Raw genomic sequence first — 57,671 nt, forward strand, 5'->3', positions numbered from 1 at the left:
ATGGCCGGACCCTGCGCGCCGCCGCCACGCGCGCCTGCGCCGCCGCGACCGCCGCGGCATCGAGCCCCGGCCCGGTCAGCGCGACGAAGTCCGCGCCCGCGGCGGCGAGCGCGCCGGCTTCGTCGGCGGAGGTCGCGATACCGACGCAGGGCACCTCGAACAGTTCGGCCCACCATTCGATCGCGTCGAGCGTGTGCGCGAACGCGCCCGGCAGGTCGCCGAACAGGACATAATCCGCCCCGGCTTCGCCGGCCTCCATCGCGTCGTGGCGGGTGGCGAGGCCCCCGGCGCCGGCGATCCGCGCCGGCTTCAGCGCCGGCAGCGCGGCGCGCAGGTCCGCGAGACCGGAAAAATGCGCGCCGTCGAGATCGTGGCGCGCGGCAAGGTCGGCCCGGCCGTCGCAGAGCAGGGCCGCCCCCGCGGCCTGGACGCGCGCGGCGAGGGCTCCGAGCCGCAAGGCGTCGTCCGCCCCGTCCGCGCCTTGCGCGATCACGGCTGCGACGTCGCCGGCGCGCAGCAGCGCGTCGGCCGCCTCCGCGGCGAAGCCGGGCGGCAGGATCAGCATCAGGCGGGGGACAGGCGGTGCGGCGGGCATGGCACGATCGGTCGGTCAGGAAACGGGCGAAAACGGGGCGGCCGGGACAAATCCGGCCCGCCGGGCGCCTGCTTCGCCCGTTCGGACGCGACGCACGCGCCCGGCGCCCGACATCCACCGGCTCTAGCTTCAGGGCACCGCCGAACGCAAGAAGGATCTTTCGGGTCGCGCGGCCGGGCGGCGCGACCGGGGGGCGCCATTCAAGCGCGCGAGACCGCCAGCTTGAGGCCGAACGCGATGAACAGCCCGCCGGTCACCCGGTCCAGCGCCTGGACCAGAGCCGGCCGGCTCAGCGCCCGGCGGAGCGGGACGGCGGCGCCGATGAGGACAGCGAACCAGAGCACGGTGAGCGCGACGTGCACCGCCGCCAGAAAGAACGAAAAGGCCGCCACGCTCGCGCCGGGCGGGATGAATTGCGGGAGGAAGGTGACGTAGAACACCCCGATCTTCGGGTTCAGCATGTTGGTGAGGAAGCCGCGCCGCCAGGCCGCCAGACCCTCGCGCCGGGCCGCGGGCGCATCGCTCGCCAGCGTCCGTCGCGGCCAGGCGAGCAGGGTCGCGCCGAGCCAGATCAGATAGCCGGCGCCGGCCCATTTCACCGCGGCATACGCGACTTCGGACGCCTGCAGCAGCGCGCCGAGGCCGAGCGACACGGCCGCGCCCCAGATCAGGCAGCCGGCGAGGATCCCGCCGGCCGCGAACCGGGCCGCGCGCGGCCCCTCGCACGCCGCGGTGCGCAGGACCATGGCGGTGTCGGCGCCGGGCGTCACCGTCAGGAGGGTGGCGGCCGCCAAAAAGGCGAGAAACAGCGCAGGATCAAACATTCCGGCTCCCGAGGCGGCGCGCCCGGCGCACCGGGGCTATCATGGCGCCGCGCCCCTTGGAAAAGCAAAACCCGCTGCGTCGGGGACGAAGCGGGTTTCGGAGTGCGGAGACGCCGGCGCGGAGAGGCCGGCGCGGCGCGGGCCGGTCAGGCGGCCTGCTTGCGCTCCTGCTCGGCCGACCATTGGCCGAGCGCGGCGAGCGAATTCATGCGGGCGCGGTGGGTGAAGGCGCTCTGCGCGGCGCCGACATTCTCGGCCTTGCCCGACCACGCCTTCTGCGGCGCGGCCTGGAGGGCGCGGCCGTAGGAATAAGTGAGCTTCCAGGGCAGGCCGCCCTGCTTCACCATGGCGTCGAGATGGGCGGTCGCCTCCTCGTCCGACTGGCCGCCGGACAGGAAGGCGATGCCGGGCACCGCCGAGGGGACGCACGCCTTGAGCACGCGAACCGTCTTCTCGGCGACCTCTTCGACCGCGACCTTGGACGCGGACTTCTTGCCGGGGACGATCATGTTGGGCTTCAGGACCATGCCTTCCAGGCGGACGCGCTGGTAATACAGCTCCTCGAACACCGTCTTGAGGGTCCATTCGGTGACGTCGTAGCAGCGCGCGATGTCGTGATCGCCGTCCATCAGCACTTCCGGCTCGACGATCGGGACGATCTGGTTTTCCTGGCACAGCGCCGCATAGCGGGCGAGCGCATGGGCGTTGGCGCGGATCGCGGTATAGCTCGGAATGCCCGCGCCGATATCGATGACCGCGCGCCACTTCGCGAAGCGGGCGCCGAGCTTGTAATAGTCCTTCAGCCGGCCGCCGAGGCCGTCCAGGCCCTCGGTGATCGTCTCGCCGGGGCAGAAGGGGAGGGGCTTGGCGCCGGCATCCACCTTGATTCCGGGGATCGCGCCGGCGGCCTCGATCAGCTGGACCAGCGGCGTGCCGTCCTTGGCCTTCTGGCGGATCGTCTCGTCGAACAGGATGACGCCGGAAATATAGTCCCGCATCGCGGGGGTGGTCCGGAACATCAGCTCGCGATAGTCGCGGCGATTGTCCTCGGTATTCTCGACGCCGATCGCGTCGAAGCGCTTCTGGATGGTCCCGGTGCTTTCGTCCGCGGCGAGGATTCCCTTGCCGTCAGCCACCATTTTCTGGGCGATCGCGTCGAGCTCAGCTGTGTTCATGGTCTCCACCATCCCTGGATGCCGCCTCGCGGCACGGTGTTCTGTGATCAGTCTAGCATTGCCGCGTCAGCGCCGCAGCGCCTCGACGCCCGGCAGCGCCTTGCCTTCGAGCCATTCGAGGAATGCGCCGCCCGCGGTCGAGACATAGGAGAAGCGCTCGGCCACCCCGGCCTGGTTGAGCGCCGCCACCGTATCGCCGCCGCCGGCCACCGCGAGCAGGAGCCCGGCTTCCGCGCGGTCGGCCACCGCGCGCGCCACCGCCACCGTCGCGGCGTCGAACGGCGGCAGTTCGAACGCGCCGAACGGCCCGTTCCACACCACGGTCTTCACCCGCTCCAGCTTGCCGGCGATCAGCCGCACCGTCTGCGGCCCGGCATCGAGGATCATCTCGTCCTCGGCCACCGCGTCGACGCCGACGACGCGGTGCGGGGCGTGCGCCTCGAACGCCTTGGCGACGACCACGTCGACCGGCAGGACGATCTCGCACCCCGCCGCCTTCGCGCTCTCGAGGACTTTGAGGGCGGTCGGGGCGAGGTCGTGCTCGCACAGCGACTTGCCCACGGCATAGCCCTGCGCGGCGAGGAAGGTGTTCGCCATGCCACCGCCGATGGCCAGGATATCGACCTTGGCGGTGAGGTTGCCGAGCAGTTCCAGCTTGGTCGACACCTTGGCGCCGCCGACCACCGCCAGAACCGGCCGCTCCGGGGCCTCCAGCGCCTTGGTCAGCGCGTCGAGCTCGCTTTGCATGGACCGGCCGGCAAAGGACGGCAGGCTGTGTGCGAGGCCCTCGGTGGAGGCGTGGGAGCGGTGGGCGGTGGAGAAGCTGTCATTGACATAGAGGTCGCCGAGCTTCGCCATCGCGGCGACGAAGTCCGGGGCGTTCTTTTCTTCGCCGGCATGGAAGCGGGTGTTCTCCAGCACCAGCACTTCCCCGGCGCCGAGCGCGGCAACCGCCTGCTCGGCGGAGGCGCCGATGCAATCGTCGACGAAACCGACCTTGGCGCCGAGCCGCTGCGCGACCGCCGGAACCAGGGGGGCGAGCGACTGGCTCGCATCGCGCCCTTTCGGGCGGCCGAAATGCGAGAGCAGGATCGCCCGGCCGCCGCGCGTGGTGATGTCGCGGATGGTGGGGAGGATCGCCTGGATCCGGGTGTCGTCCGTGACCCGCCCGTCCTCCATGGGAACGTTCAGGTCGACCCGGACCAGGACCCGCTTGCCGGCGAGGTCGGCGTCGTCGAGGGTGCGGAAAGCAGCCATGATGTCGGCTCCCGCGCGCCCGTCAACCGAGCTTTCCGAGGGCGACGGCGGTGTCCGCCATCCGGTTCGAGAAGCCCCATTCGTTGTCGTACCACGACATCACGCGCACCAGCGTCCCGTCCATCACCTTGGTCTGGTCCATGTGGAAGGTCGAGGAATGCGGGTCGTGGTTGAAGTCGATCGAGACGTTGGGCTCGAGCGTATAGTTCAGCACGCCCTTCAGCTCCTGCTCGGCGGCGCGCTTGATGGCGGCGTTGATCTCGGCGATCGAGGTCGCGCGCTTGGCGACGAATTTCAGGTCGATCACCGACACGTTCGGGGTCGGCACGCGGATCGAGACGCCGTCCAGCTTGCCGTTCAGTTCCGGCAGAACGAGGCCGACGGCCTTGGCGGCGCCGGTCGAGGTCGGGATCATCGAGAGCGCGGCGGCGCGGGCGCGGTAGAGGTCCTTGTGCACCTGGTCCAGCGAGGGCTGGTCGTTGGTGTAGGAATGCACCGTGGTCATGAAGCCGTGTTCGATGCCGACCGCGTCGTTCAGCACCTTGGCCACCGGGGCGAGGCAATTGGTGGTGCAGGACGCGTTGGAGACCACGACGTGCTCCTTGGTGAGCTTGTCGTGGTTGACGCCGTAGACCACCGTGATGTCCGCGCCGTCCGCGGGGGCCGAGACGAGGACGCGCCTCGCGCCCGCCGCGAGATGGGCGGAGGCCTTCTCCTTCGACGTGAAGATGCCGGTGCATTCCAGCGCGATGTCGACGCCGAGTTCCTTGTGCGGAAGCTGGGCGGGGTCGCGCACCGCCGTCACCTTGATCTTGCCCTGGCCGACGTCGATCGTGTCGCCGTCCACGGTTACCGTCGCGGGGAAGCGGCCGTGCACGCTGTCGTAGCGCAGCAGATGGGCATTGGTCTCCACCGGGGCGAGATCGTTGATCGCCACCACCCGGATGTCGGTGCGCCCCGATTCGATGATGGCGCGCAAGACGTTGCGCCCGATACGACCGAACCCGTTGATGGCCACCTTCACCGTCATGTCATCCTCCATGCGACGGCCCTCAAGGCCGATCGTCCATTTTCCACCGCGCCCCGCCGAGCGGCCGAGCGCGTTTCCCCGAAACCCGGAGCGTCAGGCCTGACGAAGCTGGGACAGAGCCGCTTCAACAACCGCCTGAGGCGTAATGCCGAAATGCGCGAAAAGTTCCTTGGCCGGCGCGCTGGCGCCGAAGCCGGTCATGCCGATGAAGGCGGCGTCCGAGCCGATCACCGCGTCCCAGCCCATGCGGATCGCGGCTTCGATGCCGACCCGCGCCCGCGCCGTGCCGATCACCCGCGCCCGCTCCTCGGGCGGCCGGGCGAGGAACAGTTCGAACGAGGGCACCGAGACGACGCGCGTGGCAACGCCCTGGGTTTCCAGAAGCGCCTGCGCCTCGACGGCGAGCGCGACCTCCGAGCCGGTTGCGAACAGCGAGACCTGCGCCGCGCCGTCGGCGGAACGCAGCTCGTACGCGCCCTCCGCGCAGCGGTTTGCGGCGTCGGCGTCGCGCAGCAGCGGCAGGTTCTGGCGCGACAGGATGAGCGCGCTGGGCCGGTCCTTGGCCCTCAGCGCGATCTCCCAGCATTCCGCCGTCTCGATCGTGTCGCAGGGGCGCAGCACGAGCAGGTTGGGAATGGCGCGCAGCGCCGCCAGATGCTCGACCGGCTGGTGGGTCGGCCCGTCCTCGCCGAGGCCGATGGAATCGTGGGTGAGCACGTGGATCACCCGCTCGCCCATCAGCGAGGCCAGCCGGATGGCCGGGCGCGAATAGTCGGAGAAGACCAGGAAGGTTCCGGAATAGGGGATGAGGCCGCCATGCAGCGCGAGGCCGTTCATCGCCGCCGCCATGCCGTGCTCGCGCACGCCCCAATGGACGAAGGTGCCGGAGAAGTCGTCCGGCGTCACCGCTTTCTGGCCCTTGGCGCGGGTGTTGTTGGAGCCGGTCAGGTCGGCGGAGCCGCCGATCATTTCCGGCACCGCCTTGGTGATCGCGTCGAGCGTGATCTCGGAGGATTTGCGGGTCGCGACGACGAGGCGCTCCGCCACCGCCTTCGCCTTCACCCCGGCGACGGCTTCGGCAAGAGCGGCGGCCGGCAGGTCGCCGCGCAGGCGGCGCTCGAATTCGTCGCGCTCGGCCGCCGGCATCTCCGCCATGCGCGCGATCCAGGCGGCGCGGGCGGCGGCGCCCTTTTGCGCCGCGGCATTCCAGCCCGCTGCAGCGTCCTCGGGAATCTCGAACGCCCCGGCCTCCCAGCCGAGTGCCGCGCGGGTGGCGGCGATCTCGGCGGCGCCGAGCGGCGCGCCGTGGACCTTCTCGCTCCCGGCTTTGGCCGGCGAACCGAAGCCGATCGTGGTGCGGCAGGCGATCAGGCTCGGCGTGCCGGTCGCCCGGGCGGCTTCGAGCGCGGCGCGGATCGCGTCGGGATCATGGCCGTCGATGCGCACGACATCCCAGCCGGAGGCCTGGAAGCGGGCGAGCTGGTCGGTCGAGCCGGACAGCGAGGTCGCGCCGTCGATCGAGATGCGGTTGTCGTCCCACATCACGATCAGCTTGGCGAGCTTCAGGTGCCCGGCCAGCTCGACCGCTTCCTGGCTGATGCCCTCCATGAGGTCGCCGTCGGAGGCGAGGACATAGGTGAAATGGTCGACCGCGCCGCTGCCGAAGCGCGCGGCCATCAGGCGTTCGCCCATCGCCATGCCGACCGCGGTGGCGAGACCCTGGCCGAGCGGTCCGGTCGTGGTCTCGATGCCGGTGGTGACGAAATTCTCCGGATGCCCCGGCGTCAGCGAGCCGAACTGGCGGAAGCGCTTCAGCTCCTCGATCGTGACCGCCTCGTAGCCCAAGAGATGCAGCAGCGCATAAAGCAGCATCGAGCCGTGCCCGGCGGAGAGCACGAACCGGTCGCGGTCCGGCCATTTCGGATCGGCGGGATCGAACTTCATCACCTGGGAGAACAGAACGGTGGCGATGTCCGCCGCGCCCATGGGCAGGCCGGGATGACCGGAATTCGCGGCCTCGACCGCATCGATGGCGAGGAACCGGATGGCGTTCGCCATGCGCGCGTGAAGGCTGCGGGTCATCATAAGGGACATGTCTCCGGCGCCGCGGGCGCCTCGCTCCGGTCCGCGACGCGGCAGACGATCGCGCCCGCCGCGGCGGCGGCAGTGATACCAGCGCCGTCCGGGGTGTCAAACGCAGCGCTCCTCCAAGGTCAAGGGCGCAGGCCCCGCGCGCGCCGCGCCGCATCGTCGCGCTGGCGTTTGGGCTGGTAATCAGGTGCCGGGGCCGGAGCCGCGGATCGGCTCAGCGCTTGGCGCGGCTCGGCGGCGACAGGAGCTTGACCAGCGTGTCCCGGTCGGGGCCCCAGGAGATGTCGGCGATGCGCCAGCCCGCCGGGGTCAGCACCATCTTGTAGACGACCTCTTTCTTCTCGTCGAAATTCTGGAACCGCGCGATCACGGTCGCCTGGGTGGCCGAGACCGGACGGGTCTCGTACTCCACCGCCTTGATCTCGTAATCCTGCCCGTCGATGAAGGGGTCGAAATCGAGCCGCAATTCCTGGCGCTTGCCTTCGGCCACCATGAGCTTGGCGAGCGCCGGGTCGAACATGGCGCGCGCCCCCTTCGGACTGGTGTAATCGACGTCCGGGCTCGCATCCGGCGCGGTCTCGACATAGCGCTGATAGATCGTGCGCAGCATCGCGTCCGCAGCCGGCGCGGATGCGACGGCGGGGCCGGCTGCGGCGGGCGCGGAGGTCTGTGCCGTCGCGGTCGTCGCCGCGCCGCTGCCCGCAAGGCCGGCGAGCAGCCCGGCCAGCAGTCCGGCGCGCATCAGCGCGCGTTTCGCGGTGCCTGCCGTCGGCGAAACCCTGGGTCCAATCATGATGCCGGAGTCCCCGTCATGAGATCGCCCGCAGACGGCGGGCCCGGCGCCGGATGGCGCCCGCACCGTCTCAGCCATGCCTGATTTGCGTTGACAAGTGGGAATTGTTGGTGGCTTCGCCGTCGACTCAGGTAAACTTCCAAGAATGTACGCGCTGAAGCAACGCCCCCCCGAGCTTGGCCCCATCGAGCGGGCCTCCCAGCGGTTCAACGCCGCGCTCGACGCTCTCAACCTCGCGGTGGAGCGTCGGCGGGAGATGGACCGCCACCACGAGGCGCTCCTCGCCCAGCTTCATGCCATGGGCAATGATCGCGCGCGCCTGGCGGACGAGTTGGACGCAGCCTGCGCCCGCGCCGGGGAACTGGGCGAAGTGGGACGCGAGGTGACTCGCCGCCTCGACGTCGCCATGGGCACGATCCGCGACATGCTCGCCACGCGTGGGGGCTGAGATGACGGCGGAGACGGCGGCGAGCGCGCCGGCATCTTCTCGACCGGCTGTCCTTCAATTCTTGGCGCGGGAGCGATCATGGCCCAGGTGAGCGTGACCATTGCCGGACGCCAATACCGCATGGCGTGCGACGAAGGCCAGGAGGAGCATCTGATGCGCCTCGGCCGCGACGTCGATGCCCGAATCAGCCAGTTGCGGGGGGCGTTCGGCGAGATCGGCGACCAGCGCCTCACAGTCATGGCCGCCGTCACCATCGCCGACGAGCTGCACGAGGCGCGCATGCGCATCCGCGCGCTGGAGAGCGACATCGAGAGCCAGCGCGACGCGCGCGCCTCGGCCCTCGCCCGGCTGGAGGCGAGCGAGGAGATCGTCGCCCGGACCATCGACGAGGCCGCCGAACGCCTGGAGCGGCTCGCGCGCGACATCGCCCCGCCCGCCGCGCGGGTGGTCGGCATGGGCTGAGCCCCGCGGAACCGGTTCAAGCCCGCTTTATCGCTGAGATCCCACTGGCGTAGGCCGCGGCGACCTCCTACATTGGCATCAAGCGGGGCTGCGGGGTTCGTTAGGAGACTTTTCCCCGGGGCCTTACGATCCTTAAGGGAGCTGTACCTGACCTTGCCCGTGGGCTTGGACATACGGCGCCCACCTACGCTGTAGGTTTCCCGGGATCGCCCTCCGACGGCTTTTGCGGCTCCGCCCCTTCTTTTCACCGGCCCGTGGCCGACCACTCTCACGGCCCGATGCCGATCGACCCTCCTCCGCCCGGCGATCGGGCGTCCCTCGCACAGGAAAAGGCGCGGCTGCGCGGCGAAGCGCTCGCCCGGCGTGCGGGCATGGGGGACGCTGCCCGCGCCGCCGCCTCCGCCGCCGCCGCCCAGCGGGTGCCCGCCATCCTCGGACCGGTTTCCGGCGCGGCCGTGGCGCTGTTCGCGCCGTTCCGCGACGAGATCGACACCGCCCCGCTCGCCGCCCTTCTGTGGGAGGCCGGCGCCACGGTCGCGCTTCCGGTTATTGTCGGCCGCGACACCCCGCTCCTGTTCCGCCGCTGGCGGCCGGGCGACCTTCTGGAACCGGTGGGCGCCTATCGCATCCCGACTCCGAGCCCCGAGGCGCCGGAGTGCCGGCCGGACACCCTCATCGTCCCGCTCGCCGCCTTCGACCGGCGCGGCCATCGCATCGGCTACGGCGCCGGGCATTACGACCGCACCCTCGCGCACTTGCGGGCGCGCGGCCCGGTGCGGGCCTTCGGCTACGCCTTTGCCTGCCAGGAAGTTTCCTCGGTCCCCGCCGAACCGCATGACGAACCCGTCGACGGGATGGTAACGGAGGCCGATCACCTGCTGTTCGGCGGCTAATATGCGGATTTTGTTTCTTGGCGACGTGGTGGGCCGGCCCGGCCGGGACGCCGTGAGCGCCCATCTTCCCGGTCTGATTAAGAATTGGCGGCTCGATCTGGTCGTGGTGAACGGCGAGAATTCCGCCGGCGGCTTCGGCATCACCGAGCCGATCTACGAGGAATTCGTCGCCGCCGGGGCGGACGCCGTGACCCTCGGCAACCACGCCTTCGACCAGCGCGAGGCCCTCGTCTTCATCGAGCGCGCGGAGCGTCTGGTGCGGCCGGCCAATTATCCCCCCGGCACGCCGGGGCGGGGCGCCGCGCTGGTGGAGGCGAAGTCGGGCGCGCGGGTGCTGGTGGCCAACATCATGGGCCGCACCTTCATGGACCCGCTCGACGATCCCTTCGCCGCGCTCGACCGCCTGCTCGACGGGGTCGAGATGGGCCGGCACGTGGATGGCGTCGTGGTCGACTTCCACGCCGAGACCACCAGCGAGAAGCAGGCCTTCGGGCATTATTGCGACGGCCGCGCGACCTTGGTCGTCGGCACCCACACCCATGTGCCCACCGCCGACCACCGGATCCTGGCGGGCGGCACCGCCTTTGTGACCGATGTCGGCATGTGCGGCTGCTATGACGGGGTGATCGGCATGGACAAGGACGAGCCGCTGCGCCGCTTCACCCGCAAGATCGGTGCCGGCCGATTCGAGCCCGCGGCCGGCCCGGCGACCCTGTCCGGGCTGGCGGTGGAGAGCTGCGACCGCACCGGCCGTGCGCTCCAGGTGGCGCCGGTGCGGCTCGGCGGTTCCCTGTCCGAGACCCGGCCGACCTTCTGGGAGGGGTGAGGGCGACCGCCTTCCCGCGACGCGCAGGGGGTGTTTCGGCGGCTTTCTTGCCCTCATGCAGTCCGACGACCTATAAGGCCGCCATCAGAACACGATCCCGTCCCGCCCGGGCGGCGCCGGCAGCGGCGCGCGGGGCGGGGGGAGCCGAGCGGAGGCGAGGATGGCCGGACATTCACAGTTCAAGAACATCATGCACCGCAAGGGGCGGCAGGACGCGATGCGCTCCAAGCTGTTCTCCAAGCTGGCGCGCGAAATCACCGTCTCGGCCAAAATGGGCCTGCCCGACCCCTCGATGAACGCCCGTCTGCGCGCCGCGATTCTCGCCGCCCGGGCCGAGAACATGCCGAAGGACAATATCGAGCGCGCCATCAAGAAGGCCGGCGGCGTCGACGGCGAGAATTACGAAGAGATCCGCTATGAGGGCTACGGCCCCGGCGGGGTGGCGGTTATCGTCGAGGCGCTGACCGACAACCGCAACCGCACCGCCGGCGAAGTGCGCTCCTACTTCACCAAGGCCGGCGGCAATCTCGCCGAGACCGGCGCGGTCTCCTTCATGTTCGACCGCGTCGGGGTGGTCGAGTACGACGCCGCGAAGGCCGATTCCGACACCATGATGGAAGCCGCGATCGAGGCCGGGGCCGAGGACGTCTCGTCCTCGGAGGACGGCCATGAAGTGGTCTGCGCCGCCGATAGCCTCGCCGAGGTCCAGCGTCTGCTCGAGGCGCGGTTCGGCGAGCCGCGCAAGGCCGCTCTGGTCTGGCGGCCGCAGAACACGATCGCGGTGGACGACGAGACCGGCGAGAAACTGATCCGGCTGATCGAGACGCTCGAGGACAATGACGACGTCCAGAACGTCACCGCGAATTTCGAATTGTCCGAGGCCATGGTCGCGAAGATGAGCGCCTGACGCCAGCCGGGCGGGGGAAGTTGACATGGCGAAGATCGACAGGCTGCTGGTCGGCGAGGCGCTGGTCGGCGACGGCAACGAGGTCGCCCATATCGACCTGATCATGGGGCCGCGCGGCTCGTCGGCCGAGACCGCCTTCGTCCATGCCTTGACCAACAACAAGGACGGCTTCACCACGCTGCTCGCGGTGGTCGAGCCGAACCTCCTCGCCAAGCCCAACACCGTCCTCTTCAACAAAGTGACGATCAAGGACGCGCGCCAGGCGGTGCAGATGTTCGGCCCGGCGCAATATGCCGTCTCGAAGGCGGTGGTGGACAGCGTCGAGGACGGCACCATCCCGGTCGAGGAAGCCGACGACATCTTCATCTGCGTCGGCGTCTTCATCCATTGGGACGCCGCCGACGACGCGCGGATCCAGGAATTCAACTATGTCGCCACCCGCCAGGCGATCGCCCGCGCGGTGGCCGGCGAACCGAAGGCGGCGGACGTGCTGGAGCGCGCCAAGACCGCGCACCATCCTCTCGCCGCGTCCTGACCCGCTGCGATTCCACGGCCGAGGCCGGCCGCGGGTTGTCGCGGCGCGAGCGCTCGGGCATCGTGCGCCGCGCGATCCCGACGCGCCGTTTCCCCGTGCGGATTGCGATCCGGCTTGAATGGAAGTCCCGATGTCCGCAGCCCCCCGTCCCCTGAAGCCCGGCGACCACGTCTTCCTGGTGGATGGCTCTTCCTTCGTCTTCCGCGCCTATTTCCAGTCCATCAATCAGGACCGGAAATACAATTTCCGCTCGGACCGGCTGCCGACCGGGGCGGTGCGCCTGTTCTGCACCAAGCTGTTCCAGTTCATCCGCGACGGGGCGGTCGGCATCAAGCCGACGCATCTCGCGATCATCTTCGACAAATCCGAGGAGTCGTTCCGCAAGGAACTCTATCCCGCCTACAAGGCGAACCGCTCGGACCCGCCCGAGGAACTGATCCCGCAATTTCCCCTGATGCGCGAGGCGGTGAAGGCGTTCGGCCTGATCCCGGTCGAGATGGCGCGCTACGAGGCGGACGATCTCATCGCCACCTATGCCCGGCAGGCGGCGGAGGCGGGCGCGGACGTGCTGGTGGTCTCGGCCGACAAGGACCTGATGCAGATCGTCGGCGAGCGCGTCGCCATGTACGACCCGGCCTCCGGCGAGGCCGGCGGGCGCGGCGCGCGGCCCGAGCGCCGCATCGGCCTGCCGGAGGTGCTGGAATATTTCGGTGTGCCGCCGGAGAAGGTCACCGACGTCCAGGCCTTGGCCGGCGATTCGACCGACAATGTGCCCGGCGTGCCCGGCATCGGCATCAAGACCGCCGCGACGCTGATCCAGGAATACGGCTCGCTGGAGGCCCTGCTCGCCCGTGCCGGGGAGATCAAGCAGCCGAAGCGGCGGGACTCTTTGTTGGCCCCGGAGAACCAGGAAAAGGCCCGCATCTCCAAGACATTGGTCACCCTCGTCACCGACGTCGCGGTCGAGGTGCCGCTGGAAAACCTGGTGCTGGAGGATCCCGACGGCAAGCGCCTCGTCGCCTTCCTGAAGGCGATGGAATTCACCACCATCACCCGCCGCGCCGCCGAGGCGTTCGGCGTCGATGCGGCGGCGATCGATCCCGACCCGACCCTCGCGCCCGGCGCGCCGGTGGGCTTCCAGCCGCCGCTCGCCGAGCCGGATTCGGCGGTGGCGCCGGCCGCCGCCGCGGTGCCGTCCGGCCGACCCGACGTGTCGGAGCCCTCCGATCTCGCCGCCGCCCGGGCCTTGGACGCGCGTGCCGCCAAGGTGGACCGCGCGCTCTACCGCACCGTGACCGATCTCGACGAGCTTAAAGCCTGGTGCGCCCAGGCGGTGGACCAGGGTTTCGTCGCCTTCGATACCGAGACCACCGGCATCGACCCCCAGCAGGCCGACCTCGTCGGCATCTCGCTGGCGCTGGCGCCGAACCGGGCCTGCTACATCCCGCTCGCGCATGTCGGCGCGGGCGACGGTCTGTTCAGCGAGGGGCGGCTGCCCGGCCAGATCCCGTTCGAGGCCGCGCTCGACGCGCTGCGGCCGATGTTCGAGGACAAGGGCACGCTGAAGATCGGCCACAACGTCAAATACGACGCCACCATCCTCGCCCGCTACGACATCGAGGTCGGGCCGTTCGACTGCACCATGTGCCTGTCCTACGCACTCGATGCGGGGCGCAACAATCACGCCATGGACGACCTCTCGGTGCGCCATCTCGGCCACCAGCCGATCGCCTTCACCGAGGTCGCCGGCAAGGGCAAGGGGCAGGTGACGTTCGACAAGGTGGCGCTCGAACCCGCCACCTTTTATGCCGCCGAGGATGCCGACGTGACACTGCGTCTGTGGCGCGTGCTGAAGCCGCGTCTGCCGGCGGACGGCATGACCACCGTTTATGAAACCCTGGAGCGACCGCTCATCCCGGTCCTGGCGCGGATGGAATCGCGCGGCGTCTCGATCGATCGCGCCATGCTCTCGCGCCTGTCGAGCGAGTTCGCCCAGGGCGCGGCGCGGATCGAGGACGAGATCGCCGAACTCGCCGGGGAGCGGCTGAATGTCGGCTCGCCCAAACAGATGGGCGACATCCTGTTCGGCAAGATGGGCCTGCCCGGCGCCACCAAGACCCCGACCGGCGCCTGGTCCACCAAGGCGAACGTGCTCGAAGAACTCGCCGAGGCGGGCCACAAGCTGCCGCAGAAGATCCTGGAATGGCGCCAGCTCTCCAAGCTGCGCTCGACCTATACCGACGCGCTGCCGTCTTATGTGAACCCGCGCACCGGCCGGGTGCACACCTGCTACGCCCTCGCTGCAACGACGACCGGGCGCCTGTCCTCCTCCGAGCCCAATCTCCAAAACATCCCGATCCGCACCGAAGAGGGCCGGCGCATCCGCCGCGCCTTCGTGGCGGCGCCGGGGCATCTCCTGGTGTCGGCGGATTATTCGCAGATCGAACTGCGGCTGCTCGCCGAAATCGCCGAGATCCCGAGCCTGCGGCAGGCGTTCCAGGACGGGCTCGACATCCACGCCATGACCGCGTCCGAAATGTTCGGCGTCCCGGTCGAGGGCATGCCGAGCGAGGTGCGCCGCCGCGCCAAGGCGATCAATTTCGGCATCATCTACGGCATTTCGGCGTTCGGCCTCGCCAATCAGCTCGGCATTCCGCGCGACGAGGCCGGGCTCTATATCCGGCGCTATTTCGAGCGCTTCCCGGGGATCCGGGCCTATATGGACGAGACCAAGGCGTTCTGCCGCGAGCACGGCTACGTCACGACCCTGTTCGGGCGGCGCTGCCATTATCCCGACATCGCCGCCTCCAATCCCTCGGTGCGGGCCTTCAACGAGCGGGCGGCGATCAATGCCCGGCTGCAGGGCACCGCCGCCGACATCATCCGCCGCGCCATGATCCGCATGGACGGCGCGCTGGCGCAGGCCAAGCTCTCGGCCCGCATGCTGCTCCAGGTGCACGACGAACTGGTGTTCGAGGTGCCGGAGGCGGAGGTCGAGGCGACCCTGCCGCTGGTGCGCGAGGTGATGGAACAGGCCTGCCTGCCGGCGGTCGCCCTCGCCGTCCCGCTGAAGGTCGACGCCCGGGCGGCGGCGAACTGGGACGAGGCGCACTGAGGCCAGTGTGCGCGTCCCGTCCGCTTGCCGTGGGGATCGCGCCGGCTCACATTGGGGCAGATCGCTGCGGTGCACGCACGGCGGCATGACTTTTCTGGACGGACTGCCCATGGCCCCTTCGGCCGACGAGACGAACATTCCCCGTGGCCCGCGCGAACGGCGCACCGGGCGCATGGAACCGCTGGCGCGCCTGCCGGTCTTCTTCGCGCTGACCGGCAAGACCGTCGTGGTCGCGGGCGGTGGCGAGCCGGCGGTGTGGAAGGCGGAACTGCTCTCCGCCGCCGGGGCGCAGGTCGCGGTCTTCGCCGACGACCCCTGCGCCGAGATGACCGCGCTCGCCGACCAGCCGCCCGGCGGGCCGGTGACGATCCTCCCGCGCGGCTGGACGCAGGCGGATCTCGCGGGCGCGGCTCTGGCCATCGCCGATGCGGCGGACGATGCCGAGGGCGCGCGCTTCGCCGCCGCCGCCCGCGCCGCGGGCGTGCCGGTCAATGTCGTGGACCGGCCGGCCTTCTGCGATTTCGCCTTCGGCGCCATCGTCAACCGCTCGCCGCTGGTGGTCGGGATCTCGACCGACGGGGCGGCGCCGGTGTTCGGCCAGGCGATCCGCGCCAAGATCGAGGCGCTGCTGCCGGTCGGGTTCAAGCGATGGGCGCAGGCGGCGCAGGACTGGCGCGCCGCCGTCTCCGCCATGGGCCTCTCCTTCCATGCCCGCCGCGCCTTCTGGGAGGGCTTTGCCGCGCGCGCGCTGGGCGCGCCGGAGCGGCCGCCCACGGAGGCCGACCGCGGCGCGCTGATGGCCGCCGCCGCGACCGCGCGTGCCGCGCCGGATACCGGCTCGGTGGTGCTGGTGGGGGCGGGGCCGGGCGATCCCGAGCTTCTCACCCTGAAGGCGGTGCGGGCGCTGCAATCGGCCGAAGTGGTGCTCTATGATGATCTGGTCTCGGCCGAGGTGCTGGATTTCGCCCGGCGCGAGGCGAAGAAGATGCTGGTCGGCAAGACCGGCTACCGCCCGTCCTGCAAGCAGGACGACATCAATGCCTTGATGGTGCAGCTCGCCAAAGAGGGCCGGCGCGTGGTGCGCCTGAAGGGCGGCGATCCGATGATCTTCGGACGCGCCGGGGAGGAGATTTCCGCCTGCCGTGCCGCCGGCATCCCGGTCGAGGTGGTCCCCGGCATCTCCGCGCCGCAGGGGGCGGCGGCGCGCCTCGCGACTTCGCTCACCCACCGCGACCATGCGCGCCGGCTGCAATTCGTCACCGCCCATGCCCGCGACGGCAAGCTGCCGCGCGACCTCGACTTCCAGGCGCTCGCCGACCCGGCCGCGACCACCGTGGTCTACATGCCGCGCCGGACCCTGGGGGAACTGGTCATGCGCCTCGTCGCGGCCGGCATCGATCCGCACACGCCGGCTCTCGCGGTATTCTCGGCGACCCGGCCGGAGGAAAGGGTGGTCGCGGCGCCGCTCTTATCCTTGACCGAAGAGGTGGCGCGGGCAGTGGAGGCAGGCGCCGCGGGCCCGTGCCTCGTGCTGTACGGCCATGCCTTGTCGGAGGGGACAGCGACGCTTTCCGCAGCGACGGGCGTGCGTGCGGCGCATTGACGCCGCGCTGCTGGAACCCGGTCCCTGATGATAGATCCCCGAGCCGGTCGGGTTGTTCGGACCGGCTCGGGACCCAGCGACTTCCGCCGCCTACTGGCAAGGATGCCGGCGTCCGTCATAGCCGAGATAGGTCCCGGTGCGCGGATCGAAGGATTTGTACTTGTTGGAGCAATAGGCGATCCATTGCGCCTGATTCGGCCCGCCGCCGGGGCCGGGGGCGTAATAGACGGTCGGCGGCTGGTTGGCCTGGGCCGCGCTCGCTGCCGCCGCGCCGAGCATGAGGCCGCCGATCACACCGGCGGCCACCGCCGCGCCGTTGTTATTGTTGTTGCAGCCGCCCCAGCCGCAATTGCGGTAATAGGGATTGGGCCCGGGTCCATACCCGCGCCGGGGTCCCCAGCCGGGTCCGCCGCCCCGCCATTGGACGTTCGTGGTCGCCGCTTCGGCGGTGAGCGGAGCGGGGCGCAGGCTCTGGGCCTGGGCGCCGGACGCGATGGTCACGCCGGCCAGGGCGCAGGCGGCGAGAAGGCTGAGGGAAGTGCGCATGTCGTTGCTCCTTTTCTTCCTTAACGCGCGCAAGGCGGAAAAGGATCACACGGCCGGTCATCATGACCGATTTGTCATCTTGAGCGGAGGTACAAAACCGGATCAGCGGCGCCGATCCGGTCGAAATTCACGTTTAAAAATCAACGGTCTGGTCATTTCTTCGCGAGCCGCGCGCGCCCTGGTGCCGCCCGCCTTGCCTTACGGGCAGCGGTGCCGCCGCCCGTCATAGCCGAGATAGGTTCCGGTGGCGGGGTTGTAGGAGCGGAAGCGCGCCTGACAATAGGCCACCGCGTCGGGCGCCACCATCATGGGCGGCGGCGGCGCGGCGATGGCCGAGCCGACGATCAGGCCGGTGGCGAAGCCCGCGCCGGGACCCCAGCCCCAGCCGGGTCCCCAGCCTCCGCCCCATCCGCCACCCCAGCCGGGGCCTACGACGACCGGCGCGCCCCATCCAGGCCCGCCCCAACCCGGTCCGCGCCAGCCGGGTCCGCGCCATCCCGGCCCCGGTCCGCCGCGCCATCCCGGCCCGGCCCATCCCGGTCCGCGGGGTCCGCGCCATCCCGCACCGCGCCATCCCGGTCCCGGGCCGCCGCGCCAGCCGGGCCCGCCGCGCCCGCGCCATTGCACCGGCTCGGCCGCATCGGCGACGCTGGCCGCCAGACCGGGCGCCGGGCGGACGGGCATGGCCTGTGCGGCGGTCGAGGCCGCGAGCATCCCGCCACATACGAGCGCCGCTGCCAGAAAGGAAAATTGCCGACCCATCGGACGTCTCCTCGCCACGCTTTTTTGCTTATGACGGCGTGGCCGCCGTCATCCCCAAGCCCGGGGGGCATCACAAGCGAGTGACGGGGCGGCATCAAGGCGCTGACGCGGCGTCAGCAAGGCTTGACGCGGTGTCTCTTGCGTTCGGCGTCATCCTCCTGTAACGAGTTCCGCCTCCGAACCGGCCGGCTCATAGGGCTGCCGCGCTGGTTCCTATCGCTCACAGCAACAAAGGCTGAGCATCCCGCGCCTTGCGCGCGTCGGATCGCGGCCGTGGAGAGCCAAATGCCCAAGATGAAGACCAAGTCGGGAGCGAAGAAACGCTTCCGTCTCACGGGTACGGGAAAAGTCATCGCCGCCCAGGCCGGTAAGCGCCACGGCATGATCAAGCGGACCAACGCCCAGATCCGCAACCAGCGCGGCACCACCATCCTCTGCGAGAGCGATGCGCGGATCATCCGCAAATCGTTCCTGCCGAACGGCTGACGGCCAGCGAAGGAGATTTTCCATGTCCCGCGTCAAACGTGGCGTCACCTCGCACGCCAAGCACAAGAAGGTCTACAAGGCCGCCAAGGGCTTTTACGGCCGCCGGAAGAATACCATCCGCGCCGCGAAGTCCGCCGTCGAGCGGTCGATGCAGTATGCCTACCGCGACCGCAAGGTGAAGAAGCGCAATTTCCGTGCGCTCTGGATCCAGCGGATCAATGCGGGCGTGCGCGAGCTCGACACCGGCCTGACCTATTCGCGCTTCATCGACGGTCTCAGCAAGGCCGGAATCGAGGTCGACCGCAAGGTGCTCTCGGATATCGCCATCCACGAGCCCGACGCGTTCAAGGCCCTGGTGGAGAAGGCGCAGGCGGCCCTCGCCGCCTGAGCGTCCCGCTCGCGTCCGTCCGAGACCTGACGAGCCCCGGCGGTCCTTCCGTTCGGGGCTTTTCGGCGTTTTGGGTTTTCGACCTCGGGGCTTTTCCGCCCGGCCACGGGGCGGCTATAAGCGCCGCGACGGCCCCTTCCGACGGTGCTTCCAGCACGGCACCCAAAGGACCCTTTCCATGTCCGATCTCGTTCTGACCGATCATCCCGGGCTCGACGCGCTGGAGCGCGGCATCGCCGCCGGCATCCTCGCCGCCGACGACGAGGCGGCGCTGGAACAGGTGCGCATCGCCGCCCTCGGCAAGAAGGGCACGGTGTCCGATCTCCTGAAGTCGCTCGGCGCCATGACCCCGGACGAGCGCAAGACCATGGGCCCGGCCATCAATGGCCTGCGCGACCGGGTCCAGGGCCTGATCGCCGCCCGCAAGGACACGCTGAAGGCGGCCGCGCTGGCGGCCCGGCTCGCCGGCGAGCGGGTCGACGTGACGCTGCCCGTGCGCCCCGCGCCGGCCGAGATCGGGCGGGTTCATCCGATCGCCCAGGTGACCGAGGAACTGACCGCGATCTTCGCCGATATGGGCTTCTCGGTCGCGGAAGGCCCGGACATCGAGACCGATTTCCACAATTTCACCGCGCTGAACTTTCCCGAGGGCCATCCCGCCCGCGAGATGCACGACACTTTCTTCCTGCCGCCCGGCGAGGACGGGCAGCGCAAAGTGCTGCGCACCCACACCTCGCCGGTCCAGGTGCGCACCATGCTCGCCAAGGCGCCGCCGATCCGCGTCATCTGCCCCGGCCGCACCTATCGCTGCGACAGCGACCAGACCCACACGCCGATGTTCCATCAGGTGGAGGGGCTGGTGATCGACAAGACCTCCCATATGGGCCACCTGAAATGGATCCTAGAGGAGTTCTGCAAGGCGTTCTTCGAGGTGGACCGCGTGACCATGCGCTTCCGCCCGTCCTTCTTCCCCTTCACTGAACCGTCCATGGAAGTGGACATCCAGTGCGATCGCTCGCGCCCGGGCGAGATCCGGTTCGGGGAGGGCGAGGACTGGCTGGAGATTCTGGGCTGCGGCATGGTGCATCCCAACGTGCTGCGCAATTGCGGCATCGATCCCGACATCTATCAGGGCTTCGCCTGGGGCATGGGAATCGACCGCATCGCCATGCTGAAATACGGCATGAACGACCTGCGCGCCTTCTTCGAGGCGGACGTCCGCTGGCTGTCGCATTACGGCTTCCGCCCGCTGGATTTTCCGACTTTGGCGGGTGGGTTGAGCGCGTGACGGCGGCTCCCGGCCACCCCCTCCCCAACCCTCCCCCGCTGCGCGGGAGAGGGGGCACGGTGTGCGGGGTGGAGGGGTGACGTAAACTGGAGGGACCTTTCCTGCTTGTGCGGTGGGAAAGCCCTCTCCCGCTTGCGGGGGAGGGTTGGGAGGGGGAAGGGCTTGGCGGGAGGCTGTGATGCGGGGTGATCGCCCTGATCTCGACGTGACGCCTGCTTCGACCCGCCCGGTGCGCGGCCGGGCCTCGACCTCCCATGCTCGCCGTCTGCGCACGGACATGACCGACGCCGAGCGCACCCTCTGGCAGGATATCCGCGCCCACCGTCTCGGCGGGCTCGGCTTCCGCCGCCAGTACCCCGTCGGGCCTTGCATCGTCGATTTTGCCTGCGTTTCCGCCTCCCTCGTCCTTGAGCTGGACGGCGGGCAGCACTTCACGGATCGGGGCATGGCACGCGATGAGCGAAGGGACGCGGATCTCGCCGCCCATGGCTTTCGCGTGCTTCGGTTCTCCAATCTGGACGTCTTGAAAAATCTCACGGGCGTCCTTGAAACAATCCTTTCCGCAGCGGCGCCTGCGCAGATCACGGATCGCACCCCATGAAATTCACCTATTCCTGGCTCCAAGAGCATCTCGAACCCACGGCCTCCTTCGAGGCGATCGTCGACCGGCTGTCGCTGATCGGCCTGGAAGTGGAGGGCGTCGAGGACAAGGCGAAGGCGCTGGCGCCGTTCGTGGTGGGCGAGGTGCTGACCGCGCAGAAGCATCCCAATGCCGACAAGCTGAAGGTCTGCACCGTCTCGATCGGCGCGGGCGACCCGATCCAGGTGGTGTGCGGCGCGCCCAATGCGCGGGCCGGCCTGAAGACGGTGTTCGCGGCGCCCGGCACGGTGATCCCCGCGACCGGAACCGAGCTGAAGATCGGCAAGATCCGCGACGTGGAAAGCCGCGGCATGCTGTGCTCGGCGCGCGAGATGGGGCTGTCAGAGGAGCATGAGGGCATCATCGAGCTGCCGCAGGACGCGCCCGTGGGCGTTCCGTTCGCGCAGGTGCTCGGCCTGAACGATCCGGTGGTGGAAATCGCCGTCACGCCCAACCGCGCCGACTGCCTCGGCATTTCCGGCATCGCGCGGGACCTCGCCGCGGCCCGCCTCGGCGATTTGCTCGCCCCGCGCATCGCCCCGGTGCCCGGCACATTCCCCTCGCCGGTGAACGTCACGCTCGATTTCGGCGGGACCCCGTCTTTGTGCCCGGCCTTCGCGCTCCGGGTGATCCGCGGCGTGACCAACGGCCCCTCGCCGGACTGGATGCAGGAGAAGCTGCGCGCCATCGGCCTGCGGCCGATCAATGCGCTGGTCGACGTGACGAACTTCCTCACCTTCGACCGCAACCGTCCGCTGCACGTCTTCGACCTGAAGAAGGTCACGGGCGATCTCGTCGTGCGTCGCGCCAAGACCGGTGAGAGCCTGCTGGCGCTCGACGGGCGGACCTATGCGCTCGACGAGAGCATGTGCGTGATCGCCGACGACAAGGGCGTGGAGAGCCTCGCAGGCATCATGGGCGGGGAAGAGAGCGGTTGCGACGCGGCGACCACGGACGTGGTGATCGAGAGCGCGCTCTGGGAGCCGATCAACATCGCCCAGACCGGCCGCCGGCTCGGCATCAATTCCGACGCCCGGTTCCGCTTCGAGCGCGGCGTCGATCCCGCCTGGATGGTGCCGGGGCTGGAACTCGCCACCCACCTCATCCTCGATCTGTGCGGCGGCGCGCCGTCCGAAATCGTGCTGGCGGGTGCGGTTCCCGACACCACGCGCACCATCGACTTTCCGCTCTCCGAGGTGAAGCGCCTCTCGGGCCTCGAAGCCTCCGAGGCGGAAATCATGGACGTGCTGACCCGGCTCGGCTTCGCCGTCTCGGGCGCGGCGCCCGTGGTCCAGGTGGTGCCGCCCTCCTGGCGCGGCGACATCGAGGGCAAGGCGGATCTCGTCGAGGAGGTGGTGCGCATTCTCGGCCTCGCCCGCGTTCCCGCGACCGAATTCCCGCGCGAGGGTGGCGGACGCCGTCCTGTCCTCACCCCGCTCCAACTGCGCACCCGCAAGGCGCGCCGCGCTCTGGCCGCCCGCGGCATGGTCGAGGCGGTCACCTGGTCGTTCCTGTCCGCCAAGGCGGCGGCCCTGTTCGGCGGCGGCCAGCCGGAACTCGCGCTGTCCAATCCGATCGCGTCGGATCTGTCCGACATGCGCCCGAGCCTTCTGCCGGGCCTGATCCGCTCGGCCCAGGCGAATGCCGATCGCGGCACCGGAGACGTCGCCTTGTTCGAGGTCGGCCAGGTGTTTGCCGGCGACCGGCCGGAGGACCAGCGCATGGCCGCCGCAGGTCTGCGCCGCGCCGCCGCCAAGCCCGCCGGGGCCGGCCGCTTCTGGCAGGGCAATGCCGGTGCGGCCGATGCGTTCGACGCCAAGGCGGACGCCCTGGCCGCGCTTGCCGCCTGCGGCGCGCCGACCGCCAACCTCCAGGTCACGGCGGACGCGCCGGATTGGTACCATCCCGGCCGCTCCGGCTCCTTCCGGCTCGGCCCCAACGTGATCGGCACGTTCGGCGAGATTCATCCGGCGATCCTGGAGGCGCTCGACGCGACCGGGCCGCTGGTCGCCTTCGAGCTGATCCTCGACCGCATCCCCGAGCCCAAGGCCAAGCCGACCAAGGTCAAGCCGCCGCTCGATCTGTCGGCGTTCCAGCCGGTCCGGCGCGACTTCGCCTTCGTGGTCGGGCAGGAGGTGGGCGCCGCCGACATTCTGCGCGCCGCGATGGGCGTCGATCGTAAACTGATCGCCGATGCCACGGTGTTCGACCTCTATCAGGGGCCGGGCATCGCGGCGGAAAAGAAGTCGGTCGCGATCGAAGTCGTGCTGCAGCCGCGCGAGCGCACGCTCACCGATGCGGAGATCGAGGCGGTCGCCGCCAAGGTCGTCGCCGAGGTGGCGAAGAAGACCGGGGCGACGCTGCGCGCCTGACCGCCACCGGTGCCGGCTTGCCGGCACCGTGCCGGCCGGCGCACCCTCCGGCGTTCTTGCGGAAATCGGTCTTATGTCGCGGCTTCCTCCTTTGATCGCTCTGCGCGCCTTCGAGGCGGTCGGCCGCACCGGCAGCGTGCGGGCGGCCGGGCAGGAACTCGGCGTCAGCCACACCGTCGTCTCGCGCCACGTGCACAATCTCGAAACCCGGCTGCAGGCGCGCCTGCTCGCGCCGCACGGGCGCGGGGTGGAACTCACCGCCGAGGGGGCGACGTTCCACGCCGAAATCGTCCGTGCCTTCGAGATCATCGCCCAGGCGGCGATCGCGCTCGGGCAGGAGCGGCGGCGCACCCTCGACATCTGGTGCATGCCGGGCCTCGCCAATTGGCGGCTGCTGCCGCGCATCGGGGACCTCGCGGCCCAGCTCGCCGGCCACGAGATCATCCTCAATCCCACGCTGGCGCGGCCCAATCTCGAGCGCGGCGAGGCCGACGCGGAAATCGTCTTCCTCGCCGCCGCCGATGCGCGGCCCGGCCGCACCGCCGAGCTTCTGGCGTGCCCGCGCATGTTTCCGGTGGCGAGCCCTGGCTTTTGCGCCCGCTTCGGCCGCCCCGAGACGCTGGCGGACCTTGTCCGCCTGCCCCTGATCCATGAGGAATCCACCGCCCAATGGGCGGCGTGGCTGGCGGCGGCGGGTCATGCGCCCCACACGCCGCTGCACGGTCCCTGTCTGTGGCACGCCCACCTCGCCGCGGAGGCCGCCCGGCTCGGCCAGGGTGTCGCCCTCACCAACGGGATTCTGGCCGCGGAGGAATTGCACGCGGGCACCTTGCTCGAGCTGTGCACCTCGGACGTCACGATGGGGGGCTATTATCTGGTCGCGCTCGCCGCCCGCGACCGGGATCCCGCCTTGCGCGCCTTGCGGGGCTGGTTGGCAGACATTTTCGGGGAGACCGGTGCGAAAAATGCACCAGTCCCGCCAAACTAGGACATGGTGCGCGCGGGGCGGCGCGGAGATGATGGCACATCCCGTTCAAAGGTGCGCCATGTCCGCCAATGCCGATCTCTTCGCCCGCCGCCAGGCCGCCATCCCCCGCGGCGTCGGCCACGCCACGCCGGTCGCGATCTCCCGCGCGCAGAATGCCGAGCTGTGGGATCTGGACGGTCGCCGCTACGTCGATTTCGCCGCCGGCATCGCGGTCCTCAATACCGGGCACCGCCATCCCCACGTGATGGCGGCGGTGGCGGCCGAGATGGAGAAGTTCACCCATCCCTGTTTCCAGGTCACGGCCTATGAGAGCTATGTCGCGCTCGCCGAGCGGCTGAACGCGCTGGCGCCGATCGAGGGGCCGGCCAAGTCGATCTTCTTCACCACCGGCGCCGAGGCGACCGAAAATGCCGTGAAGATCGCCCGCGCCGCCACCGGCCGCGACGGCGTGATCGCCTTCACCGGCGCGTTCCACGGCCGTACCTTCATGGCGATGAGCATGACCGGCAAGGTGGTGCCCTATAAGAAGGGGCTCGGCGCCTCGATGCCCAATGTCTGGCACGTGCCGTTCCCGGCGACCCATTCCGGCGTCACCACCGAGCAGGCGCTCCAGCATCTCGACTTCCTGTTCGCGGCCGACATCGATCCGGCGCGGGTCGCGGCGATCATCGTCGAGCCGGTCCAGGGGGAGGGCGGCTTCCATCCCGCGCCGGCCGACCTGATGCGCGGCCTGCGCAAGGTCGCCGACGCGCACGGCATCGTGCTGATCGCCGACGAGGTGCAGACCGGCTTCGGGCGCACCGGCAAGCTGTTCGCGATGGAGCATTACGACGTGCGGCCGGATCTGGTCTGCGTCGCCAAGAGCCTCGCCGGCGGGTTTCCGCTGTCGGGGGTGATCGGGCGCGCCGCGATCATGGACGCCGCCGAACCCGGCGGCCTCGGCGGCACCTATGCCGGCAATCCGCTCGCTTGCGCCGCCGCGCTCGCGGTGCTCGACGTGATCGAGGCGGAAGGCCTGGTCGCGCGCGCCAATGCCATCGGCGCCCGCATCAAGGCCCGGCTCGCCGGCTTCGAGGGGCGCAACGATCTGCTGCCGATCGCCGGCATTCGTGGCCCCGGCGCGATGATCGCCTTCGATATCGTGCGCGAGCGCGGATCGCTGGAGCCCGACGCCGCCGCCACCAAGCGGGTCACGTTGCGGGCGGCGGAGGAAGGGCTGATCCTGCTCTCCTGCGGCACCAGCTTCTCGACCATCCGCATCCTGGTTCCGCTCACCGCCTCCGACGCCATCGTCGAGGAGGGGCTGGATCTTCTGGAGCGGGCGCTCGCCGCCTAAAGCGCGGAGCGCGTTTCCGCCGGGGCGCCGGCGTCCTTCGGACGGAGGGCCGTCCGGAGGCGCTACGCCGTCTTCCCCCGCTCCGCCTGCGCCAGGATCTTCTGCGCCCGCTTGAGATTGGCGTAGTCGACCATCATGCCGCGATAGCGCACCGCGCCGCGGCCCCCGGCCTCCGCCGCGCGCATCGCATCGACCAGGCCGGCGGCGTGGTCGATCTCGGCCGCGGTCGGGCTGAAGGCGTCGTGGATCGCCGCGATCTGCCGGGGATGGATCGCCATCTTGGCGACGTAGCCCATATTGCGCGCCGTCCTCGCATCACGTCGCAGGGCCGGCTCGTCGTCGAGCGCCATGAACACGCCGTCGATCAGCCATTCGATCCCCGCCGCGCGGCTCTCGCATGCGAGCCGGCCACGGGCATAGAGCAGGGCCTCGCCTTCCGGCGTCCATCGGCCGCCGAGATCGACCATGAAATCGCCCTCCTCGCCGCTCGACAGGCAGGCGCCGCCGACCCGCGGCGCGGCGCGCGCCAGATCATAAGCGTGGCGCAGGCCGAGGCAGGTCTCGATCATCGGCACCAGACAGAGCCCCCCGTCCGGCCGGCCGAGCCGGGCCTCGGCGGCGCGCAGCAGGCCGTCGACATACTGCACCTCCTCCGGCCGTTCGGCCTTGGGCAGGAACACGCCGGCGAGCCGTTCCCCCGCCAGCGCGGCGATGTCGGCAGCGGCATCGTCGGCGGCGGGGTGGTTGATGCGCACATAGACCGGCGGCCCGATATGGGCCGTCAACGCGGCGGTCAGCGCGCGGCGCGCTTCGGCCTTCGCGGCAGGCGGGACTGAATCCTCCAGATCGAAGATCAGCGCGTCCGCACCGCTGGCCGCCGCCTTGACCATGAGGTCGGGGCGGACGGCAGGCGCGAAGAGCAGGCTGCGAGGAAGCGGAGCAACGTTCATAACAGGGACCTTGCTGGACGAAATCCGGGTACCCCCGGGGGGCGGGAATCCAAGCGGATTGAGCCCGGGCGCGCGACACCTGTCGAGCCCGGCGGGCGGCAGCACGCGCGGGGCTGTCCATGACACATTCGCGTCATGTCGGATCCAGCCTCGGGCAAGTTTCGTATCAGAGTATAATCAGCGTGCGTGGCCGGCCGCGACGGCGTTGATATGAGAGCGAGCATGATGACACGCGAGGTGATCCAAAACGAAGAGGCGCGGCTCAATGCGCTGCGCGATCTCCACCTGCTGGACACCCCGCCGAGCGAGAGCTTCGATCGCATCACGCGTCTCGCCAGCCGGTTGTTTCAGTCGCCCGTGTCCACCATCTCGCTGACCGATCGGGACCGCCAATGGTTCAAGTCCAGGGTCGGCGTCGATCTCGCCGAGATTCCCCGCGCGGAGGCGCCCTGCACCTATGCCGTGCAAAGCGCCGATGTGTTCGTGGTGCCCGACATGATGGAGGACCCGCGCTTCCGAGACAGCCTCCTGGCGCGGGCCGGCATCCGCTTCTATGCCGGCGCGCCGTTGATCACCCGCGCGGGCTACGGCCTCGGGACCTTATGCATCATCGACGACAAGCCGCGTGGCCTGGACAAGGAGGAGCGCACCGTCCTCGCCGACCTCGCCGCGATGGTGATGTCGCAGATCGAACTGCAGAATGCGTTCGGCTCCATTGACGCGACCAGCGGCCATGCCAACGAGAACCAGCTGTTCGAGGATATCGAGGATCTCGGGGGCCGCCATCCGGGCGCCCCACTGCTTGCGGTTCTGGTCGAGTTCGCCTCGCTCGCCCAGGTCAGCAACGGCCAAAGGGTGCTGGGCGCGGCCTATGCCGAGGCGTTCGTGCGGGAGGCGACGGGGCGGATCCGAACACTGATCGGAAATTCCAAGCGGCTCTACCATGTCGGGCAAGCGCGCTGCGTGGTGCTCGACGGTCCGCTGGCCCCCAAGGAGACGCTCGCGGGCGTCCACTCCTGGCAGGAGACGGTCGACACGATCGCAGACGGACTGCGGGATCCGATCCTCTGCGAAGGCGTCCCACTCGCGCCGGAAGTCGTGTTCGGCGTCTACGCGTTCCCCGCCGGTGAGGCGGCGCCGCGCGACGTGCTCCGCCGGCTTTTCAATGCCGCCGCCGATGCCCGGGGCAGCGCCGCGCCGGTCGCAGCCTATGACGAGAGCCAGGACCTCGCGCATCAGCGCCGGTTCCGGCTTCTGAACGATATAAGGGAAGCCCTCGCCGGGAGCGACCAGCTCCGGCTCGCCTATCAGCCGCGCATCGACATGACGACGGGGCGGATCGTCGGTGTGGAGGCGCTGCTGCGCTGGCATCATCCGAAGATCGGCGATGTCGGTCCCGCGGAATTCATTCCTTTGGTGGACGATACGGCCTATTCCGACCTTCTGACCGACTGGGTGCTCGCCACAGGGATCGCCCAGCGCGCGGCCTGGCGGGATATGGATCCGGACTGTCGGCTTTCGATCAACATCTCGGCGAAGAATCTGCAAGCGCCGGACTTCTCCAGCCGTCTCGTGCAGATGCTGGACCAGCACGGGCTCAGCCCCACGGCCATCGAGCTGGAACTCACCGAAGGCGGGCTGCTCACCCGCAGTCCCTGCACACTGGCCGTGATGTCGGCCCTCAAGCAGAGCGGGGTTGCGATTTCAATCGACGATTTCGGCACGGGCTATAGCAGCCTGTCTTATCTCCAGAGCCTGCCGATCGATCTCATCAAGATCGACCGTTCCTTCATCACCGATCTGGAGACCTGTCTGCACGACCAGAAGCTGGTGCGCGCCGTGATCAATATGGCCCACGATCTCGGCTATCGGGTCGTTGCCGAAGGGGTGGAGACGCCCGGGGCCTTCGATCTCCTGCAGGCGTGGGGCTGCGACGAGGCCCAGGGCTATTACATCGCCTGCCCGCTCTCGGTCGACGAAATGGCCTCTTGGACCGTCGCCCGGCGCACCCTCCAGCGATCCGCCTGATCGTCTCGGCCACCGGACCGCGAACCGGTCGGTGCCGGCGGCGGACTGAGATGTGACAGAGACCGATCCGCCCGCAATCCGGCGCGTCGGGAGCACCGGACTCGGCCGCAAGCACACCGGTCACGCCGAACGACGTCAAGACCTGCGCGTTCGGATGCCGCGCGGATCATGGCACTGGTGTCGCCGTGGTTTTCACACCGCCCGTCGCGCGTCGCCACAACCGGCTTGATAGTAATCGACCGATCATTACCATGGACGTTCGACAGGGCAGCGGCTTCAGGCCAGAATGCCCCGCACACGCCGCGACAGACGGCGGGAGGAGACGTCCGTGAAGCCAGCCACTTTCGCTTATGCGAGAGCGCAATCGGTTGCCGAAGCCGTCGCGGCGCTCGCCGCGCATGGGGACGAGGCGCGCCTGATCGCGGGAGGCCAGAGCCTCGTCGCGATGCTCAACATGCGCCTGTCCGCGCCCCGCCTGCTGATCGACATCAATGCCATTTCCGGCCTGTCGGAGATCGCGGTCGAGGGCGATGGTCTGCGGATCGGCGCGCTGGTGCGCTACACGCAGGCGCTGCGCGCGCCGCTGGTGGCGCGGCACGCCCCGCTTCTCACCCGCGCCATCCCCCATATCGCCCATGCCGCGATCCGCAATCGCGGCACGCTCGGCGGCTCCGTCGCCTTCGCCGATCCCGCCGCCGAAATGCCCGCCTGCATCCTGGCGCTTGGCGCCGACATCGCGATCAGCGGCCCCGACGGCGCGCGCGTGGTGGCGGCCGACGATTTCTTCCTCGGCCTCTACGAGACCGCGCTCGGCCCGGCCGACATGTTGACCGGGCTGAACCTGCCGCTGCACGGCCCGGACCGTCGGGTCGGCTTCGCCGAATTCGCCCGGCGCCACGGCGATTATGCCATGGTCGGGCTCGCCGCGACCGCCACCGCGCGCGGGGCGGGGCTCGGCGACGTCCGGCTCGCTTATTTCAGCATGGGGCCGTGCGCCGTGCGGGCGCGGGGCGCGGAGCAGGCGCTGGAGGCCGGCGATCTCGACGCGGCGGTCGCGGCGCTGGAGGCCGATCTCGATCCGACCGGCGACATCCACGCCTCCCGCGACACCAAGATGCATCTCGCCGGCGTGCTGCTGCGGCGCGTCGCCGGCCAGCTTTCGGAGCAGCCGCAATGAGCGCCGAACTCGAAACCGTGTTCGATCTCACCCTCACCGTGAACGGCGTCGCACATCACGAAAGCGTCGAGGCGCGGCGCCACCTCGCCGATTTCCTGCGCGAGGATCTCGGCCTCACCGGCACCCATATCGGCTGCGAGCACGGCGTGTGCGGCGCCTGCACCGTGCTGATGGACGGCGAGATCGTGCGCGCCTGCCTCACTTTGGCGGTGCAGTGCGAGGGCCGGCACATCGAGACCATCGAGGGCCTGTCGGATTCCGGCCGGATCGCCGGCCTCCAGGAGGCGTTCCGCACCCGCAACGCGCTGCAATGCGGCTATTGCACGCCCGGCATGCTGATCGCCGCCTCGGCCTTGATGGATATCGAGCCGGCGCCGGACCGCGCGGAGATTCGCGAACACATCTCCGGCAATTATTGCCGCTGCACCGGCTATCACGCCATCGTCGACGCGGTGGAAGCGGCGCTCGCCGCCCGGACGGAGGGCGCCCGATGACCCGCGACGTGCCCTCGCCTTTGACCGCGCTCGACCGGCCGAACTCCTATATCGGCCGCGCCGTGCCGCGCCCCAATCTCGCCCGTCTCACCGAGGGGCGGGGCGAATATGTCTCCGACCTCGTCCTGCCGCGCATGGTCCATGTGGTCTATGTGCGCTCGCCCCACGCCCATGCCCGCATCCGCGCCATCGACGCCGCCGAAGCGAAGCGCGCCAAGGGCGTGGTCGCCGTGGTCACCGGGCGGGAACTGGCGGAGGTCTGCACCCCCTGGGTCGGCGTATTGACCCATATGGTCGGCCTGAAATCGGCGCCGCAGCACGCCATGGCCGTGGATCGTGCCTGCTGGCAGGGCGAGGCTGTCGTGGCGATCGTCGCCCGCACCCGCGCGCTCGCCGAGGATGCCGCCGAACTGGTCGAGATCGATTACGAGCCGCTGCCCGCCGTCACCGACATGATGACGGCGCTCGATCCGCAGACCCCGGTCATCCATCCCGCGCTCGGCGACAATCTCGCCTTCGAGCGCAATTTCACCGGCGGGGATCCCGCCGCCGCCTTCGCCGCCGCCGACCATGTGATCGAGGCGGATTTCGGCTTCGGGCGCCATACCGGCGTGACGCTCGAGCCGCGCGCCATGGTGGCGGACTTCAATGCCGGCACCGGCCGCCTGACCGCCTATCTCGGCACCCAGGCGCCGCACATGATGCAGAACATCCTGTCGATCCATCTCGGCATGAGCGAGCAGCAGATCCGGGTGGTGTGCAAGGATGTCGGCGGCTCGTTCGGCATCAAGGTGCACGTCTATGCCGACGAGATGGCCACCGCGGCCTTGTCGAAGCTCCTGAAACGGCCGGTGAAGTTCGTCGCCGACCGGCTGGAGAGCTTCCTCACCGACATTCATGCCCGCGACCACCGCCTGAAGGGGCGGATCGCGGTCAAGGCGGACGGCACGATCACCGCCTTCGAAATCGACGATGTCACCGGGATCGGACCCTATTCCGTCTATCCGCGCACCAGTGCGGTGGAAGCGAACCAGGTGGTGAACCTCACCGGCGGCCCCTATGCCTGCCCGAACTACAAGGCCCGCGCCCGGGTGGTGTTCCAGAACAAGACGGTCACCTGCCAGTATCGCGCGGTCGGCCATCCGATCGCGACCGCGGTCACCGAGGGGCTGGTGGACCTCGCGGCGCGGCGCATCGGCATGGATCCGGTCGAGATCCGCCGCAAAAATCTGATCCGCGACGACGCCTATCCCTGCGCCTCGGCGACCGGCCTCAAATTCGAGGCGCTCTCGCACCATGCGGCGCTCGACAAGCTCCTCGCCATGATGGACTACCCGAAGCTGCGCGCCGAGCAGGCCGCGCTGCGCACGAAGGGCATCCATCGCGGCATCGGCTTTGCGAGCTTCATCGAGATCACCAATCCCGGCGCCGCCTTCTACGGCGTCGGCGGGGCGCGGATTTCGTCCCAGGACGGCGCGGTGGTGCGGATGGACGCGACCGGGGCGGTCACGGTCCAGACCAGCGCCACAGAGCAGGGGCAGGGCACCGAGGCGGTGATCGCCCAGGTGGTCGCGACCGCGCTCGGCGTGCCGCTCGACATCGTGCGGGTGATCAGCGGCGATACCGACCAGACCCCCTATGGCGGCGGCACCTGGGCCTCGCGCGCGGCCGGCATCGGCGGCGAGGCGGCCTGGCAGGCCGGCAAGGCGCTGCGCGCCAATGTCGTCGCGGTCGCGGGCGCCATCCTCCAGGCCGACCCGGACAGTCTCGACGTGCGCGGCGGCGCGGTGGTGGATGCCGCGAGCGGGCGCGAGCGGCTGTCGCTCGCCGAACTCGGGCGGATCGTCTATTTCCGTCCCGACACGCTGCCCCCCGGCTTCCAGGCGGAACTGATGGCGGTGCGCCATTATGTGCCGCGCGGCTATCCCTTCGCCTTCACCAACGGCATCCAGGCCTCCTATCTCGAAGTGGAGGACGGCTTCGTGAAGCTGCTCGGCCATTGGGTGGTCGAGGATTGCGGCACCATCCTCAATCCGCAGCTGGTCGACGAGCAGGTCCGCGGCGGCGTGGTGCAGGGGCTCGGCGGCGCGCTGTTCGAGCAGTGCGTCTACGATGCCGAAGGCCAGATGCAGAATGCCAGCATGGCCGACTATCTCGTGCCGATGGCCTGCGAGATGCCGGACATCCAGGTCGGCCACATCGTCTCGCCCACCGCCGACAGCGAACTCGGGGCCAAAGGCGCGGGGGAGGCGGGCACGGCCGGCGCGCCGGCGGCGGTGATGAACGCGATCAACGACGCCCTCGCGCCGTTCGGCGCCACCTTGACCGAAATGCCCTTCACCCCCGACCGCATCCTCTCCGCGCTGAAACAGGCGCGGCAGCGCGGCGGCGCAGATGTCGCCGCCCCCGCCGGGACCCCCGCGTAACTCAAACCATAATCATCGGGAAGGACGCCATGAGCCCCAAGGACGTGTTGACCATCTCCCGCCGCACCCTGCTCAAGGGCGCCGCGTTCGGTGCCGCTGCCGGTCTTGCCGCGCCGGCCTATCTGCGCACCGCACGCGCCCAGTCGGGACCGATCAAGATCGGCTTCCCGGTGCCCATCACCGGGCCCTATTCCACCGAGGCGCAGGACCAGGTCCGCTGCGCCGAGATCGCCATCGCGATGTTCAACGAGGCCGGCGGCCTCAATGGCCGCAAAGCCGAGCTTCTGGTGCGCGACGACAAGCTCAATCCCGGCGAAGGCGCGACCCGCGCGCTGGAACTGATCGAGAGCGACAAGGTGAACTTCCTGTGCGGCTCGCTCTCCGCTTCGGTCCAGCTTTCGGTCAACCAGGTCGCGAAGCAGCGTGGCGTGATCTACAATTCGATCAGCCAGTCGGACTCGATCAACGAGGCCGCCGACTTCTCCAAATACACGTTCCACGAGGCGCTGAACCCGCACATGACGGCGGGCGCGGTGGGGCGCTACGTGTTCCCGAAATTCGGCAAGCGCGTCGCCTTCCTGGTGGCGGACTATGCCTATGGCCATGAAATGGCCCGCGGCTTCCGTACCGCCGGCAAGGAATTCGGCATCGAGGAGGTGGTGGAGATCAAGCACCCGCTCGGCCAGACCGACTTCTCAACCTTCTTCCCGCGCATCCAGGCGGCGCGGCCCAATGTGCTCGTGGTGTGCAATTTCGGCCGCGACCAGCTCAACACCGTGAAACAGGCGACCGATTTCGGTCTGAAGCAGCAGATGAAGATCGCCTTCCCGGTGCTGCTGTTCTCGCAGCGTCTCGCCGGCGGGGCCGGGCCGTTCGAGGGGGTGTTCGGCGGCGCCAATTATTATTGGGGCCTCGAGGACAAGTTCCCGTCCGCCAAGCGCCTCAACGACGCCTATCGCGCCAAGCACAACAATGCCGTGCCGACGGATTACGGCGCGCTCGGCTTCGCCGGCATCTATGCGCTGCTGGAAGGCGCCAAGAAGGCCGGCGGGACCGATCCGGACGCCGTGATCGCGGCCCTGGAGGCGTTGAAATACGACGCCTATAAGGGTCCGGAATATTTCCGCAAATGCGACCATCAGGCGGTCCAGTCCGTCCTGGTGCTGGAATCCAAGCCCCAGGCGCAGGTGAAGTCGCAATACGACGTCTTCAACGTCGTCGAGATGCAGCCGCCAGAGGAGAAATTCCTGCGCTCCTGCCAGCAACTGGGCCACGGCTGATCCGGGTCGACCCCGGCGGGAAGGAGGCGGGCGCCCGCCCCCTTCCCTGTCCGATCCATGCCACCGCCGAAGACCGCTTCAGGGATCCCATCGCCGCATGACGTTCGACCTGATCCTCCTCCAGATCTTCACCGGGGTCGCCCTCGGGTCGATCTTCGTGCTGGTCGCCCTTGGCCTCTCGCTGATCTTCGGCCTCCTCACCATCGTCAATTTCGCCCACAGCCAGTTCTTCATGCTGGGCGCCTATGTCGGCGTCGCGGTGCTGGGGCTGACCGGCAATTTCTGGGTCGCGCTGCTCGCCGTCCCGCTCATCGTCGGGGCGATCGGCATGGTGTGCGAGCGCGTCCTGATCCGCCCGCTCTACGGGCGCGGCATCGACTATCCGCTGCTGCTGACCTTCGGGCTCGGTCTGATCATCCTGGAACTGGTGCGCATCGTCGCCGGCACCGAGGGGATTCCCTTCAACACGCCCGAGGGGCTGACCGGGGCGATGGATCTCGGCGTGTTCTTCTTCCCGAAATATCGGCTGTTTCTGATCGCCGTGACCGCGCTCATCCTGGTCGCGCTCTGGGTGTTCCTGGAGAAGACGCCGTTCGGCCTGATCATCCGGGCGGGGGCGCGCGATCCGGAGATCGTCCAGGTTCTGGGCGTCGACGTGTCGAAGGTCTGGCTGATCGTGTTCGGCATCGGCACCGGGCTCGCCGCGCTCGCCGGGGTGCTCGCGGCACCGATCCGCGGCGTGTTCCCGGAAATGGGCGTGCCGGTCCTGGTGGAGGCCTTCGTGGTGACGGTCGTCGGCGGCATGGGATCGTTGCTCGGGGCGGTGATCGCCGGCCTCGCCGTCGGAATCACGCTCTCCATGACCTCGCTCTTCTATCCTGAAATGACGACGCTCTCGATGTTCGTTCTGATGGCGGTCGTCCTGATCTTCCGACCGCGCGGCCTGTTCGGCCGGGCCGGCGTGCTGGATTGAGGTCCGCCATGGAATCCAACACGCGTCCCGCCGCGACGGCGAAGGCCGGCCCGATGGGTGGCCTCGTCGCCGTGATCGCCCGCCACCGGGTGCTCGCCGCTCTGGTGGTTCTCGCGGCCCTGCCGTTCGTGACGCCCTACGAGGCGCTGGCGGTCAACATCCTGATCTTCGGGCTCTATGCGATGGGGTTCAACCTCATCTTCGGCTATGCCGGCATGCTGTCCTTCGGCCATGCCGCTTTGTTCGGGCTCGGCGCCTATGGCTGCGGCGTGTCGATCGCCAAATTCGCCATTCCCTGGTTCCTGGCGCTGCCGATCGGCATCGCCGTGGCCGGGATCGGATCCGTGGTCATCGGCTGGTTCGCCATCCGCTCACGCGGCATCTATTTCGCGATGATCACGCTCGCGCTGTCGCAGGTGGTCTATTATTCGGCCTATCAATGGGTCTCGCTCACCGGCGGCGAGGACGGGCTGCGCGGCGTCAACGTGCCCGCCATCGACGTGTTCGGCCTGCATTTCGACATGCTGGATCCGCTGGTCAAATATTACGTCCTCTACGCCCTCGCGGCGGTGGCGATCGCACTGTTCTCGCGCATCCTCCATTCGCCCTACGGGGCGGTGCTGGAGGCGATCCGCGAGAATGAGACGCGCGCGCTCGCCTGCGGCTACGACGTCGCGCGCACCCGCTGGCTGGCCTTCATTCTGTCCGGCGTGTTCTCGGGCTTTGCCGGCGCGCTCTATGCGATCCACCTCTCCGTGGTGCCGATCGAGACGCTGAACTATTTCAACTCGGCGGAGGTTCTGATGATCACCCTGCTCGGCGGCATGGGCACCTTCTTCGGGGCTTTCGTCGGCGCCTATGTCTACATCATGCTGCAGGACGTGATGACGGTGGTCACGGTCCATTGGCAGCTCGTCGTCGGCATCCTGTTCGTTGTGCTGATCCTGTTCTTCCCACGCGGGATCTGGGGCTCGCTGCTGAAATGGGTGCGGGCATGAGCGCGGCGCCTCCCATCATGGCGGTCCAGAATGTGGTGAAGCGCTTCGGCGGCTTCACGGCCCTCAATGACGTCACAACCAGCTTCGCGGCCGGGCGCTTGACCTCGGTGATCGGGCCGAACGGTGCCGGCAAGAGCACTTTCTTCAACGTGCTCTCCGGCAGCTTCCCGCCGACCGAAGGCCGGGTGTTCTTCAACGGCACCGACATCACCGGCACGCCGCAGCACAAGCTCGCCCATATGGGCATCGCCAAGTCGTTCCAGATCACCAGCCTGTTTCCCAAGCTCACGGTGCAGGAGAATGTCCGCATCGCCGCCCAGGCGATGCGCTCGCGCTTCGGCCTGTGGCAGCCGCGCAGCGCCTTGAACCTGAGCGATGCGGTCGAGGCGCTCCTGCTGCGCGTCGGCCTTCAGGACCGGCGCCATGAGAGCGTCGACACGCTGGCGCACGGCCAGCAGCGCTCGCTGGAGATCGCCGTGGCGCTCGCCTGCGAGCCCAAGCTCCTGCTGCTCGACGAACCCACCGCCGGCATGAGCCCGGAGGAGGCGCGCGAGATGATGGACCTGATCCTGAAGCTCAATGCCGAGCGCACCGTGATCCTGGTCGAGCACCGCATGAAGCTGGTGATGGGCATTTCGGACCGCATCGTGGTGCTGCACCACGGCACCCTCCTCGCCGAAGGCACGGCGGACGACATCCGCCGCCACGACGAGGTGAAGCGGGTCTATCTCGGACAGTCGGTGTAGCCATGCTCCAGGTCGAAAACCTCAATGCCTGGTATGGGCGCAGCCACATCCTCCAGGGCATCGGCTTTACCGTCGGGCAGGGCGAGGCGGTCTGCCTGATCGGCCGCAACGGCGCCGGCAAGACGACGACGCTGCGCACCGTCATGGGGCTGGTCGCCCGGCGCACCGGCGCCGTGCGGTTCAAGGGCGAGGACATCATCGGCGCCCCGACCCACCGCCGGCTCGGCATGGGCCTCGCTTACGTGCCCGAGGACAGGCGCATCGTGCGCGGCCTCACCGTGCTGGAAAATCTCCGTCTCGGCCTCGTCGCCTCGCCCAACCGCCACAAGGAGGCGGCGGTGATCGACCGCATCGCCGAGACCTTTCCGCGCCTGCGCGAGCGCCTGCACCAGGCGGGCGACACGCTGTCGGGGGGCGAGCAGCAGATGCTGGCGATCGCCCGCGCCCTCGCCGCCGACCCGGAAATGATCATGCTGGACGAGCCCTCCGAGGGCATCATGCCGGTTCTGGTGGACGAGATGTTCGAGCTGTTCGCGCGGCTGAAGCGCGAGGGCCTGACCATTCTCATCGTCGAGCAGAATGTCGAGCGCGCGCTCCAACTCGCCGACCGCGCCTATATCGTGGACCAGGGCGAGATCGTCCATTCCGGTCTCGCGGCGGATCTGATGGCCAATCCCGAGATCCAGGAAAAATACTGCGCCATCTGAGAGTGGCCGAGCGGCGGAGCGCCCCGCCTGGGTGGGGCCGCAGGCTCCCCCGCGCCCGCGCCCGTCCGGGGGCGCGGGGATCGGCGCGGGAGTGAGACCCGGATGTGCGCGGTCGACCGCGTCGCGGTCCGGTCCCGAACACGACCGTATCGGAACCCGTCTCTCGATCTTCGAGCGCGGGCGTCTGCCGATCGCCCTGCGCGGCGTCGCGGTCGGACATGCCTGCGTCGGAATGGGCGTGCGGCCGCCGGCCTGATCAGCGGCAAAAAGGAGCCGCACCTCCTTCCTTGCGGCCTGCGGGAGCGCATCAACAGATATAAAGTATCATTTTAGCTTGTCATCCAGGTCGCCATCCTTCAAATGATACATAGTATCTCAAGAGGGTCCGATTGCCGTGACACGCCGCCTTTCCCGTCCTGCCGGTCTGCTCCTGCCCATCGCCACGCTGGCACTTTTTCCGGAGATGGCCGAGGCGCAGCAGACCTCTTCTTCCTCCGCCGCGGTCGAATTGCCGGCCATCACCGTCTCGTCCGCCAGCCCGGTCGTCGCCTCCGACGGCGGTGCGGCGGCGTTCTGGAATTACGGCTCCTTCTCCTTCGTCACCGGCGCGTTCGTGCCCGTCACGGTGGTCGGCCAGAGGCAGATCGAGCTCAACCCCACCTACACGCTGGGCGACGTGCTGTTCACCCAGCCGGGCATCACGTCGAGCACGTTCGCGCCCGGCGCCAGCCGGCCGATCATTCGCGGCCTCGACAGTTTCCGCGTGAAGATGGCGGAGGACGGCATCGATGCCCTGGACGTCTCGACGCTCGGTGAAGACCATGCCGTGCCGATCGATCCGTTGTCGACGCAGCGCATCGAGGTGATCCGCGGCCCGGCCACGCTGCGCTACGGCTCCCAGGCCATCGGCGGCGTGGTCAATGCCGAGAACAACCGCATCCCGACCGAGCTGACCGGCGACGGTTACCGCGTCATGATGCAGGGGGCGGGCACAACGGTCGATCGCGGGCTCGAGGGCGCCGCCAGCATCGACGCCCGGCAGGGCGCGGTCGCCTTCCATGCCGATGCTTTCGGCCGCACGGCGTCCGACTATTCGATCCCCGGCGGCGGTGTTCAGCCCAATTCCTTCGTGCGCACCGAGGGGCAGTCGGTCGGCCTCACCTATAATTTCGATCAGGGCTATATCGGCACCGCGCTCGTGCGCTTCGCCTCGAATTACGGCATTCCCGGCGGCGAGGAAGCCGCGCTCCAGACCAATATCGACATGGAGCAGATCAAATGGCTCACCAAGGGCGAATTCCGTCCGCTCTCGGGTCCGGTCGAGGCGGTGCGCTTCTGGACCGGCCTCTCCCGCTATCACCACAATGAACTCGGTCTTCCGCATCAGCACGAGGACGAAGACGACCACGATCACGAAGACGGCGAGGAGCACGCCGAGCACGAGGAGGAATTCGACCCGCTCGGCACTGCCCAGCGGGTCCACGGCACCTTCAACAGCAAGGCGTTCGAGGGCCGGGTCGAGATCCAGCACGTGCCGTTCGCGACCGCGTTCGGCGTCTCCCGCGGGGCCCTCGGCTTCCAGATCAATTACGACGATCTCGATACGTTCGGCGAGGCGCGCGAATTCCTCGCGCCGGCGCGCACCTTCATCGCAGCATCCTATCTGTTCGAAGAGGTGGAGATCACGCCGTCGACCCGCTTCCAGGCGGCTGGACGCATCGAGACGGTGCGCATCAACGGCGCAGCCGGCGACATCCCGGACACCTATCTGCCGCCGCCGGACGACCTGACGACGACGCCCGCCGAGCGGTCCTTCGTGCCGGTCAGCGTTTCGCTCGGCCTGCTCCAGGATCTCGCCCTCGGCATCACCGGGCGCCTCACCGCGCAATATGTCGAGCGCGCGCCCTCGGCCCTGGAGCTGTATTCCAAGGGCGCGCACCATGCGACCGGCACCTTCGACATCGGCAATCCGGATCTCAACACCGAAGGCGCGGCAAGCTTCGAGATCGGGTTTGCGCGGACCGAGGGCGCTTTGCGCTTCGATGCCAGCGCCTATTACACGCGGTTCGACGGCTTCATCTACAAGCAGCTCACCGGCGTCACCTGCGACGAGGCGTTCGCCTCCTGCGGCATCGAGGACGGCGAATTCCAGCAGATCGTCTACAACCAACGCAACGCGACCTTCTACGGCGCCGAGGTCAAGGCCCAATACGATGTGGGTGAACTCGCCTCTGGAATTTGGGGTGTCGAGGGGCAATACGATTTCGTCCACGCGACCTTTTCGGACGGCTCCTATGTGCCGCGCATGCCGCCCCACCGGCTCGGCGGCGGGCTCTATTGGGGCGACGGCGCGTTTGCGGCGCGGGTCAATCTCCTGCACGCCTTCGCCCAGGACGACGTGGCCGCGTTCGAGAACACCACGCCCGGCTACAATCTCCTCAATGCCGAGCTGAGCTACAGCCGTGCCGTCGGCACGCTCGGCCTCAATCCGGTGGTCCTGACCGTGGGGCTGACCGGCACCAATCTGCTCGATGCCGACATCCGCAACTCGGCCTCCTTCAAGAGCGAGGAGGTCCTGCTGCCCGGCCGAAACCTGCGCGGCTTCGCGAAGGTGACCTTCTGATGTCCGTGAACGACCCAACCTCCGGAGTGGCATCCATGCCCGATGCGCGACTGCCCGTCACCGTCCTGTCCGGCTTTCTCGGGGCCGGCAAGACCACGCTCCTCAATCACATCCTCGCCAATCGCGACGGCCTGCGCGTCGCGGTGATCGTCAACGACATGTCCGAGGTGAACATCGACGCCGAACTGGTGCGGGCCGGGGACGCCAATCTCTCCCAGACCGAGGAAAAGCTGGTGGAGATGACGAATGGCTGCATCTGCTGCACGCTGCGCGACGACCTTCTGACCGAGGTGCGCCGGCTCGCCGGCGAGGGGCGTTTCGATTATCTTTTGATCGAATCCACCGGGATCGCCGAGCCGCTGCCGGTGGCCGCGACTTTCGACTTCCGCGACGAGGACGGGGTTTCGCTCTCCGACGTCGCCCGGCTGGACACGATGGTCACGGTGGTGGACGCCGCCCAATTGCTCGCGGATTTCGCCAGCCGCGATTTCCTTGCCGATCGCGGCGAAACCGCCGGCGAGGATGATGCGCGCACCTTGGTCGATCTGATCACGGACCAGATCGAATTCGCCGACGTCATCGTCCTCAACAAGATTTCCGAAGTCGCGCCGCAGCGTCTCGCCGACGTGCGCGGCGTGATCAAGGCGCTGAATCCGGACGCGGAACTGATCGAGACGGACCATGCCCGGGTGCCGCTGCGCCGGGTGCTCGGAACCGGCCGCTTCGACTTCGAGAAGGCCAGCCAGCATCCGGTCTGGTTCAAGGAATTGAACGGTTTCCGCGACCACGTGCCGGAGACCGAGGAATACGGCGTCTCGAGCTTCGTCTACCGGGCCCGCCGGCCCTTCCATCCCGAGCGGTTCAATGCCTTCCTCGCCAAGACCTGGCCCGGTCTCGTGCGCGCCAAGGGCCTGTTCTGGCTGGCGACGCGTCCCCACAGGGTCGGCGAGATGAGCCTTGCTGGTGCGATCTGCCAGACCGGAACGATCGGACGCTGGTGGGCGAGCGTGCCGCCCGAGCACTGGCCGACCCAGCCCGACTGGCGCTCCTGGCTGCGCGCCCATTGGATGCCGGGCTATGGCGACCGCCGGCAGGAACTGGTCTTCATCGGCATGGCGTTGGACGAGGCGGCGATCCGCGCCGCGCTCGACGCCTGTCTGGTCGGCCCGACCGATCCGCGCCGCTTCGATCCGGCCGCCCTCAAGCACCTGCCGGACCCCTTCCCGAGCTGGGAGGCGAGCGCGGTGGCCTGAGGGGCGCGGCTTTCCGCGCGTCCGGCTGAACAAGCGCGCAATGCTCAGGCAAGCCTTGTCGGCACAGTACGGATCCGATGCGCCCGTCATCCGGAGCCCGGGAATGTTGTTTCACAGTCACAAGGACGCGCACCTCACGCTTGATGCGCTCGACCGCTCTCTGGCCGTCATCGAATTCTCGCCAAGTGGGAAGGTTCTGCATGCGAATGCGAATTTTCTCGGGCTTCTGGGGTTTCGCTTGGACGAGGTGGTCGGCCACCACCACGGCATGTTCGTGCTGCCGGAGGAGCGCGCGAGCGAGGGGTACCGGCGCTTCTGGGACGATCTGCGCAAGGGCGAATACAAATCGGCGGAGTTCCGCCGGGTCGGAAAGGACGGCCGGGAAGTCTGGATCCAGGCCACCTACAATCCTCTCATGAGGGGCGGCCAGGTGGCGAAAGTGGTCAAGCTGGCCGCCGACGTCACGGCCCGTAAACGTGCCCAGGCAGAGTTCGAAAGCCAGATCAGAGCGATCGACAAATCGCAGGCGATCATCCAGTTCGACTTGACGGGCATCGTCCTCGACGCCAACGCCAATTTTCTGAACGCGGTCGGCTACGCCCGCGACGAAATCGTCGGGCGGCATCATTCCCTATTCGTCGCGCCCGAAGAGCGGGACAGCCCCGATTATCGCGCATTCTGGCAAAAGCTCGCCCACGGAGAGTTTCAGGCCGCCGAGTATCGGCGGATCGGGAAGGGCGGAAAGGAGGTCTGGATTCAGGCCTCCTACAATCCGGTCCACGATGCCGCAGGCCGTCTGGTGAAGGTCATCAAGTTTGCGACGGACACGACGCCACAGGTGCGCGATCGCCGTCGCCGCGAGGAGGTCCAAAGAGCCATCGACGCCGATCTCGGACGGATCTCCTCGGAAATCTCCGACGCCAGCCGCCGGGCTGCCGACGCGGTCCGCGCGACCGGCGTCACCTCATCGAGCGTCGAGGCGGTGGCGGCCGGGGCCAGGCATTTGTCGACGTCGGTCAATCAGATCAGCACTCAGGTCAACACCGCTCTGGAACTGTCCCGCGAAGCCGTCGAGGAGGGCGAGCGGACCCGGGCGGTGATCGGCGGCCTGGCCGAGGCGGCGGGGCATATCGGCACCGTCGTCGACCTCATCACCAGCATCGCGTCGCAGACCAACCTTCTCGCGCTCAATGCGACGATCGAAGCGGCACGGGCGGGCGATGCGGGCCGAGGCTTTTCGGTCGTCGCAAGCGAGGTGAAGAGCCTCTCCGCCCAAACCGCCAGGGCCACCGGCGACATCGCGACCCAGATCGCCGCTGTTCAGACCCGGACGGAACAGACGGTCGCGGCGCTCAAGGCGATCGCCGAGCGGATCGGCGGGTTGAACTCGGTCTCGGCGACCATCGCCACCGCCATGGACGATCAGGCCGCCATGGCCCGCGACATTTCCCAAGGCATGCACGCGGCAGCGCAGGGCGTGCAGACCATCCGGCACAATATGAGCGCGATCGCCGACTCCACCGAGCAGGTCGAGCAGGCGACCCGGCAGGTGCGGGAAACCTCGCGCCTGATCGCTTCCGCGTGAGCCTGCCGACCCCGATCTGATGCTCTGACGGACAATCGCCCGAACAAGCCGGTGGCCCGGGCGCGGGCGCGCGTCCGGGGTCGGAAAATGCTGCAACGCCATACCAAAAATAGCCGTTGCCTTGGCCTCGTGCTGCAGGCAGCGTGCGAGCGAATGTCTCTTCCACCGAATGACCGTCGCCAATTCATCTCGTTTTTCAGTGAGTTGTGCGCGGAAGCCAAAGGCCGTCTCGATGTTGCCCAAGGGATATGTTCCTGGTCGCGATCACTGCCTCGGACGCCGGATCACGGCGCTGCTGAGCTGCGTCTCCGCCCTCGTTTTCGCGGTTCCAGCGCTCGCCCAGACCAGCAACGCCACGATCGGTCCGGACTATGTGTACAAAGACCAGCAGGCTGGCAGCAATGGCAGCGGCGGCTATGGATGCCCGGACAGCAATGGGTACGAGGCGAATGTCGGCGGCGGACATTCGGGCAGTGACGGCCCGTCGGTTACGGAAACCTATACTGACACTCTGAGCGCCGGATCGTCCTATGGCGGAACCTTCGCGCTGGCCGGCAGCACCGGCGGCAATGGCGGCGGCGGCGGCAACAGCAACAATGCGACGCTGTGCCTCGACGGCGGCGCGATCAATGGCGGCAACGGCGCCACCGGCAGCAATGGCGGCACGGTCACCATCACCACCCAGGGCGGCTCCGGCAACACCTTCTCGGGGACCGGCATCGTCGTCTACAGCAAAGGCGGGGACGGCGGCGCGGGAGGCTTCTCGAAGACCGACAACGGCTATGGCGGGTCCGGCGGCGGCGGCGGCGTCGGTGGAACGGCGCAACTGACCAATTCGGTCACGATCACCACGACCTCGACCGGAGCCGCCGGTATCGCCGTGCTGAGCATCGGCGGCAATGGCGGGTCCGGCGGCTCGGGGGGCACCGGCGGCAATGGCGGCTCGGGCGGCTCGGGCGGCGTCGGCGGCGCGGTGATCGTCTCGAATTCCGGTGCGATCAACGCGGAACAATCGATCCCGATCTATGCCGAGAGCGTCGGCGGCGTCGGCGCGGGTGGCGGCAGCGGCGGCGGCAGCTATTGGATCTTCGGCGGCGGCGGCAGCGGCGGCGGCGGCGGCTACGGCGCCGGCGCCGGCACCGTTTCGGTCACCAATTCGGGCAGCCTCACCTCCTATTGGCTCGGAACGCGCGGCATCGAGGCGCAGTCCGTCGGCGGCGGCGGCGGCGATGCGGGGATTTCCACCGGCCTGAACGCGCTCGGCGCCAATGGTGGACCGGCCGGCGACGGCAGCTCGGTCTCGGTGACGAATACCGGCACCATCAATCTCACCAACGGCTCGTCCATCGGCATCGCGGCGCAGTCGGTCGGCGGGGCGGGGGGCGCCGGCGGCATGGCCTTCAGCGGCGGCATCACCGCGACCATCATCGGCGGCACGGACACCGGCGGCGACGGTGGCGGCGGCGGCAATGCCGGGGCCGTTCAGGTCACCAATTCTGGCCAAATCTGTACCGGCAATTCCTGCAATGGCGGCGCGCCCGCCAGCAGCGCCGGCGGCGCGATGGGCATTCAGGCGCAGTCGATCGGCGGCGGCGGCGGCACCGGCGGCTTCGGTGTCGCCACGTCCGACATCGGCGCCTCCTTCGCGCTCGGCGGCGGCGGCGGCAATGGCGGCACGCCGGGAACCGTGTTCGTCGTGAACACCGGCACGATCTCGACCCAGGAAATAAATTCCGCCGGCATTCTCGCCCAGTCGATCGGCGGCGGCGGCGGCGCGGCGGGCGGCGCACTCTCGCTCTCTTTGTCCTCGGTGGCGGGGGTGGCGATCAGCCATGGCGGCTCCGGCGGCTCCGGCGGTTCGGGCGCCAATGTCGGCGTCAACTGCACCAGCGGCGCGGCGTCGAGCGGATACGGTTCGGCGTGCACCACGTCCGGCACCCCCATGCTGTCCGCCCTGTCCGGCGGCACGATCTCCACCAACGGAACCGGATCGGCCGGCATCCTCGCCCAATCGCTCGGCGGCGGCGGCGGCACGGGCGGCTATGCGGCCGCCTTGTCGGGCGGCACCGCGGCCGCCTTCTCCTTCTCGGTCGGCGGGTCCGGCGGGTCCGGCGGCTGGGGCGGCAACGCCTATGCCGGTTCCGGCGGGCTGGATGTGACGACCGGCGGATCGGATTCGCCCGGCATCGTCGCGCAATCGATCGGCGGCGGCGGCGGCAATGGCGGCAGCACGATTTCGGGCAGCATCGCCGAAGGCGCCTCGATCGCCATCGCGGTGGGCGGGAGCGGCGGCACGGGCGGTGCCGGCGCCATGGCGACGACGGAAAATACCGGCGGCAACATCACGACGACCGGCGACCGGTCCCCGGGCCTCGTCGCGCAGTCGATCGGCGGCGGCGGCGGCAATGGCGGCGCGGCGATCACCGCCAGCGCCAGCGGCATCGTCTCCGTCAATCTCGCGCTCGGCGGGTCGGGCAGCACCGGCGGCACCGGCGGCTGGGCCTATGCCTTCAACAAGACCGGAACCGGCGCTGCCGGCTCCGGCACGATCTCGACGTCGGGCTATCAATCGAGCGCGATCGTCGCGCAATCGATCGGCGGCGGCGGCGGCAATGGCGGTTACACCGCGTCCGCCACTTTGTCGCTGGGCGACACGCTCGGCGCCAGCATCGGCGGCTCCGGCGGCAGCGGAAACTATGCCAATACGGTCGAAGTCACCAATAGCGGCGGCACCCTGACCGCCTCCGGCGGCGGTGCCGCGGTCATTCTGGCGCAGTCGATCGGCGGCGGCGGCGGGAATGGCGGCTTCGTTACGGGTGGGGACGTCGCGCTGTCGGGCTCGACCAGCCTGAGCGTCGGCGGCGCGGGTGGCTCCGGGGCGTCCGGCGGCAGCGTCACGGTCAACAATTACGCCAGCATCACGACGCCGACCCAGGTGACCGTCACGACGACCACCGAAGTTGCGACCACGACGACGGAAGACCAGAAGGTCCTGGTCGGGTATGATATGGTGCAGGTCTGCGATCCCTATCCGTTCTGCTATTACGAACAGGAGCCGGTTTACGAGACCATCCCCGTCACGGTGACGACCTATACGCCCGTCACCACGACCCAGACTCTGGCGAGCGGCGCGGCGACCTACGGCAACGCGCCCGGCATCCTCGCGCAGTCGATCGGCGGCGGCGGCGGCGCGGGCGGGTTCGCGGCGACGGGCGCGATCACCGGCGACTACGCCGCCAATCTGGCGGTGGGCGGTGGCGGCGGCACCGGCGGCGGCGCCGGCAGCGTGACCATCTACAACAGCGCCGCGGTCTCCTTGGTCGGTCCGCTCTCGGGCGGCCTCATCGCGCAGTCCCTCGGCGGTTCGGGTGGCACCGGCGGCTTCGCCGTGGCGGGCAGCCTGTCCTCCGGGGTCAGCGCCAATGCCACGATGGGCGGTGGTGGGGGAACCGGCGGATCGTCCGGGGCCGTGACCATCACCCATCTCAATGGCGGGATCTCGACGGCCGGCAACCAGTCCCCGGCCATTCTTGCGCAATCCATGGGCGGCGCGGGTGGCACCGGCGGCTGGGACATTGCCGGGTCGCTCGGCTCCGCGGCCGCGGCCGCGGTCGGCATCGGCGGCCCGGGCGGCTCGGGTGGGGCGGTGACCGGCGCGGTCACGGTCTCGGCCAGCGGCACCCTGTCCACCAACGGCCTGCTCTCGCCGGGCATCATCGCCCAGTCGATCGGCGGCAGCGGCGGCAATGGCGGCTTCAGCGCGGCGGCGGCGGGATCGGTGATCCTGGCATCGTCCGTCGCGATCGGCGGCACCGGCGGCGACGGCAGCTATTCCAACACCGTCTCGGTCACGGCGCAGGGTCAGATCATCACCTATCAGTCGCAGTCGCCCGGCATTCTCGCGCAGTCGATCGGCGGGGCGGGCGGCAATGGCGGCTTCGCGCTCGCCGGGAGCGCGGCGACCGGTGGCGGGAAGGAGGCGGACGTCTCCGTCGGCGGCGGCAGCGCGACCGGCGGGGCCGGCGGGTCGGGCAGCAATGCGGGCGCGGTCGGCGTCACGGCGAGCAACATCCTGACCGCCGGCTATCTGTCGGCGGGCATCATCGCGCAATCGATCGGCGGCACCGGCGGCAATGGCGGGTCGAGCCGCGCCTTCAGCCTTTCGGGAACGCCCGAGACCAGCGAGGGCGCCGCGGCCTCGGTCGCGATCGGCGGCAGCGGCGGCTGGGGCGGCCAAGGCGGCACCGTCGGCGTGACTCAGATCGGCACCATCCAGACCGGCGACAGCACCGGGCTCGGTTCCGATCTGGCGCCGGCCATCCTGGCGCAGTCGATCGGCGGCAATGGCGGCAATGGCGGCTCGGCGGATGCCAATGCGATCGCGAGCACCGCGGCTGCAGCCGTCTCCATCGGCGGATCGGGGACCAATGGCGGGTCTGCCACGACCGTCACGGTCTACAGCAACCAGAACCTCACGAGCGGAAGCCTGTCGACCAACGGCGCCCAGTCTCCCGCCATCCTCGCCCAGTCGATCGGCGGCGGCGGCGGCAATGGCGGCGCGGCGCAAACCACCGCGTCGAGCGATCAATACGGCGTCGGCGTTTCGGTCGGCGGCTGGGGCGCGGGCGGCGGCTCCGGCGGCGCGGTCGATGTCTATACCGGCGGCCAGCTGGTCACGTTTGGTGCGAATTCCGCCGCCATCTTCGCCCAGTCGGTGGGCGGCGGCGGCGGCAATGGCGGCTCCGCCACGAACAACACGTCGGCCGGACAAGGCAGCGAGCTTCAGGGCGGCGTGACCTCCGTCGCCGGGGCCGGGGTCGCCAATACGGCGACGACCATCTCCACGGCGGCGTCGTCCTTCTCGTCGTCGAGTTCCAAGAGCAACAGCGCGTCCTCGGACCAGCCTGCGAACGGCATCGCCGCCTCGCTCGCGATCGGCGGAACGGCGGGCAAGGGCGGCTCCGGCAATGCCGTGAACATCACCTCCACCTCCGCCATCAAGACCTCCGGCGCCCTGTCGGACGGCATCTTCGCGCAATCGGTGGGCGGCGGCGGCGGCAATGGCGGCGCGGCCAGCACCAATGCGGACGGCAGCTCTTATGCCGCTTCGGTCAGCCTCGGCGGCGCAGCCGGCACGGGCGGCACCGGCGGTGTCCTCACCATCCTCGCGAGCGGCAGCATCCAGACGCTGGGCCAGCAATCGGTCGGCCTGTTCGCGCAATCGGTGGGCGGCGGCGGCGGCAGCGGCGGCTCGGCCTCCAGCACGACGACGGGCGGCCAGGCCGCGATCACGTTCGGGCTCGGCGGGCTCGGCGGCGACGGGGCCAGCGGCGGCGCGGTCACGGTCACCAGCGGCAGCAGCTCGACCGGCGGCTTCATCAATACGCTGGGTGCCGGCGCGGCCGGGCTGTTCGCGCAGTCTGTCGGCGGCGGCGGCGGCTCCGGCGGGTCGAGCACGGTTTCCGCGAGTTCGCCGGGCACCCAATCGAGCAGCGGATCGAGCGTGAGTTCGTCGACCGGCGCGGTCAGCGGCTCCGCCGGAACGAGCACGACCAATTCCAGCGCCGGCCAGAAGGACGGGCAGGGCGCGAGCCAGGCCGGCAGCAATGGCAGCAGCGGCAATAGTGGCGGCAACGCCCTCGCCATGTCGCTCGGCGGCTCGGCCGGCAGCGGCGGCACGGGCGGCACGGTGAGCGTCACCAATTATGCCGCCATCGTCACCGGCATTCCGCTCGCAGGGGCGAGTGGGCCGGTCGTCACCCCTGACAATTCGCCGGGCTTGTTCGCCCAGTCGGTCGGCGGCGGCGGCGGCTCCGGTGGCTCCAGCACCTCCAATGCGTCGGCGAACGAGCACAGCGCTTCGATCTCGCTCGGCGGCAACGGCAGCTCGGGCGGTTCCGGCGGCACTGTCACCGTGGCCACCGTCGGCACGCTTCAGACGCTCGGCAACAATTCCTCTGCCTTGTTCGCCCAATCGGTCGGCGGCGGCGGCGGCAATGGCGGCTCCTCCTCGACGACCAGTTCGTCGGGCGGCACGGTCTCGATCGCCCTTGGTCTCGGCGGATCGGGCAGCGGGGGCGGCAGCGGCGGCACGGTCGCCGTCACCGTGAATCCGGCGGTGGACGAGGACACGCTCTCGGGGATCGTGACCGCGGGCACCACCTCCTACGGCATCTTCGCCCAATCGGTGGGTGGCGGCGGCGGCGCGGGCGGGGCGCTGTCCGCGGCGGCGACCGGGGGGTCGACCAGCGACAACGGCAGCGCCAGTTCCAAGGGGTCCAGCACCGGCACGTCCACGTCCAGTTCCAACGGCGTGGCGCTCGCCATGGGGCTCGGCGGATCCGGCGGCGCCGGCGGGGCGGGCGGCAACGTGACCGTCACCGGCGCGGCGCCGATCGCGACCTCCGGAGCCATGTCCACCGGCCTGTTCGCGCAATCGGTGGGCGGCGGCGGCGGCGCGGGCGGCGCCAGCACCACCCAGGCCAATAGCGGAACCTACGCGCTGAGCCTGGGCCTCGGCGGTTCGGGCGGAACCGGCGGCATCGGCGGCACCGTGAACGTCACTCAGAAGAGCACGGTCTCGACCGCGGGGAACCAAGCGTTCGGCATCCTCGCGCAATCGATCGGCGGCGGCGGCGGCGTCGCCGGCGCGGCGAACGCGACCAGTGCGAGCGGCGGCGACGCCAATATCGCGGTCGCTCTGGGCGGATCGGGCGGCAGCGGCCAGGTCGGCGGGGCGGTGAACGTCGTCACCACGGCGCAGGTCGCGACCGGCGGGATCGGCGCGACTGCCGTCCTCGCCCAGTCGATCGGCGGCGGCGGCGGCACCGGCGGCGCGAGCACCTCCAGCGCTTCCAATGGAAAGGTGGCGCCCTCGCTCGCGCTCGGCGGCACCGGCGGCACCGGCAATGACGGCGGCGCGGTCTATGCGCAGGTGAATGCGCCTGTGGCGACCCAGGGCGCCAACGCGATCGGTCTGTTCGCGCAATCGGTGGGCGGCGGCGGCGGCAGCGGCGGCGCCTCCACCTCCGGCGCGGGGGGCGGGGGCGACGCCACGACGTCACTGGCGCTCGGCGGTTCCGGCGCCGCGGCCGGCAATGGCGGCTATGTCGCGATCCAGGCCTGGAGCGCGACCTCGGCCCCGATGACGATCACGACCTCCGGCACCAGCGCCTATGGCGTCCTCGTCCAGTCCGTCGGCGGCGGCGGCGGCGCGGGCGGAACGTCCAACGGCAGCGTGACCGGATCGGGCGACGTCAATGTCACCTTCGCGCTCGGCGGTACCGGCGGGTCGGGCGGCGCGGGCGGCGAGCTTTCGGTCTATACCGGTTTCGGCACCATCACGACCACCGGCGCGCTCGGCATCGGCGTCCTCGCGCAATCGGTGGGCGGCGGCGGCGGCGCCGGCGGCACCAGCGACGTCATGGCCTCCGCATCCAATTCGTCCGGCACTGCGGCTTATGCCGGCGGCATCGCGCTCGGCGGCAATGGCGGCGCCGGCGGCGCAGGCGGCGTGATCGGCGTCGCGAACCAGATGAACACGAGCACGTCGGGTCAATTCGCGCCGGCCGTGGTGGCGCAGTCGATCGCCGGCGGCGGCGGGCTCGCGGCCAGCCAGACGTCGGTGTCGGGCAATCTCGCGACGTCCTCGCTCACGCTGAGCCTGGGCGGCACGAGCGGCCTCGGCGGATCCGGCGGCACGGTCACGCTCGACAATTACGGTCAGGTCGCCACGACGGGCGCCGATTCCTACGGCGTGGTCGGCCAGTCGATCGCCGGCGGTGGCGGCCTTGCGGGCGTGCTGACCGGGGGGAACGGCACCACCGCGCTCACCTCCGCGTATGCCGCCACCCTCGGCGCGTCCGGGTCGAGCAGCGGAAATGGCGGCAGCGTCACCGTCCTCGGCGGCAATGCGATCAATACCACCGGTGCGCGCGCCATGGCGCTGGTGGCGCAGTCGATCGGCGGCGGCGGCGGCATCGTCGCGACGCCGATGGGCGGCCAGTCCAGCGTGACAGCCGGCGGGACCACCGTGCTCGGCGGCGCGGCAGGCGGCAGCGGCGGCAGCGTATCGGCGTCCCTGACGGCAGGCTTGAGGACGACCACGTCCGGGGGGAACGCCCACGGCCTCGTCGCCCAGTCGATCGGCGGCGGTGGCGGCATCGCCACCATGGTCAGCAATCTGACGCTCGGCGGCACGGGCGGCGGCAGCGGCGGGGCGGTGACGGTCGACGCCGGCGGCGCAATCGCCACCACCGGGACGACGGCCATCGGCATCGTCGCCCAGTCGATCGGCGGCGGCGGCGGCCTCGGCCATGCGCAGTCCTCCGTCACCTTCGCCAATGGCGGTGCCTCGGGCGACGGCGGGCCGGTCCAGGTGACCGTCGGCGGCGGCATCACCACCTCGGGCACCAATGCGGTCGGTGTGCTCGCCCAATCGATCGGCGGCGGCGGCGGCGCGGCCGTGACCAACAATGCCGCCCTCACCAGCAACAACCCGGCCGGGAACGGCACCGGCGGCGCCGTGACCGTCATCGTCAACGCGCCCATCTCGACCAGCGGCGCGGGCGCCGACGGCGTCATTGCTCAATCCGCCAGCAATGGCGGCGGCCTGTTGATGAACGGCACGGCCATGGACCTCGTGACCGGCAGTTCCGGCAGCTCGGGCAAAGTGGTCGTCACCGCCAATGCCAGCATCACCGCGACCGGATCCGGCGCCACCGCGATCTCGGCGCAGGGCAATGGCGACCCGATCATCACGATCGCCTCCGGCGTGAGCGTGACGGGCGGCGTCGGCGGCACGGCCGTCACCAGCGACGGGACCGAGAATTTCATCACCAATTCCGGCACGCTCTCGACGGTGGACGGCCCCGAGGGCATGGCCATCGTCACCCGGACCGGCTTTGCCGCGGTGACGAACGGCGGCACGCTATATGGCAATTTCGCCCTGACGCCGGGCGCCGCAAATGCCGTGACGAACCTGTTCGGCGGCACCATCTGGGCGGGGTCCTCGCTCGATCTCGGCGGCGCGGCCAATCTCCTGACCAATTCCGGCATCTTGCGCAGCGCGTCGTCCGGGCTCGGCACCACGACGCTCAACGGCAGCCTCGTGCAGACCTCCGGCGGCCTGATGATCGTGCGCACCGACCAGCTCACGGTCCGGGCGGACCAGTTCCTCGTCACCGGCAGTGCGAATCTGTCCGGCGCGGTCCGCGGCGTCATCTACAATCCCGGCCGCGCCATGCCGGGCAGTTTCGAGACGCCCTTTCTCGCCGCCCTCGGCGGTCTGACGACGTCGAACCTGCATATTCTGGGCGACACCGCCATCATCGACTTCTCGGTTTCGCAGAGCGGCAACAGCCTTTCGCTCGACACCGTGCTGGATTTCACCCCCTTCGGACTCTCATCCCGGGGCATCCTTCTCGGCACGCTGATCGGCGAGATCCAGACGCGCGGCTCCTCGCCTCTGTTCGAGACCATCGTGCCCGCGCTGCTGGACGTGACCACGGTGGCCGGGCTGGACCAGGCGTACGAGACGGTGGGCGGCGGGGCGGTTGCCATGGTGCCGACCACCATGATCAATGCAGCCTCGGCCTCGCTCGCCGGCATCACCACGCAGATGGACCTCTGGCGCATCGGGCTGCGGATCCCGTCGACGGCGCTCGGCACCGCCGCGCCTGCGGCGGCCTCGTCAGGCACCGCGGCGTCTCCCGCAGCGGCGGGCGACACGCCCGGGCGCTATTTCTGGGCTGCGCCGATGGCCAGTCTCACAACCGGCGGCGGACTGTCCGGCTCCATGTTCGGCGGAACGGTCGGCCTCGACGGCGAACTCGCCAATCTGCCGGCTCTTGTCGGCGCGGCCGTGAATTTTTCCACCACCTCCCTCGATGCCGGCGATTATGGCGCCAGCGTCTCCACCAGCTATGGCGGCTTCAGCGTCTACGGCGTTGCGGAGGCGGGGCCGGCTTATGTCTCGGCGATCGCGACACTCGGCTATGGCAGCGCCAATTTCGACCGCAATCTCTACAATCTGAACCTCGACCTCGCGACGGATTCCGGGTTCGACGGCACCCTGCTCGGTGCGCGGATCGAGGCAGGCTACAGCTTCGCTTTGGGCGGGACGGGGGCCAGTTTCACGCCCTTCGTGGCCTTCCAGCCGATCCAGCTCTGGCTCGGCTCCGGCTCCGAAATGTTCGGTACGCTCGGCCGCGGCCTGTCCTACGACAGCACGACCATCACCGCGCTGCCGACCTATCTCGGCGTGCAGTTCGACGGCCAATGGGTGGCCGCGGACGGCCGGCGCTACGCGCCCTATCTCCGCGCCGCCTGGATGCACGATTTCAGCCCGAACCGGGACGTCCCGCGCAGCTTCGCGGAGCTGCCGCAATTCAGCTTCTCGTCCACCGCGATCCCGACCGTCAGCGACGCCCTCGATCTGCATGCCGGCCTGCAGTTTCTCGCCGGTCCCAATCTGGTGCTCTCCGCCGGGTTCGAGGCCCAGATTTCGGACGGCTATTCCACCGTCGGGGCCACGGGGAGCCTGCGGGTCCGCTGGTGACACGGGCCGTGCCATTGCCGCGGGGCGGGTGGCGACGATAAACTCGGCCGGACCGCCGAAGGTGACATGTCGGTCGTGGTGCGATGAGGTTCGATCGCCGACGGCGATCCAGCCAGCCCTGTGTCGTAAAGACGGGATCAATGCGGCAGCCGGTTTGGGCGGGGCCGCCATCGGCGGATCGAGGAAAGGGCAGGCCAGGGATGAACCGGTATGTTTCGCTCGTCCTGTTTCTCGTCCTCGTTCTGGGGTGCGGTCTCGCGATCGGCGGTCTGACCGTGACCGGCGGATGGTATGCCGACCTCGCCAAGCCGGCTTTCACCCCGCCGCCCTGGGTGTTCGGGCCGGCCTGGACGGCGATCTACGTGCTGATCGCATTGGCCGGCTGGCGGGTCTGGCAGCGTGATCGCAGCGGCTGGCCGATGAGGCTATGGGCGGGCCAGATGGCGCTGAACTTCCTTTGGACGCCGGTCTATTTCGGCGCCCATCAGATCGGGCTGGCGCTGCTCGTCATTCTTCTGCTGCTCGCGGCCATTCTCGCTTTCATCGCCGCCGCGTGGCGGCGCGACCGCGTGGCGGCCTGGCTGTTCCTGCCCTATGCCGCCTGGGTGACCTTCGCCTCGGTTCTGAACGGCGCGATCTGGGTCCTGAACTGAAGCGCCCGCGTGCTCGGCTCGTCGAACGGGGGCGCATCCCGCGCCTCCGTTCGACGCGGCCAAGGTTCAGCTCACAGTGCCGCGGGCCGGATATCCGTTCTGGAGCACGAAGGGGATCTTCGAGGCGAGAAATTCCAGATCCGGGCGCGCCCAGGGCATGTTGGCGACGGCGGCCATATAGAGTCGGCCGTCGGCCCGCACCCAGAACAGGCCGGGCTCCGAGAACACGGCCGATTCCGTGTCGCGGATCGCCTGCGTGAGATACAGCCCCCACGCCTCCGCCTGCGCGCGTGTCAGGCCGTAGCCGACGGGCAGGCCGTCCAGATCCCACTCGGACACGGTCTTGGCTGCCCGCTCGGCATCGTCCATCGACACGGCGATCACGTCGAAGCCGGCGTCCCGGTATTTCGGCAGAACCGCCTTCAGCGCCTGCAGGTAGGACTTGCAAACCGGGCAGTGATAGCCGCGATAGAACACCACCATCGTGAAGTGTTCGGGCTTGGGGTCGTTGAGCGTCCAAGTCCCGCCCCCCGACAGGGGCAGCGAGAGGGCGGGGGCTGGGGTATCCGGCATCGGTCGAGACATTGGGGTTCTCCCTTTCAGATCGGTTGGACGGTCCAGTTTTCCGGGATCGAAGGTCCCGCGCTTCGGATGACCTTACCCTCTTCGGTTCGGGCGGCCGGGGTGCGGATCCGCCCGGCAATCAGTCGATCCTGTAGGGATCGGGCCATCTGTGGCCGGTGGCGGCGACGGCATCGAGATAGGATTTCATGACGGCTGTCCCCGGCATGCCGCGCTTGTCGGCGTCCTTGGCTTGTCGGCCCGGGAAGTCGGCGAGGGACTTCGCCCATTCCGTCCGCACGGCGGGCTGGATCTCGGTTATCTTGGCGCCGACGGTTTTCAGTCCGTCGAGACCGGCCTTCTGGCGCGCATTGAGCGAGGCTCCGGCCCGTTCTTCATAGGCCTTTCCGACCTCGCGCACGATCTTCCGCACGTCCTCGGGCAACCGGTTCAGGGTGCGCGAGGAGATCGTCAGGCCGTTCACCGGCATCGCCCCGAAGCCGATCAGCGTGTAATAAGGCGCAGGTTCGTAGAATTTGAATCCGAGATAGGCCGAAGGGAACATCAGCCAGCCCGAATAGACGCCGGTCTGAAGCGACATATAGCCTTCGGGAAGCGTCGATTGGACCGGAACCGCCCCCGCATATGCGATCCAGGGAAGATTGGGGCCGGCGCCGCCGATCTTGTAGCCTTTCAGATCCTTGACGTCCTTCCACGCGTCCTTGGTCCCGAGGTGATAGTCGTCCCATCCGTGCAGGCCGAGAAGCACTTGTCCGTACTGCTTCTCGAATTGCTCGGACAGCCAGGGGTTCTTGTCGTAGACCGCCCGCGCCGCGCTGATGGCGGTGACGGAATCCTGGGGGCCGAACGGCGCGTAATAGGGAAAATTGTGCAGAAACAGCTTGGCGGGCTCGAAGCAGAAGCAATAGGCGCCGACGTCCAGCAGGCCGTTCTGCACGGCTTCGAGCGTGTCGGCGACGCCGGCAAGTGAACCGCCATAGGCCTCGACGAACTCGATCTTGTGTTTCGTTTCCGCGGCGACGCGCCGCTTCACCTCCGGAACGAAGAATTTTTCGACATCCGAAACATAGACCGAGGGTCCGCTCGGATGTCCCGATCCGATGCGCAGCGTGAAGGTATCCGCGTTCGCCGCGCCCATGCTCGCCAGTGCCAGGACACCGGCGAGAAAGCCTTTTGCGTGCATGCCTGCTCCTCCCTGTTTGGTTTTTTTTCACCGGAGAGGCGTTGCTCTCAGGCGCCGTTCAGCGAGACCCCAAGCGTGACCGGGGTCTCGGTCTCCATCGATCGATGCAGGTAGCAGGTGGCCGCCGCGATCCGCTGCAGCGTCTCGAAGGTCTCGTCGTCCGCTTCGCCTTGCATGAACAGGTGGGTGTCGTAGGCGAAGGCTTCGCCGGTGCCGTCCCGCACCCCCCAAGGCGACATCTGCACGAGGCGCACGCCCCGGATCGGCAGCTTCATTCCGTCGATATAGCGGCTCAATTGGGTCATGTAGCAGAAGGCCACGGCCGCGGAGATGTGGGTGAGGCCGGTCGGTGCCCGCCCGCTCGCGGTCTCGTCCGTGGTGAACGCGAACACCGTGGCCCCCGCCCGGTTGAGGGCGACCCGGCTGTGATAGAGCCCGGTGGCGAAATCGCGGCTGCCTTCCCCGTTGACCTTCCAGGTCACGCGCCCGGCGGCGTTCTTGGCGCTGCCCGCGACCGAGGCGGTGTCCGGCGTCTTGTCCGCTGTGCGCACGATCGGATCGCCGACGATGCCGGGCTCGTCCGACCGCGCCGGCGGCTTGGAATATTTCAGGAACGGATCGGCTGGTGTCGGTGCTGTGGACGCCGCGAGGGTCGAGGGATCGCGGCGGCGCCCATTGCACACAAGCGAAAATGTGTTCTGGACCGGAACGCGGAGAAGCGCGAAGGCGGGCGAAGCGGCCATGGCTTCGCGGACCAGCGCTTCGATTTCCGAGCGCGGGGCGGTCGAGGCGGCGTCGACCCCGACTTCGACCCCCTCCGCATAGCCCCGCCCCGTCCCCGCGATGAAGGAGCCGCTCAAAGAATATTCCGTCGCCAGCGTGAGGGCGAGTGAGGACAGCGGCACGCCGTGCTTCAGCGCCGCGGAAACGATCCGCTGCTGCAGGTCTGACTGGAGACCGGCATTGAAGAAGCCGAGCGGAAACGGAGCCAGATCGGTGCCGTTGAGGTGCAGCCCCTCGTCGCTCGCCAAGCGCCAGATGGCGCCGTCGGCGCCTTCCCCGACCACCGCTTCCTTCAGATGCGGTCCCACTTGGCGGGCCTCGACGAGAAAGAGGTCCTGCCCCTCGGCCGCGATGCAGCCGGGGGCGGTCCGTCCCGCGGCCACCTTGAAGGCAGGATCGAAGTCGGCGGGGGCGTGGTGTTCGCTCATGAAAAGGGGCTCCTGGGGGATGACCTGCACGCCGTGGGGCGCAAAGCCGGAATGTGGTGCCAAATTAGGGGCATGGCGGAGGCAGAAGGGATCAATTAGGCTGCAGATCGTCTCGCCGGCGGCGACAGAGACCGCATCCACAGCAAAGGCGCGATCATGGCCGCAACTGACAGCCTCTCCGTCCTCTTCACCCGGTTCACGCCGGCCGCTCGCGTCTTCTATGCGGGTGAACTCTGCCGGACGTCGTCCTTCGAGGGCGGCGGCCCTTTGGGCCATCTGCACGTCGTGCGCGGGGGAGGCTTGAGTTTGGCGGAGCGTGGACGCGATGCGACGCGCGTGGAGGGCCCGGGCCTGGTCTTCTATCCCAGGGGTGTCGAGCATGTCGTGGCCCCGCTCGGGTCCGCGACGGACGTCCTCTGTGCGACTGTCGATCTGGGCGGCGGCGGAGAGGGGCCCTTGTCCAGGACGTTCCCGGACCGCCTCGTGATGGTCGGCGCCGAAATGGTTCCCCTGGCGCCGGTCTTCGACCTGCTGTTCGCGGAGGCCGCCGGCAGACGCTCCGGCCGGCAGGCGGCGCTCGACGCGCTCGTTCTGTTCTTCATGGTGCGACTGCTCCGCCACCTGATCGAGACCGCTCAGGTCCGAACGGGGCTTCTTGCCGCTTTGTCCGACGCGCGGCTCGCGCGGGTGGTCGAGGCGCTGCACGAACGGCCCGACAAACCCTGGACGCTGGAGGCGATGGCCGATCTCGCGGGAATGTCGCGCGCCCGCTTCTCCGAGCGCTTTAAGCGGAGCGTCGGCAGCACCTCCGGGGATTATCTGACGGATCTGCGGCTCGGTCTCGCGCGGCTGCTTCTGGCGAAGGGGCATCCCGTAAAGTCCGT

General features: G+C 69.2%; 44 protein-coding genes and 1 other RNA gene (3 of these 45 running past the window's edge). 31 read left to right on the forward strand and 14 right to left on the reverse strand.

Annotated features, from left to right (window positions below):
- Nucleotides 1–2 carry a 2-nt sliver of a tetratricopeptide repeat protein gene (locus EDC64_RS09150; RefSeq protein ID WP_132030976.1) on the reverse strand. It extends 1,183 nt beyond the left edge of the window, so a 2-nt sliver of its 1,185-nt coding sequence is all that appears in the window; the start codon is cut by the window's left edge — 2 of its three bases fall inside, at nt 1–2; the stop codon falls past the left edge of the window.
- Nucleotides 1–595 carry the 5' portion of a thiamine phosphate synthase gene (locus tag EDC64_RS09155; RefSeq protein ID WP_132030977.1) on the reverse strand. 2 nt of this gene lie to the left of the window's left edge, so only the first 595 of its 597 coding nucleotides appear in the window; it begins with the start codon at nt 593–595; the stop codon is cut by the window's left edge — 1 of its three bases falls inside, at nt 1. The genes EDC64_RS09150 and EDC64_RS09155 overlap by 4 nt, the downstream gene beginning before the upstream one ends.
- A 200-nt stretch (nt 596–795) precedes the next feature.
- The gene (locus EDC64_RS09160; RefSeq protein ID WP_132030978.1) at nt 796–1,419 is read right to left on the reverse strand and encodes a LysE family translocator; all 624 of its coding nucleotides are present in this window, start codon (nt 1,417–1,419) and stop codon (nt 796–798) included.
- A gap of 146 nt (nt 1,420–1,565) precedes the next feature.
- Nucleotides 1,566–2,594 (reverse strand): class I fructose-bisphosphate aldolase, encoded by a 1,029-nt coding sequence (locus tag EDC64_RS09165; RefSeq protein WP_132030979.1) that lies wholly within the window; start codon nt 2,592–2,594, stop codon nt 1,566–1,568.
- A gap of 66 nt (nt 2,595–2,660) precedes the next feature.
- Complete coding sequence (locus tag EDC64_RS09170; RefSeq protein ID WP_132030980.1) at nt 2,661–3,851, reverse strand: phosphoglycerate kinase; 1,191 nt, start codon at nt 3,849–3,851, stop codon at nt 2,661–2,663.
- 22 nt (nt 3,852–3,873) lie between these two features.
- Nucleotides 3,874–4,881 carry a type I glyceraldehyde-3-phosphate dehydrogenase gene (gap, locus tag EDC64_RS09175; RefSeq protein WP_132030981.1) on the reverse strand — a complete coding sequence of 336 codons (1,008 nt, stop codon included), beginning with the start codon at nt 4,879–4,881 and terminating at the stop codon, nt 3,874–3,876.
- Nucleotides 4,882–4,974: 93 nt separating this feature from the next.
- Nucleotides 4,975–6,966 carry a transketolase gene (gene tkt, locus EDC64_RS09180; RefSeq protein WP_132031050.1) on the reverse strand — a complete coding sequence of 664 codons (1,992 nt, stop codon included), beginning with the start codon at nt 6,964–6,966 and terminating at the stop codon, nt 4,975–4,977.
- A gap of 220 nt (nt 6,967–7,186) precedes the next feature.
- Entirely contained in the window at nt 7,187–7,765 is a 579-nt protein-coding gene (locus EDC64_RS09185; RefSeq protein ID WP_132030982.1) for a hypothetical protein, read from the reverse strand.
- A 145-nt stretch (nt 7,766–7,910) separates the two neighbouring features.
- Between EDC64_RS09185 and EDC64_RS09190 the strand changes: the two genes are divergently transcribed.
- The 9 genes from EDC64_RS09190 to cysG all read left to right on the forward strand — a co-directional run bounded on the left by EDC64_RS09190 (nt 7,911) and on the right by cysG (nt 16,554).
- Nucleotides 7,911–8,213, forward strand: a complete 303-nt coding sequence (locus EDC64_RS09190; protein WP_132030983.1) for a DUF4164 domain-containing protein — start codon at nt 7,911–7,913, stop codon at nt 8,211–8,213.
- Nucleotides 8,214–8,291: 78 nt separating this feature from the next.
- Nucleotides 8,292–8,675 (forward strand): cell division protein ZapA, encoded by a 384-nt coding sequence (locus EDC64_RS09195; RefSeq protein WP_132030984.1) that lies wholly within the window; start codon nt 8,292–8,294, stop codon nt 8,673–8,675.
- 82 nt (nt 8,676–8,757) lie between these two features.
- Nucleotides 8,758–8,911: non-coding RNA, 6S RNA (gene ssrS, locus EDC64_RS09200), on the forward strand.
- Between the two features lie 42 nt (nt 8,912–8,953).
- Nucleotides 8,954–9,568, forward strand: a complete 615-nt coding sequence (locus tag EDC64_RS09205) for a 5-formyltetrahydrofolate cyclo-ligase (RefSeq protein ID WP_132031051.1) — start codon at nt 8,954–8,956, stop codon at nt 9,566–9,568.
- Between the two features lies 1 nt (nt 9,569).
- Entirely contained in the window at nt 9,570–10,394 is an 825-nt protein-coding gene (locus EDC64_RS09210; RefSeq protein ID WP_132030985.1) for a TIGR00282 family metallophosphoesterase, read from the forward strand.
- A gap of 160 nt (nt 10,395–10,554) precedes the next feature.
- On the forward strand, nt 10,555–11,301 hold the full coding sequence (locus tag EDC64_RS09215; protein ID WP_132030986.1) for a YebC/PmpR family DNA-binding transcriptional regulator: 747 nt from the start codon (nt 10,555–10,557) through the stop codon (nt 11,299–11,301).
- A gap of 25 nt (nt 11,302–11,326) precedes the next feature.
- Nucleotides 11,327–11,836 carry a formaldehyde-activating enzyme gene (fae, locus tag EDC64_RS09220; protein ID WP_132030987.1) on the forward strand — a complete coding sequence of 170 codons (510 nt, stop codon included), beginning with the start codon at nt 11,327–11,329 and terminating at the stop codon, nt 11,834–11,836.
- Nucleotides 11,837–11,966: 130 nt separating this feature from the next.
- Entirely contained in the window at nt 11,967–14,951 is a 2,985-nt protein-coding gene (polA, locus tag EDC64_RS09225; RefSeq protein WP_132030988.1) for a DNA polymerase I, read from the forward strand.
- A 109-nt stretch (nt 14,952–15,060) separates the two neighbouring features.
- Entirely contained in the window at nt 15,061–16,554 is a 1,494-nt protein-coding gene (gene cysG, locus EDC64_RS09230; RefSeq protein WP_245504616.1) for a siroheme synthase CysG, read from the forward strand.
- Between the two features lie 90 nt (nt 16,555–16,644).
- Here cysG and EDC64_RS09235 read toward each other — a convergent pair whose 3' ends face one another.
- A complete protein-coding gene (locus EDC64_RS09235; RefSeq protein WP_132030989.1) occupies nt 16,645–17,100 on the reverse strand; it encodes a BA14K family protein in 456 nt (151 codons plus the stop codon).
- Between the two features lie 198 nt (nt 17,101–17,298).
- Nucleotides 17,299–17,862: a BA14K family protein gene (locus EDC64_RS09240; protein ID WP_245504617.1), complete on the reverse strand. Its 564-nt coding sequence runs from the start codon at nt 17,860–17,862 to the stop codon at nt 17,299–17,301.
- Nucleotides 17,863–18,147: 285 nt separating this feature from the next.
- Between EDC64_RS09240 and rpmI the strand changes: the two genes are divergently transcribed.
- From rpmI to gabT, 7 genes are all read left to right on the forward strand, one after another.
- Nucleotides 18,148–18,348: a 50S ribosomal protein L35 gene (gene rpmI / locus EDC64_RS09245; protein WP_132030990.1), complete on the forward strand. Its 201-nt coding sequence runs from the start codon at nt 18,148–18,150 to the stop codon at nt 18,346–18,348.
- Nucleotides 18,349–18,370: 22 nt separating this feature from the next.
- Nucleotides 18,371–18,736: a 50S ribosomal protein L20 gene (rplT, locus tag EDC64_RS09250; RefSeq protein ID WP_132030991.1), complete on the forward strand. Its 366-nt coding sequence runs from the start codon at nt 18,371–18,373 to the stop codon at nt 18,734–18,736.
- A gap of 178 nt (nt 18,737–18,914) precedes the next feature.
- The gene (gene pheS / locus EDC64_RS09255; RefSeq protein WP_132030992.1) at nt 18,915–20,024 is read left to right on the forward strand and encodes a phenylalanine--tRNA ligase subunit alpha; all 1,110 of its coding nucleotides are present in this window, start codon (nt 18,915–18,917) and stop codon (nt 20,022–20,024) included.
- A 178-nt stretch (nt 20,025–20,202) separates the two neighbouring features.
- Nucleotides 20,203–20,625, forward strand: coding sequence for an endonuclease domain-containing protein (locus EDC64_RS09260; protein WP_132030993.1), 423 nt, complete (start codon nt 20,203–20,205; stop codon nt 20,623–20,625).
- Nucleotides 20,622–23,036: a phenylalanine--tRNA ligase subunit beta gene (pheT, locus tag EDC64_RS09265; RefSeq protein ID WP_132030994.1), complete on the forward strand. Its 2,415-nt coding sequence runs from the start codon at nt 20,622–20,624 to the stop codon at nt 23,034–23,036. Before EDC64_RS09260 ends, pheT begins: the two co-directional genes overlap by 4 nt.
- A gap of 73 nt (nt 23,037–23,109) precedes the next feature.
- Complete coding sequence (locus EDC64_RS09270; protein WP_132030995.1) at nt 23,110–24,024, forward strand: LysR substrate-binding domain-containing protein; 915 nt, start codon at nt 23,110–23,112, stop codon at nt 24,022–24,024.
- Nucleotides 24,025–24,082: 58 nt separating this feature from the next.
- Nucleotides 24,083–25,360 carry a 4-aminobutyrate--2-oxoglutarate transaminase gene (gene gabT, locus EDC64_RS09275; protein ID WP_132030996.1) on the forward strand — a complete coding sequence of 426 codons (1,278 nt, stop codon included), beginning with the start codon at nt 24,083–24,085 and terminating at the stop codon, nt 25,358–25,360.
- A gap of 62 nt (nt 25,361–25,422) precedes the next feature.
- On the opposite strand, the gene EDC64_RS09280 is transcribed toward gabT, so the two are convergent.
- A complete protein-coding gene (locus EDC64_RS09280) occupies nt 25,423–26,310 on the reverse strand; it encodes an HpcH/HpaI aldolase/citrate lyase family protein (RefSeq protein ID WP_132030997.1) in 888 nt (295 codons plus the stop codon).
- Between the two features lie 222 nt (nt 26,311–26,532).
- Here EDC64_RS09280 and EDC64_RS09285 point away from each other — a divergent pair, with 222 nt between their 5' ends.
- The 14 genes from EDC64_RS09285 to EDC64_RS09350 all read left to right on the forward strand — a co-directional run bounded on the left by EDC64_RS09285 (nt 26,533) and on the right by EDC64_RS09350 (nt 53,811).
- Nucleotides 26,533–28,338 carry a sensor domain-containing phosphodiesterase gene (locus tag EDC64_RS09285; RefSeq protein ID WP_165933698.1) on the forward strand — a complete coding sequence of 602 codons (1,806 nt, stop codon included), beginning with the start codon at nt 26,533–26,535 and terminating at the stop codon, nt 28,336–28,338.
- Nucleotides 28,339–28,666: 328 nt separating this feature from the next.
- Nucleotides 28,667–29,515, forward strand: coding sequence for an FAD binding domain-containing protein (locus EDC64_RS09290; RefSeq protein ID WP_132030999.1), 849 nt, complete (start codon nt 28,667–28,669; stop codon nt 29,513–29,515).
- Nucleotides 29,512–30,009 carry a (2Fe-2S)-binding protein gene (locus EDC64_RS09295; protein ID WP_132031000.1) on the forward strand — a complete coding sequence of 166 codons (498 nt, stop codon included), beginning with the start codon at nt 29,512–29,514 and terminating at the stop codon, nt 30,007–30,009. Before EDC64_RS09290 ends, EDC64_RS09295 begins: the two co-directional genes overlap by 4 nt.
- Nucleotides 30,006–32,435: a xanthine dehydrogenase family protein molybdopterin-binding subunit gene (locus EDC64_RS09300; protein WP_132031001.1), complete on the forward strand. Its 2,430-nt coding sequence runs from the start codon at nt 30,006–30,008 to the stop codon at nt 32,433–32,435. The genes EDC64_RS09295 and EDC64_RS09300 overlap by 4 nt, the downstream gene beginning before the upstream one ends.
- A 29-nt stretch (nt 32,436–32,464) precedes the next feature.
- Entirely contained in the window at nt 32,465–33,715 is a 1,251-nt protein-coding gene (locus EDC64_RS09305; protein WP_132031002.1) for an ABC transporter substrate-binding protein, read from the forward strand.
- Between the two features lie 97 nt (nt 33,716–33,812).
- The gene (locus tag EDC64_RS09310; protein ID WP_132031003.1) at nt 33,813–34,688 is read left to right on the forward strand and encodes a branched-chain amino acid ABC transporter permease; all 876 of its coding nucleotides are present in this window, start codon (nt 33,813–33,815) and stop codon (nt 34,686–34,688) included.
- An 8-nt stretch (nt 34,689–34,696) separates the two neighbouring features.
- Nucleotides 34,697–35,686: a branched-chain amino acid ABC transporter permease gene (locus tag EDC64_RS09315; RefSeq protein WP_245504618.1), complete on the forward strand. Its 990-nt coding sequence runs from the start codon at nt 34,697–34,699 to the stop codon at nt 35,684–35,686.
- Complete coding sequence (locus EDC64_RS09320; protein WP_132031004.1) at nt 35,683–36,432, forward strand: ABC transporter ATP-binding protein; 750 nt, start codon at nt 35,683–35,685, stop codon at nt 36,430–36,432. The genes EDC64_RS09315 and EDC64_RS09320 overlap by 4 nt, the downstream gene beginning before the upstream one ends.
- 2 nt (nt 36,433–36,434) lie before the next feature.
- Nucleotides 36,435–37,139, forward strand: a complete 705-nt coding sequence (locus EDC64_RS09325) for an ABC transporter ATP-binding protein (RefSeq protein ID WP_132031005.1) — start codon at nt 36,435–36,437, stop codon at nt 37,137–37,139.
- A gap of 394 nt (nt 37,140–37,533) precedes the next feature.
- Complete coding sequence (locus tag EDC64_RS09330) at nt 37,534–39,762, forward strand: TonB-dependent receptor (RefSeq protein ID WP_245504619.1); 2,229 nt, start codon at nt 37,534–37,536, stop codon at nt 39,760–39,762.
- A 35-nt stretch (nt 39,763–39,797) separates the two neighbouring features.
- Nucleotides 39,798–41,015 carry a zinc metallochaperone GTPase ZigA gene (zigA, locus tag EDC64_RS09335; protein ID WP_132031006.1) on the forward strand — a complete coding sequence of 406 codons (1,218 nt, stop codon included), beginning with the start codon at nt 39,798–39,800 and terminating at the stop codon, nt 41,013–41,015.
- Nucleotides 41,016–41,118: 103 nt separating this feature from the next.
- Nucleotides 41,119–42,600: a methyl-accepting chemotaxis protein gene (locus EDC64_RS09340; RefSeq protein ID WP_132031056.1), complete on the forward strand. Its 1,482-nt coding sequence runs from the start codon at nt 41,119–41,121 to the stop codon at nt 42,598–42,600.
- 232 nt (nt 42,601–42,832) lie between these two features.
- The gene (locus tag EDC64_RS23500; RefSeq protein WP_165933699.1) at nt 42,833–53,158 is read left to right on the forward strand and encodes an autotransporter outer membrane beta-barrel domain-containing protein; all 10,326 of its coding nucleotides are present in this window, start codon (nt 42,833–42,835) and stop codon (nt 53,156–53,158) included.
- Between the two features lie 200 nt (nt 53,159–53,358).
- Nucleotides 53,359–53,811, forward strand: coding sequence for a TspO/MBR family protein (locus EDC64_RS09350; protein ID WP_132031007.1), 453 nt, complete (start codon nt 53,359–53,361; stop codon nt 53,809–53,811).
- 66 nt (nt 53,812–53,877) lie between these two features.
- Here the strand turns inward: EDC64_RS09350 and EDC64_RS09355 are convergent, their stop codons facing one another.
- The 3 genes from EDC64_RS09355 to EDC64_RS09365 all read right to left on the reverse strand — a co-directional run bounded on the left by EDC64_RS09355 (nt 53,878) and on the right by EDC64_RS09365 (nt 56,787).
- Complete coding sequence (locus EDC64_RS09355; protein WP_132031008.1) at nt 53,878–54,396, reverse strand: peroxiredoxin-like family protein; 519 nt, start codon at nt 54,394–54,396, stop codon at nt 53,878–53,880.
- 118 nt (nt 54,397–54,514) lie between these two features.
- A complete protein-coding gene (locus EDC64_RS09360) occupies nt 54,515–55,576 on the reverse strand; it encodes a C4-dicarboxylate TRAP transporter substrate-binding protein (protein ID WP_132031009.1) in 1,062 nt (353 codons plus the stop codon).
- 47 nt (nt 55,577–55,623) lie between these two features.
- On the reverse strand, nt 55,624–56,787 hold the full coding sequence (locus EDC64_RS09365) for an OsmC family protein (RefSeq protein WP_132031010.1): 1,164 nt from the start codon (nt 56,785–56,787) through the stop codon (nt 55,624–55,626).
- A 156-nt stretch (nt 56,788–56,943) separates the two neighbouring features.
- Here EDC64_RS09365 and EDC64_RS09370 point away from each other — a divergent pair, with 156 nt between their 5' ends.
- Nucleotides 56,944–57,671 carry the 5' portion of an AraC family transcriptional regulator gene (locus EDC64_RS09370; protein WP_132031011.1) on the forward strand. It continues 103 nt past the right edge of the window, so only the first 728 of its 831 coding nucleotides appear in the window; the start codon lies at nt 56,944–56,946; its stop codon lies off the right edge, out of view.

It is taken from the genome of Aquabacter spiritensis (assembly GCF_004346185.1).
GTDB classification, from domain to species: Bacteria; Pseudomonadota; Alphaproteobacteria; order Rhizobiales; family Xanthobacteraceae; genus Aquabacter; species Aquabacter spiritensis.

Excerpts from the sequence above, each read along its gene's own strand:
- EDC64_RS09160 (WP_132030978.1), bottom strand. The coding sequence starts at position 1,419 with ATGTTTGATCCTGCGCTGTTTCTCGCCTTTTTGGCGGCCGCCACCCTC.
- EDC64_RS09165 (WP_132030979.1), bottom strand. The coding sequence starts at position 2,594 with ATGAACACAGCTGAGCTCGACGCGATCGCCCAGAAAATGGTGGCTGAC.
- EDC64_RS09170 (WP_132030980.1), bottom strand. The coding sequence starts at position 3,851 with ATGGCTGCTTTCCGCACCCTCGACGACGCCGACCTCGCCGGCAAGCGG.
- gap (WP_132030981.1), bottom strand. The coding sequence starts at position 4,881 with ATGACGGTGAAGGTGGCCATCAACGGGTTCGGTCGTATCGGGCGCAAC.
- tkt (WP_132031050.1), bottom strand. The coding sequence starts at position 6,966 with ATGATGACCCGCAGCCTTCACGCGCGCATGGCGAACGCCATCCGGTTC.
- EDC64_RS09185 (WP_132030982.1), bottom strand. The coding sequence starts at position 7,765 with ATGATTGGACCCAGGGTTTCGCCGACGGCAGGCACCGCGAAACGCGCG.
- EDC64_RS09190 (WP_132030983.1), top strand. The coding sequence starts at position 7,911 with ATGTACGCGCTGAAGCAACGCCCCCCCGAGCTTGGCCCCATCGAGCGG.
- EDC64_RS09195 (WP_132030984.1), top strand. The coding sequence starts at position 8,292 with ATGGCCCAGGTGAGCGTGACCATTGCCGGACGCCAATACCGCATGGCG.
- EDC64_RS09205 (WP_132031051.1), top strand. The coding sequence starts at position 8,954 with ATGCCGATCGACCCTCCTCCGCCCGGCGATCGGGCGTCCCTCGCACAG.
- EDC64_RS09210 (WP_132030985.1), top strand. The coding sequence starts at position 9,570 with ATGCGGATTTTGTTTCTTGGCGACGTGGTGGGCCGGCCCGGCCGGGAC.
- EDC64_RS09215 (WP_132030986.1), top strand. The coding sequence starts at position 10,555 with ATGGCCGGACATTCACAGTTCAAGAACATCATGCACCGCAAGGGGCGG.
- fae (WP_132030987.1), top strand. The coding sequence starts at position 11,327 with ATGGCGAAGATCGACAGGCTGCTGGTCGGCGAGGCGCTGGTCGGCGAC.
- polA (WP_132030988.1), top strand. The coding sequence starts at position 11,967 with ATGTCCGCAGCCCCCCGTCCCCTGAAGCCCGGCGACCACGTCTTCCTG.
- cysG (WP_245504616.1), top strand. The coding sequence starts at position 15,061 with ATGGCCCCTTCGGCCGACGAGACGAACATTCCCCGTGGCCCGCGCGAA.
- EDC64_RS09235 (WP_132030989.1), bottom strand. The coding sequence starts at position 17,100 with ATGCGCACTTCCCTCAGCCTTCTCGCCGCCTGCGCCCTGGCCGGCGTG.
- EDC64_RS09240 (WP_245504617.1), bottom strand. The coding sequence starts at position 17,862 with ATGGGTCGGCAATTTTCCTTTCTGGCAGCGGCGCTCGTATGTGGCGGG.
- rpmI (WP_132030990.1), top strand. The coding sequence starts at position 18,148 with ATGCCCAAGATGAAGACCAAGTCGGGAGCGAAGAAACGCTTCCGTCTC.
- rplT (WP_132030991.1), top strand. The coding sequence starts at position 18,371 with ATGTCCCGCGTCAAACGTGGCGTCACCTCGCACGCCAAGCACAAGAAG.
- pheS (WP_132030992.1), top strand. The coding sequence starts at position 18,915 with ATGTCCGATCTCGTTCTGACCGATCATCCCGGGCTCGACGCGCTGGAG.
- EDC64_RS09260 (WP_132030993.1), top strand. The coding sequence starts at position 20,203 with ATGCGGGGTGATCGCCCTGATCTCGACGTGACGCCTGCTTCGACCCGC.
- pheT (WP_132030994.1), top strand. The coding sequence starts at position 20,622 with ATGAAATTCACCTATTCCTGGCTCCAAGAGCATCTCGAACCCACGGCC.
- EDC64_RS09270 (WP_132030995.1), top strand. The coding sequence starts at position 23,110 with ATGTCGCGGCTTCCTCCTTTGATCGCTCTGCGCGCCTTCGAGGCGGTC.
- gabT (WP_132030996.1), top strand. The coding sequence starts at position 24,083 with ATGTCCGCCAATGCCGATCTCTTCGCCCGCCGCCAGGCCGCCATCCCC.
- EDC64_RS09280 (WP_132030997.1), bottom strand. The coding sequence starts at position 26,310 with ATGAACGTTGCTCCGCTTCCTCGCAGCCTGCTCTTCGCGCCTGCCGTC.
- EDC64_RS09285 (WP_165933698.1), top strand. The coding sequence starts at position 26,533 with ATGATGACACGCGAGGTGATCCAAAACGAAGAGGCGCGGCTCAATGCG.
- EDC64_RS09295 (WP_132031000.1), top strand. The coding sequence starts at position 29,512 with ATGAGCGCCGAACTCGAAACCGTGTTCGATCTCACCCTCACCGTGAAC.
- EDC64_RS09300 (WP_132031001.1), top strand. The coding sequence starts at position 30,006 with ATGACCCGCGACGTGCCCTCGCCTTTGACCGCGCTCGACCGGCCGAAC.
- EDC64_RS09305 (WP_132031002.1), top strand. The coding sequence starts at position 32,465 with ATGAGCCCCAAGGACGTGTTGACCATCTCCCGCCGCACCCTGCTCAAG.
- EDC64_RS09310 (WP_132031003.1), top strand. The coding sequence starts at position 33,813 with ATGACGTTCGACCTGATCCTCCTCCAGATCTTCACCGGGGTCGCCCTC.
- EDC64_RS09315 (WP_245504618.1), top strand. The coding sequence starts at position 34,697 with ATGGAATCCAACACGCGTCCCGCCGCGACGGCGAAGGCCGGCCCGATG.
- EDC64_RS09320 (WP_132031004.1), top strand. The coding sequence starts at position 35,683 with ATGAGCGCGGCGCCTCCCATCATGGCGGTCCAGAATGTGGTGAAGCGC.
- EDC64_RS09325 (WP_132031005.1), top strand. The coding sequence starts at position 36,435 with ATGCTCCAGGTCGAAAACCTCAATGCCTGGTATGGGCGCAGCCACATC.
- zigA (WP_132031006.1), top strand. The coding sequence starts at position 39,798 with ATGCCCGATGCGCGACTGCCCGTCACCGTCCTGTCCGGCTTTCTCGGG.
- EDC64_RS09340 (WP_132031056.1), top strand. The coding sequence starts at position 41,119 with ATGTTGTTTCACAGTCACAAGGACGCGCACCTCACGCTTGATGCGCTC.
- EDC64_RS23500 (WP_165933699.1), top strand. The coding sequence starts at position 42,833 with ATGTTGCCCAAGGGATATGTTCCTGGTCGCGATCACTGCCTCGGACGC.
- EDC64_RS09350 (WP_132031007.1), top strand. The coding sequence starts at position 53,359 with ATGAACCGGTATGTTTCGCTCGTCCTGTTTCTCGTCCTCGTTCTGGGG.
- EDC64_RS09355 (WP_132031008.1), bottom strand. The coding sequence starts at position 54,396 with ATGTCTCGACCGATGCCGGATACCCCAGCCCCCGCCCTCTCGCTGCCC.
- EDC64_RS09360 (WP_132031009.1), bottom strand. The coding sequence starts at position 55,576 with ATGCACGCAAAAGGCTTTCTCGCCGGTGTCCTGGCACTGGCGAGCATG.
- EDC64_RS09365 (WP_132031010.1), bottom strand. The coding sequence starts at position 56,787 with ATGAGCGAACACCACGCCCCCGCCGACTTCGATCCTGCCTTCAAGGTG.